This is a genomic window from Flavobacterium sp. GNP008 (genome assembly GCF_056428965.1).
The window spans coordinates 634,387-692,057 of sequence record NZ_JBWJVL010000002.1; the positions used below are offsets into that span (position 1 = coordinate 634,387).

Consider the following 57,671-nt stretch of genomic DNA (forward strand, 5'->3'; position numbering starts at 1 on the left):
CATATACTTTTTGAGTTTCTTCTTTATTCAATGAGGTAATGATAGCTGCTGAACTGTTAATTTGGGTTTCATTAGTTATGAAATCCATAGTCGCTTTTTTATTAAAACCAAAAGCAAACACTAATCCTATAGCAATTAAAAATGGTAAAATAAATTTAGAGTTTACATAGGGTGTTTTAAATTTTCCACGAGGAATATCCGTTCTGTTTTGCAAAACCAAAACACCTGCACAAACCAATACAAAAGCAAATAAAGTCCCAATACTACACAAATCGGTAACCAATGTTAAATTCAAAAATAAAGCGGGAACTGCTACCACAAAACCGGTAACAATTGTTGCATACGACGGTGTTTTATATTTGGGATGCACTCTTGAGAAACGTTTTGGCAACAAACCATCCCGACTCATACTCATCCAAATACGAGGTTGTCCCATTTGAAACACCAATAAAACACTAGCCATAGCCACAACCGCACTTACTGCAATAATTCCTGACATCCATTTTAAATCTAGTTTGTCAAAAACAAATGCGAGCGGATCGCCTACATTCAATTGGTCATAACGAACCATTCCAGTTAATACCAATGCTATGGCGATGTACAAAACCGTACATATTATAATAGCCCACATCATTCCTCTTGGCAAATCACGCTGTGGATCTTTACACTCTTCGGCGGTAGTTGAAATCGCATCAAAGCCAATATAAGCAAAGAAAACGGCTGAAACACCTTTTAAAACACCCGTAACTCCATTTGGAGCAAAAGGATCCCAATTTGCTGTATCTACATAAAAGACTCCAACAGCAATAACCAATAGAACAATACATAATTTAACCACAACCATGATGTTACTGGCATTACGAGACTCTTTCATTCCGCGGTAAATCAGTGCTGTAATCAAAACGATTATCAATAAAGCCGGAAGATCTGCTACAAAATGAAACGAACCCACAACAGGTGAAGTCGTCCAGGCCGTATAAGCATCTTGTAAAGCAGGACTTAAGTTTACATATTCTTTTCCGCCTTGCATCAATGCTGTAGCATCATCAAATCCTCTGGAAGCAGATAAAAAATCCATTTGAACCCATTGCGGCAATTCAAGACCACCGCTTTCAAGTAATCCTGTAAAATAATCACTCCACGATATGGCAACCGTTATATTACCTACGGAATATTCCATGATTAACGCCCAACCAATAATCCAGGCTATAATTTCACCAAAAGCAACATACGAATACGTATAGGCACTTCCGGAGACAGGAACCATTGAAGCAAATTCAGCATAAGCAAAAGCAGCAAAACTACAGGCAATAGCCGTAAACAAGAATAAAAAGATAACAGCAGGACCTCCATCAGAACTCGCTTTTCCAATAGTACTAAAAATCCCCGCCCCTACAATAGCTGCAATTCCAAAAGCAGTCAAATCACGAGCCGTTAAGTGTTTTCCTAATGCATTATGTCCGTCTGCATTTCTTTTTTCAACCTGTTTTAAAATATCTTGTACTGTTTTCTTTCTAAATAAACTTGAAGATGCCATAAAATAAATTTTATCATTAAAAGTTAATATATTGTAAATTGTATGTCTTTATGTTGAGGATAATGTAAATTATCTTCAAAATTCAAAAGTATAAAACAAATTGAATTAATAGAGTTTCTCTAACAATTTATTTTTATTATTTTTTAAAAAAGATAAAATGATTTTTTTTATTACTTTACAAAGTCAAATTATACATAATTACTCTAATAAAAGAAAAACACTTGAAACGGACATAAAGTATTATAGGGTTCAAAAATCATATCAAACTAGAAAATCATTTCAGACAACTTCTTAGAATAGTAACCGGATGTAAGGCCTTTCTGCTTGTCCCATCAAAAATTTGATGACGGCAACTGGTTCCTGCAGCAGCAATAGTCACTTTAGTATCAGTTGCTCTAATTTTAGGAAACAAAGTATCTTCGCCCATTTGCATGCTGATTTCATAATGCTCTTTTTCATAACCAAAAGATCCTGCCATACCGCAGCATCCTGAATTATAAATAGTAACCGAATTGTTTTTAGGTATATTTAGCATTGCAAACGTCACTTCAATAGTACTTAAAGACTTTTGGTGGCAATGGCCGTGAATTTTTATTGTTTTTTCTTCATCAGAAAATTGTTCCGAATGAATTTTACCAGATGCAATCTCTTTTTTGAAAAATTCTTCGATTGTAAAAACATTTGGAGCTAATTTTTCGGCACTTTCTTTGTCGTCGGCTAATCGAATGTATTCGTCTCTAAAAGTTAATATTGCCGACGGCTCGATTCCTATCAATGGACAATCAGCAGTAATATAATCTGCAAAAACAGCAACGTTTATATTCGCAATTGCTTTTGCCTCCTCCAGAAAACCCTTTGAAATAAAAGCTCTTCCACTTTCTTCATGATCCACCAAAATCACTTCGTAACCCAATTCAGTCAATAATTCATACGCATCTATCCCCACTGAAACATCATAAAAATTAGTAAATTCATCACAAAACAAACATACTTTTCCGTTTACAAAAGAATCACTCGGTGCTTGATTCCAATTTTCTTCATACCATTTTCTAAACGTCTTTGGAGCCAAGAGAGGCACCTGTCTCTGAGATGCAATTCCCATACTTTTTTTAACCAAAGGAAAATTCACCATAAAATTGGTAAACCTAGGAAAAATGCTTCCTAAGTTATTGAGTTTTGCATTGAAGGCAAATATTTTATTGCGCAACGTAAATCCGTTTGCTTTTTGGTATTGGTATAAAAACTCCGATTTTAAAGCCGCAACATCTACATTACTGGGACATTCACTGGCACACGCTTTACAACTCACACACAATTCAAATACTTTATACAATTCTTCGTGATCAAATTTATTCACTTTCTCTGAATGTGTCAAATATTCGCGCAATGCATTAGCTCTGGCACGAGTCGTGTCCTTTTCATTTCGTGTGGCCCGATAACTGGGACATAAGGTTCCACCAGCAGAAGGGAGTTTCCTGCAATCACCGGACCCATTGCATTTCTCTGCTGCACGCAAAATCCCCATACTATCTGAGAAATCCTGAATCGTTTTTATATCCGGTTCTACCCGACCCGCTTCTACCCGAAGGTTCTCATCCATTTTGTAGGCATTTACAATTTTCCCGACATTCATCACTGTATTGGGATCAAAAGCATTTTTGATGCGTTTTAATAATTCATAATTTTTGTCTCCTATCATAAACTGCAAAAATTCTCCACGTACTATTCCGTCACCATGTTCCCCACTCAATGAACCTCTGTATTTTTTTACCAAGATTGCTACTTCGGTTGCGATGTTTCTAAATTGATGCAATCCTTCTTTTGTTTTTAGATTTAGAACAGGGCGTAAGTGAATTTCTCCCGCTCCGGCATGTGCATAATAAATGGCGCTCTGACCGTGACGTAGCATCTTTGCGGAAAACTCAGCAATATAATTTGGTAAATCACTCAATTCAACTGCAGTATCTTCTATGGAATCAGCCGCTTTATTATCTCCTACAATACTTCCTAAGAGTCCCAGACCTGCTTTGCGCAATTCATTTATTTTATCAATATCAGCACCATAAATTTTTGGCAAAGCATACCCGAAATTATTTCTTTCCAAATCAGCAATTAAATCATCAGCTTGTCTTTCGGCATCTTCCATACTGTGATGTGATGCCACTTCAAGCATAATAACTGCTTTTGGCTCTCCTTGAATAAAAAATCTATTTTTAGCTTGCTCTCGGTTGGTTTTGGTACAATTCAAAATCGTATCATCCATCATTTCGCAGGTATACAAATGATGTTTCATTGCAGTCACTACTGCTTCTAAACTTTCCTGAATGGTGTGAAAATGAGCTACTACCATAATATTATTCGTGGGTGGTACATCATCCACTTTCAACGTAATTTCTGTAGTAAAGGCCAAGGTTCCTTCACTTCCACAAAGGAGTTTTGCTACATTTATAGTTTTTTCTGTACCTCCAAAAAGTTCCGACTTTAATAACAAATCGATAGCATAACCGGTATTTCTTCGGTGAATTTCTGGTTTTGGAAATTCTTTTATAATTTCTTTTTGATTGTCTGTATTCGAAAGCTCCTCATATATAGTTTTGTAAATCGAACTTTCCAGTGTGTTCCCTTTTGTTTTTTCAATGAATTCTACCGAAGTCATTTCTTTGAAGGTAGCAAAACTTCCATCACTTAAAATAGCTTTTATCTCTACTATTTTATCCCGAGTAACCCCATAGCGTATCGACGTAGTTCCAGACGAATTATTGCCTACCATTCCACCTATCATACAACGGTTCGAGGTTGAAGTATTGGGTCCAAAAAATAATCCATGCGGTTTTAAGTACAAATTTAATTCGTCTCGAATCACTCCCGGCTGGACGGTAACCGTTTTTTTTATAGAATCAAAAGCGCCAATTTTAGTAAAATGTTTCGAAACATCTATAATAATTCCGCTACCCACAGTTTGACCTGCCAAGGAAGTACCGGCAGTTCTAGGTGTAACCGAAATCTTGTTTTTTGATGCAAAACAAATGATTTTGACAATATCTTCCTCTGATTTTGGAATGGCTACTGCAACAGGCATAATTCTGTATGCTGAAGCATCCGTAGCATAAAGGGTCTTGTGCAGCTCGTCATAAAAAAGTGTTCCTTCTAATGATTGAGATAACTGCAGTAATGAAAGGGAAGTTGGCATGATCAAAGACATTATATTTTAAAAAACTGATGCTATAGCATTTTTGACAAATATAAATATTATAGACTGTCAAAAAATTAAAAATCAAATAAGAAAAATCAAATAGTCTTTAATCAAATTTAAAATCCGATCAAATACTACTTAATACTGATTTAGAAAAATATGGCAAAGAAATTGTGTTGATAAAATAAGTTAAATTTTAAAACCAATTTATCTGGTAAATTTCACTAAAAAAACTATTTTTGAATACTTTATAAACAAGACTTTAATGAAAAATTTCAAGCGCACCTTTTTGCTTTTCTCCTTCTTTTTACTTTCTGTTTGGAATGGAAACGCACAAGGATTAGTTACGAATCCTAAAAATGAATTTAGAGCCGTTTGGATTGCTACCGTAGTCAATATTGACTGGCCAAAAACCAGTACAGATAATGTTGCCAAACAAAAGGCAGATTACATTGAGATTTTAGACACCTATAAGAAATTAAATTACAATGCGGTCATCGTTCAGATTCGAAGTGTTGGGGATGCATTTTATCCTTCCGAATTTGCACCTTGGTCTCGCTTTTTGACTGGGAAAGAAGGCCAGGCACCAAAACCTTATTTTGACACCTTAGCTTGGATGATTGCTGAAACCCATGCCAGAGGCTTTGAATTTCATGCTTGGATGAATCCCTACAGAGCCACGATGGACTATAACACTTCGCTTTTAAGCCCACAACATGATTTTTTCAAACATCCGGACTGGATGATTAAATACGGCGGTAAATATTATTACAATCCGGCATTACCAGAAGTTCAAAATCACTTAACAGCTGTTGTGGAAGAAGTGGTTAGTAATTATGATATTGATGCAATCCATTTTGACGATTATTTTTACCCGTATCGAATAAAAGGAGAATTATTTGATGACACTGATGCTTTCAAAAAATACGGGAATGGATTGAGTTTAGCTGACTGGAGACGCTCTAATGTAAATGATTTTGTGAAATGTGTTTCAATTTCGATTAAAAACATCAAACCTTGGGTACAGTTTGGCATCAGCCCGTTTGGAGTATGGCGTAATAAATCAGTAGACCCAAGAGGTTCCGAAACGGAAGCCGGACAAACTAATTATGATGATTTGTTTGCGGATCCTTTGGCGTGGATGGAAAACAAATGGATCGATTACCTAGTTCCACAATTGTACTGGAGTATGGATCATCCTAAGGCTTCGTATTCAAAATTATTGCGTTGGTGGTCTGAAAACTCCAAAAACACTGCTGTTTATATTGGAAATGGAACCTATAAAATTAATGCCGATTCCGACAAAAGATGGAATAATCCTAATGAGATTCCAAATCAAATAGACATTACAAGATCCTATAAAAACATTCAAGGAAATGCTTTTTTTAGTGCCAAATCCTTTTTGAATAAAAATCAGAGCGTGACTCGATTATTGGAAAACAATCAATACAAATACCCCGCACTGCCGTTTGTTGTTCCAAATTTTATTAAAAAAATGGCGATTGTTCCCACAGCAAATAATGTTTTGATAAATCCAGTGTCCTCCAGTTTTAATGTTACTTATCCGTTGTACAGTAAAGTGCGTTATGTAATGGTTTATGGCGCTAAATTCAATTCGAAAATTGATATTACTAATCCTAGTCAAATTATTGATAAAGTTGCGTTTAAAGAAAATAATAATACTATTGAAGTCGTAATACCAACTTACAAATTAGACAAAAATACCAGCTGTGCCATTACATTCATTGATTTTTATGGTAATGAAAGTGAAGCAACTCTAGTAAACTTTACATTATAAATTCAATTGAATATTATTATTCCTTTTTAAATGAGAAAAGACAACAGCCCTTGGTTTTGGATTCCACTCTTAAATTTTGCTTCAGGTTTTCCCTACGCTATCATAATATCTGTATCGGTGATTATGTACAAAAGTTTAGGAATTGATAATGAAGATATCGGTGTATATACTAGTTTATTATACTTGCCTTGGGTTATTAAACCATTATGGAGTCCCTTTATAGATTTATATGCTACTAAAAGAAAATGGTTTCTTACGATGCAATTGGTAATTGCTATAGCCTTTTTGATTGTCGGATTAACCATTCCTATGAGTAATTTTTTTGTATTAAGCCTAGCAATTTTTTGGGTAGCGGCATTTGCGTCTGCCTCAAATGATGTGGCAAGCGATGGTTTCTATTTATTGGCTTTAGAAAAAGAACAACAATCTTTTTTCTTAGGAATTCGAAGTACTTTTTACCGACTTTCTATGCTTACTGCCAACGGCTTAATCGTAATCCTAGGGGGATTTCTAGAGCATAAATATGGAGATAAAAGCAAAGCTTGGTCCTACACAATGATAATTGTTGCCCTAATAATGGCTTTTCTAACCGTATATAACTTTTTTACCACTCCAAAAACAGAGAACACTAAAGTTACAACCCAAACAGAAAACAAACAGAGTTTCGGCGTTGTTTTTAAAACCTTTTTCCAAAAGAAACAAATTGGAATTGTATTGGCTTTCATATTGCTTTTTAGATTAGGAGAATCTCAATTATTAAAAATGTTAACCCCTTTTTTAATAGACGACACAACCAAAGGTGGCATGGGATTAACGACTGAGGAAGTAGGCATCATTTATGGGACATTTGGAGTAGCAGCACTGGTAATTGGTGGAATTTTAGGTGGAATAGCGATTTCAAAAGGAGGACTTGGCAAATGGATGCTACCCATGATTTTAGCAATGCACTTGCCGATAATAGGATTTATTTTTCTTTCTCATTTTCATCCTAGTTCTGTTTTTTATATTTATCTTACTGTAATTGCAGAACAATTTGGTTATGGATTTGGGTTCGCTGCCTTTATGATGTATTTAATTTATGTGGCTGATGGTGCATCTAAAACGTCCCACTACTCCATCGCAACAGGATTTATGGCTTTAGGAATGATGCTTCCTGGAATGCTTAGTGGCTACATTCAGGAATATCTGGGATATGGAAATTTCTTTATTTGGGTGTTTTTAGCTACGATACCAGGATTAATACTTTCCAGATTTTTAATCTTTCCAGCTAATTTTGGTAAGAAAGTGGAACAAGTATAAATGATATAAACTTCAACCCTGCAAGAAACCTAAGTCCATTCAAGCTAGTATTTCTAAGCCTCTAATGTGAACTTCCATTTCTATAAGGCTAAAAATTATTGTTAAAACTATTTCAAAATGACATTAGAACAAAAAATAGGGCAAATTTTCTTCCCTGCAGTTTTCATTAATGATACCGAAGAGAACATACAAGCAACGGAACGATTAATTAGAGAGTACAACGTAGGTGGATTAACTTTTTTTCATAGCAGAGCCAGTGCCGCAACGAATTATGAAAATAAAAATAAAGTAGTTCCTAACGATACTAGTGTTCAGCGTCTAAAGGAACTTGTGATAAGGTATCAAAACTGTGCTACTACTCCCTTATTAATGAGCATTGACGCAGAATGGGGATTGGCGATGCGTGTTGAAAAAACACCACAATATCCTTATGCCATTACACTTGGAGCTTTACCCGAAAGTGAAAAACATTTGGTTTATGAAGTGGGAAAACAAATTGGTTTAGACTTAAAATCAGTGGGAATTCATTATAACCTAGCACCTTTAGCAGACATCAATAATAATCCGAATAACCCTGTAATTGGGTATCGCTCCTTTGGGCAAAATAAAGAAAAAGTGACTTTATTTGCCCTTGAATATTTAAGAGGGATGAATGATGTGGGAATTTTAGGTTGCCTTAAACATTTTCCCGGACATGGTAACACCAATGTAGATTCCCATTTGGGTTTACCCATTTTAGAAGAGACATTGGAAGAATTATTAACCAATGAATTGTACCCTTTTATAAAAGGTATCGAGAATAATGTCGATTCGATTATGATTGGGCATTTAGCTGTCCCTGCTTTGAATGAAGGAAAGAACACTTCGGCAACGTTGTCCAAATCTATAATTGAAACCCTTTTGCGCAAGGAATTAGGGTATGATGGTTTAGTGATTTCGGATGCGTTGAATATGCACAGTGTTTCAAAATTATACCAAAAAAAAGGACAACTGGAATGGGAAGCTTTCATCGCCGGAAATGATGTATTGTGTTTTGCTGAAAATGTCCCCGAGGGAATTCAGGAAATTCTAAAAAATGCGACACCGGAACGAATTGAAGCCAGTTTCCAACGCATTTTGAAATGCAAGAAAAAAGTAGGAATTGTTGATGGGAAACTGAGTTTACCAAATCTTTCTGAAAGTACATTTAATTTTGAAGCTTGTTCGATTTTAAATCAAAATATTGCTCAAAACTGCATGACAAAAATCAAAGACAACCATAATACTGTGACTGTTTTTGATGCTAAAAATAGAGAAGATCTTGCCAAAGTGAGTATCTATAAAAATAGTGACAATCCGTTTTTCAAAAACTTGACTACAGCTATACCTTCTCCTGAATTTTATTATGGATCTGGAGGATCTACAGCTCTAAATGAATTAGAAAAAAATCTAAATCGATTTGATACTTTGGTCATTTCTTTATTTGTTCCTAAAGCAAAACCTTTAAATAATTTTGATATTGAAGATGCAGTACTTCAATTTTTAGGTAAGTTGTTAACGTCAAAAAAATGCATTTTATATGTTTTTGGAAATCCTTACGTCCTTCAAATTATTCCAAATCTCACGTATGCTTTAGGAATTATTCAAATGTATCAAGACACTACTGAATTTCAAGAAATCGCCGCAGAACACCTTTTAGAAAATACTAAATGCAAAGGAATTCTTCCTGTAATTGTTTCTTTTTTATAATCATCACCTTACAATTACATAAGATTCATACTAAAAGACTTTCTATGATGCATTGAATAGTAACTTGATGACAATAAACTAATATATACTATTCCGCTTTAGGGAAAATTATTTAAGCGTTGTTTACTATTTGTTTTAATATGTTATTTATACATACAAATCCAATTCATTAAATTTATTTTAATTATAATAAAAAAAAATTATTAGCCATTATAAATTTACCCTTTCACACACTAAATCAGCAACTTACAATATGCGAATGTTATAATAAAAAATAATAATTGTGTAAAAATCAAACCTTCATTTGTTCTCATCTTTGTATCGTTAAACTTAATTATCAATCTAAATACTAAAAAGATGAATACTGAAAAATCAATTAGCATAATAAATTCTCTTATTCAAATCAATAATGATAGAATTGAAGGTTATGAAACTGCTTCAAAAGAAGCGGATGAAACAGACTTAAAAACACTATTTTCTCATTTTACAGAAACCAGTTTAAAATGCAAAGCTGAACTTGTTGCTGAAGTAAAAAAATTAGGAGGAGAACCTAAAGAAGGAACTACAACTTCCGGTAAATTTTACAGAGTTTGGATGGACATCAAATCGGCAATTACAGGCAGTGATAGAAAAGCAATCATTAATTCTTGTGAATATGGAGAAGATGTAGCTGTTCAGACCTATCTAGATGCTTTGAAAGAAAGCGAGAACTTATCTCCAGATCAGGTCATGATGCTCAAGCAACAACATTTACTTATAAAAGCGGATCACGATAAAGTGAAGCACTTAAAAGATATCATGGAGTAAGTTACATCCTTCCGATCAGCAACAGTATTTATCTAAACCACTAAATAATATGTACATTTCTGGTTCCGCAAGTGTAAATGATATAAGTTTTTTAAAAAATTTTATAACATTTAGCATCAATAATCATAATATATTTGCTAAATAGTTATAACTTTAATAAAAAAAGAGATAATTATTTTGAAATGCATTTTTTAAATCAATTTGATTAAAAATTGATTTAAAAAAAGAAATATAAATCTTAAAAAAAAAATTATGAATCTTAAAAGAATCTTTGGAGCATTACTTACTGCTCTTGGAATAGGTGGTCTTATTTACACTGCAGTTATATTTGCAGGAACATCAGGTGAAACTAGAGATGTAAAATCGCTAATTATTTATGGTATCCTTGGAATTATTTTCTTTGTTTCTGGAATTAGCTTAGTTCGTACTACTAAAGACGAATCATAAATTTTAGTTCCGAAAAAGTTAGATTGCAAAACAATTTAAGTGCAATTCAAACGATTAGAAAAAATTTGCAACAATATGCTCTTTAGATTCTCTTTGCTTTTCTAGCAGAGAGAATTTATTTTATATACAATACAACCATCCTTTGCTTGCTAAATATTTAATATATAAAAATATTTAGCATTATATAATTGAAAATCAGGTATTTGTTACATAAATTATACTTAAATTTAATAATTATAATTTTATTGTAAAAAAAGTGAATTTAATAAATTCACTTTTCTATTTCTAAATTAATACTGCCTTTTATGAAATAAAAAAGAGCCCTGTTAATTAATCCATATTGGTAAGCTTTAATAAAATATTACATGTCATTGAAGCTCTAAAAAAATTACACTATTTAGGAATTGACGTTTATAATTATTCAAGACGATTTAATTCAACACTTTAATCGCTTTCAAGCGTATTAATTATTCGAAAATTAAGGTTTTTTATTAAGGAAGCATTGAATCAAATTACCTCAACAACTTTAAAAAAACTTACTGATTTTGAAGAGGATTTTCCATTCCAAGACGAACTGAAATATTAAATAGGTATATTAACTTTCCAAACTTATATATGTGAATTTTACAATTTCTCTTTAATATTATGTAATGAATACCAAGCTATTAAGGCTCAACTTTACAATATTGAACTACGGTCTATAAATTTAAACAAATGAAAAGTACAATCACTAAATCGGATAGAAAAGCCATGCTAAAAAAAGGGAAAGGAAATTCAGACCAAACAACTCCTGAAACTAATAAAAGTTGTCGTAATGTTTTTGTTGAGGAATTAAAAGAAATTTACTTGACAGAAAAAGCACTCATCATCTCGATTCCTATAATGATCCAGAATGCCGCTACTGATGAATTAGTAAAAGCACTAAAAGTCCATTTGGATTTTACATTACAACATATAAAACGCCTTGAGGATTTTTTTAATTCAATAGGAGAAACAGAAATCATATTAAAATACGAGGCAATGTACGGATTAAACACACCTGAAAACCTACAAAAAAAGCCGATTAACCCTTCTAAAAAATAAAAAATGGCTATTCAAACTGTTAATCCTAATACTAATAAAGTCGAACGAACATTTGATGAAATGACGGATGAAGTTGTAGATCTGTTAATTGCGCAATCTGCTGAAACATTCGTTACATGGAAAGAAAAAAATTATGAAAGCCGTGCTCAAATATTACATAAAGTCGCATCATTAATGCGAGAGAAAAAAGAATCATTGGCTAAAATAATAACCCAAGAAATGGGTAAACTAATAGCTCAAGCCGAAAGTGAAATTCTATTAAGTGCCGCTATTTTTGATTATTATGCAACTCATGCTGCAAAATTTCTGGAAGACAAACATTTAGAGCCTACAACGGGCAGTGCATATATCCGTTGCAGTCCAATAGGCGTACTATTTGGAGTGGAACCATGGAATTTTCCATTTTATCAAGTTGCCCGGTTTGCAGCACCTAACCTAATGGTAGGAAATACAGTACTTGTCAAACATGCCTCCATGGTGCCACAATGTGCTTTAGCCATTGAAGCTCTATTCCAAGAAGCAGGTGCTCAAAAAGGACTTTACACCAACTTATTCATATCCGCAAAACGTGCCACTTCCCTAGTTTCTGACAAGAGAATTAAAGGCGTTTCATTGACAGGAAGCGAAGAAGCTGGCGCAAGCATAGCCGCTGAAGCAGGAAAAAATTTAAAAAAATCAGTATTGGAATTGGGCGGTAGTGATGCTTTCATTATTCTTGAAGATGCAGATATAGATAAAGTAGTCGAATGGGCGGTAGTGGGTCGAATTAATAACAACGGTGAGTCTTGTGTTGCATCTAAAAGGTTTATAGCCTTAGAAGCAGTTGCAGACGAGTTTATTGAAAAATTCAAAGAAAAACTATCCAATTTAATTGTAGGAGACCCAATGGATCCTAAAACGCAATTAGGACCAATGAGCAGTGAAGAAGCCGCTGTGCATATTATTGACCAAATTAGAAAATCTGTGGATGCAGGAGCTACTCTTTTATTAGGAGGTACACGTTCTAATTTGCCGGGTGCTTTTGTCCAACCAACAATATTAACTGATTTAAAGCCAGAAATTCCGGCTTATTATGAAGAAATATTTGGTCCGGTAGCTTCTTTCTACCGTGTAAAGGATGAGGAATCAGCGATTATTTTAGCTAATGATTCTGATTTTGGACTTGGTTGTTCTATATTCAGTCAAGATATAGCTCGTGCGGAACGTATTGCGGATAAAATTGATACTGGAATGGTATTTATAAACCATCCAACCGGAACTCAGCCGGATTTACCTTTTGGAGGTACAAAAGGTTCTGGATATGGTAGAGAACTATCCGAATTAGGAATCCATGAATTTGTAAATAAAAAATTAATTCGCATTAGCGACATTTCGGATCCATTATAAATTTAAAGTAGAACATAGAATAGCAATACATTCTGTTAGGTAACATTTTTTCTGGTTTGCCAGATTGGCGTAACGGCATCAAGAACATAGGGGTTTTCCAATCTTCCGCCTATGACCAACGAAATGGTACACGAGCTTGATAACCGTTAATCAGAGTATAAATAAAAATGTTACCTAACTTTTTTAAAAAATAAAATTACTTTCAAACTAACGAGTAAATTCTCAATCAATAATTCTGATACACTAGTAATTATTTTATGTTGTTAGTAATACTTTAAAGATTTAGTTTAAGAATTATTGTACAATGGAGAAATATACTACCATTAAATTCGCTGTAGGTATTTACTGCAAGTATTTAAAAAACATCTTCAAATACATGTCACCAAACAACTAAAAATCCCAATTAAATAAATTCTAAGAGAAGAGCTATCCAATAGTTGTTTCAACCAGAACTTAGGAGATGCTAATTGCTTATTAACGACTATTGCATTATTATAATTTTAAAATCAGTTAAATATAAGTACCTTTATAACAACACCTTAAGAATTATTAAAATGAAAAAAAATAATTTATTTACACCAATAAAACTGGGTTCAATCGATTTGAAAAACAGAATTGTAATGGCACCAATGACCAGATGCAGAGCGATTGGAAATGTACCCAATGAACTAATGGCTAAATATTATAATCAACGTTCAAGTGCTGGCTTAATCATAACTGAAGGAACATCACCATCACCTAACGGATTAGGCTATGCTAGAATTCCTGGGATTTTTAATGCCGAACAAGTCGAAGGATGGAAAAAAACTACAGCTGCTGTTCATAAAAGTGGTGGAAAAATAATAGTGCAACTAATGCACTCCGGAAGGATTAGTCATCCGCTAAACATGCCCAAAGGCACTCAAATACTTGCACCCTCCCAAGTAAAAGCAGCGGGACAAATGTGGACGGATACTAATGGTTTACAGGATTTTGTTGTTCCCAATGAAATGACTCTTCAAGATATTTTACATGCCAAAACAGAATATATTTCTGCTGCAGAAAATGCCCTATTTGCAGGATTTGATGGTGTAGAATTACATGCTGCCAATGGATATTTATTGGAAGAATTTCTCTCGCCAGTAAGTAATATACGAACCGATAAATATGGAGGAAGTATAGAAAATCGATGTAAATTTGTCATAGAAGTAGTTACAGCAGTGGCTCAGGCCATTGGAAAAGAAAAGACCGGAATACGATTATCTCCTTATGGAGTAGCAAGCGATATGCCCCATTATCCTGAAATTGAAGCCACTTACGATTACTTATCTAAAGAACTGAACAAGCTGGAAATTGCTCACATTCATCTTGTAGATCATTCCGGCATGGGTGCTCCAGCTGTCCCTTTGGAAATAAAAAAATTAATCCGTGATAACTTCCAGAATACTTTAATTAGTTGTGGCGGTTATACTAAAGAAAGTGCCGAAGAAGCCCTAGAAACAGGACTTGCTGATCTTATCGCTTTTGGAAGACCTTTTATTAATAATCCAGATTTAGTAGATAGATTTCAAAATAATTGGCCCTTATCTCAAGACCTCAACATGGATTTATTTTATACTGCTGATGAAAAAGGATATACAGATTATTCTGTTTATAAATCTTAACTCAGCCCAATCGTGACTTTTAAAATATTTTTTTTATACCAATTACACCAAATTGACAATGAAAGATATATCCCAATTACTCACTTTATTAGGCGATGAGAAAGACACTTTGTTAAACCACGTTTGTAAAACAATTCCAAAAGATCTGATTAATTTGCCCAATCCGTCTACTATTGACACCTTTTTTTTACAAAGCAATCGAAATGGACAAACCATTCGGAGTTTAACGCAACTCTACCACCATGGCCGACTTTCAGATACTGGCTATCTTTCCATTTTACCAGTAGACCAGGGAATTGAGCATACTGCGGGAAGCTCTTTCGCTCCAAATCCATTGTATTTTGATCCAGAAAATATTATCAAGCTAGCTATTGAAGCAGACTGTAATGCTGTTGCCTCGACAATGGGAGGTCTTGCAATGCTATCGAGAAAGTATGCTCATAAAATTCCGTTTGTAGTAAAAATTAATCATAACGAATTAATGACGTATCCTAATAAATATAATCAAATCATGTTTGGAAACGTCCGAAATGCTTGGAATATGGGAGCTATAGCTATAGGAGCTACAGTATACTTTGGGTCTGCCGAATCCGACAGGCAAATCATAGAAGTAGCAAAGGCTTTTGAAGAAGCCCATAATTTAGGTATGGCAACAATACTTTGGTGTTATTCCAGAAATGATGCTTTTATAAAAAAAGGAATTGATTATAATACGGCGGCTGACATAACAGGACAGGCAAATTATCTGGGCGTTTCAATTCAGGCAGATATTATTAAACAAAAATTACCACTCCTTAATGGTGGTTTTACTTCTATAAAATTTGCCAAGACTAATCCCGATATGTACACCAAATTATCCAGTGCTCACCCTATAGATTTATGCCGTTATCAGGTTATAAATTGTTATTCTGGTCGTATTGGAATGATTAATTCTGGTGGCGAATCAAAAGGGGATATCGATTTAGCAGAAGCTATAAAAACAGCTGTAATAAATAAAAGAGCGGGTGGAGCAGGAATGATAATGGGCCGAAAAGCTTTTCAACGCCCCTTTAGCGATGGCGTAAAACTTATACATGCCGTACAAGAAATTTATTTAGCTAAAGAAATTTCAATAGCCTAACGCACATATTTAGGTAGTATTTACTCTTGTACCATTTAAAATATTCTTTAGAAAATGTTTGATACAATAGGACCTAATTCTTTTGGAACTGTTTTTCTTTAAATTAATTTATTACAAAAAAACATATTTATTAATCACAACGGTTGGTTTTCTAATTGTTAGAATAAGAACAGGTGTGAAATATATAACTTCTTAAAGTAATTTTATAATACTTTTTAAAAGCAATAAAATGAACTTTGTAACGTAAAATTTTTATTAAAAGACAACTATTATTAATTGTTTAAATTAATATTATTTTACAAAAATAGTCTACAACTAAAACATAGAAAATATGAAAGTTCAAATAGGAATTACCGAAGCACATTTAAAAAACAGCATTTCAATACTATCTTCAATTTTAGCAAATGAAATGACTTTATATATAAAATTAAGAAAATTTCATTGGAACGTTTCTGGTCAAAGTTTCATGGAGCTACATAAATTATTTGAGGGTCAATATGTACAACTGGAGGAATCAATTGATGAAACGGCAGAACGTATTAGTAAGTTAGGTGGGAAGACTATTGGGACAATGAAAGAATTTTCAGAATTTACAATTATCAAAGAATCTCCTAATCAGTATCCTGAACAAAAGGAAATGCTACGAGAAGTATTAAAAGACCATGAAACCGTTATTATTCACCTGCGTAAAGATATAGACAAAAGCGCTGATGAAAACAAAGATGCCGGCACAGCTGATTTCCTTACAGGTTTGCTGCAAGCGCATGAAACAATGGCTTGGACATTGAGAAGATATTTAGAATAATTAAGAAATAAAATATAAATAAAATGGAAAATATAGAATCAGACGTTTATTTAGTCTCCAAAAGTCATTGTAGAGTGGGCAAAATAACTGCTAAAAAACGTTTTGAAGAAGTTAAATCAGTCCCTGAAACAGAAACCAAAACATACATTATAGAAAGATAAAAATCAGATCGTTTGCTCTTTATTTTTTATATTTAGCAGTAAAGCTTTCGGTTTCTTTTACAAATTAGAATCATTTAAAAAAAATTTAAAACACTCTCATTTAGTGTTTTAAAAAAATTTTTAAATGGTTTTTTTTTATCTATTAATATTTGATCTAATACTCATTTATCATTCAAACTAAAAAAATTATAGGTGTGAATGATACAAATTATAGATAAAGTTCTATAACAAATAATATATCCATGTTTATAACCTTTGTGTTAAATAATTTAACAATAAATTAATATGAAAAAGATCCTTTTACTATGTACATGCTTGGCATTTACAGTAATCTCAAAAGCCCAAACTGAAGACATGAAATGGAACGTTGGTCTTCATGGAGGAGTAACCCAATACCAGGGTGATTTAGGTAATAATTTTTACAAAACCAATAAGGCGTATTATGGTTTTGGCGGTATTTCTGTATCTAGATATTTAGGTCGCTATTTTGATTTAAATTTTTTAGCTTCAAAAGGAACAATTGGTTACAATAATAGTCCGAATGGAAGTTTCAAAAGTGATTTTAATTCGGTTGCATTAAATTTAAGATTTAACATGACAGGTCCTGAATCTATTGTGAGACCATATGCATTTGCAGGAGTTGGTGCTATTCTATTTGACAAAGACGTAAACTTTGATCAGGACAGGATTGATTATGCATTACCTACTGCAGGGGGTGGATTAAATTTTAGGTTGACTGATGTTATCACATTAAATTTACAAGAAACATTCAGTTTTTCTAATAAAGATAGAAGAGACGGTGTTGTAAATGGTAAAAAAGATGCATACTTATCGCACATGGCCGGTTTGACGTTCAATTTAGGAGAGAAAAAAGATGCTGATAATGATGGTGTAGCGGACCGTAAGGATACATGTCCTGATACTCCAGCTGGTGTAGTTGTTGATGAAAATGGCTGTCCATTAGACAGAGACAAAGACGGTGTACCTGATTATTTAGATACTTGTCCAGATGTGGCAGGAATTGCCTCTCTAAATGGTTGTCCTGATAGTGATAAAGATGGAGTTGCTGATATAAATGATAAATGTCCAGATACTAAAATGGGGACCAAGGTAGATGCTACAGGTTGCCCTATGGATAATGATAAAGATGGAATAACAAATGATTTAGATCGTTGTCCCGATGCTGCGGGACCAATGAGTTTAAATGGTTGTCCAGATACTGATGGAGATGGGGTAGCTGATATTGATGACCGATGCCCTACTGCAAAAGGTACAATGGAAAACAAAGGTTGTCCTGAAATTACAAAACAAGATGTAGAGAGAATTACTTACTTAGGAAGTAAAATATTTTTTGAGAATAATAGTGCTAAATTAAAAGTGGGTTCTTTAGTACAATTAGATGAATTAGTAAATTTAATCAATAAATATAGTGCCTCTAACTTAGTTATAGAAGGTCATGCTGACAGCAATGGTAGTGATGCTTTTAATTTAGAATTATCTCAAAAACGTACTGAATCCGTTAAAAACTATTTAATGGAAAAAGGGGTTTCAGGATCGAGAGTAACTGCAATTGGATACGGAGAAAGTAAACCTATTGCAAGCAATACTACTGCTTTAGGACGTGCAAAAAACAGAAGAGTTGAGTTGAAAATGACCTACGAAAAATAGTAGGAACAGATTAAATTTTCATTATATAGGCTTAGGGCTGTTGGAAACGACAGCCCTTTTTTTATGAAGGCATTAAAAATAAAAATCGAATTCAAATTTTTCATGAGTAAAGCTCCTCTTTTTTGAATGTTTTAAAAGTAACTATTTCCCCTATATTCCAAATTAATTTTGCTTTGTTTTGTTTTTTATTAGAAGATTAAGAGTAAAATTATATAATTTTTATCTAAATTTATATAACAATTAAACACTTGAACTTTAGAACTTTATATTTTATTAATATTTATTAAATGTTAAACCACGTAACATTAATAAATCCAAAAATAGATAATCATGTCAGCAACAAAAAAATTAGGAATTTGGATGGATCATTCGTTTGCACATTTAATGGAATTTACATCCAAACATTTTGAGATAGAAACAATTGAAGCTAAATTTTTAAACAACGAAAAAAAACAACGTTACGACTACTACAAAAAAATTGGGGAAGCCATAAAAAATTACAAACGTGTAATTTTGTTTGGTCCAACTAATGCGAAAGTTGAACTTTTTGATCTTTTGAGTGAAGATGAGCGATTTCTTAAAATTAAATTCGAAATAAAAGAGACTGATAAAATGACAGCAAATCAGCAACATAATTTTGTTAAAGAATATTTTTCGGGCGTCTAATTTTAGCTTTTTAAAATTACTTTAAAATAATTAAAGAAATGAAAACTAAAACTATAGGGATTTTACTGATTATTTTGGGGATATTCATGTTGCTCTACAACAGCTTCAATTTTACAACTACAGAAAAAGTTGTAGACATAGGTCCTATAAAAATAAATAAAGAAGTCAATCATCCCATAGCCTTATCTCCTTTAGTAGGAATAATACTTGCTGCGGGTGGTATTGTTTTGTTAGTAATGAGTAGTAAAAAAAGTACTTAAAAAAAATAATTTCATTTTTATTTAACGTAAATAATATAACATTTTAAAATATTTATATAACAAATTTTACTGCTTTCAGTATGAAATTTGTTATGTAAACATTTTAAAAACACACAATGGTAATTCAATACAATTTAGACATAAAAAAAATATTCTTTGGCTTTTTAACCATATTCATTTTGCTATCACTTGTTTCATGTGGAAAAAATATTGCTTTTCAAAACTCCTCTATAGTCCCTGCTGCACAAGGCAATGTGAGTATCAAAAAAGACAGCAATAAAAATTATTCAATAAAAATTAAAATATTAAATCTAGCAGAGGTAAACAGATTGCAACCTCCAAAAAATGTTTATGTAGTTTGGATGGAAACTAAAAATGCGGTAGTCAAAAATATTGGACAAATTAAAAGCGACACAGCGTTCTTTTCTTCAAAACTTAAAGCAGATTTTGAAACTGTCACATCATTTGAGCCATCAAAAATATTTATTACCGCTGAAGAAGATGCCGATGTCAAATACCCGGGAATGCAGCTTGTTTTATCGACGAATAGATTTTAGATACATCTTCTATTACCATAAATATTTATTAGAATTAAGCATGAATGAATACTTTTTATTAAACGTTAATTTTTTCTAGAAAAAGAAACCTAATTTTAGTTTATTTCACATAATAAAGAAAAGGATGAATACAGAAAAATCAATCTTAGTACTAAATAACCTCATTGAAATCAATAATGACAGAATTGAGATTTATAAAACCGCTTCAAAAGTAATTGAAGAAAATGATTTGAAAGATTTATTTTTTGAATTTCAAAAAACAAGTACAATTTTCAAATCAGAACTGGTTCAACAGGTCCATAAAATGGGAGGCACTCCTATTGATACAATCAAAAACAATGGATTATTTTTAAGAATTTGGATGAATTTTAAATCAATCCTAATCGAAAAAGGCAAAGAGGACCTTTTGAATACGCTTGAATACAATGAATTTGTTGCTATTAACAGTTATAAAAACAGTTTGTCTGACAATTTAGAGAATCTTACAGGCGAACTACATAGTATGCTTAAATCACAACAACTATTGTTGACAGCACATCATGATAAAGTAAAAAAATTAGGAGATTTGATGTTATCATAAAAAAGCTTAATTACTTTCGATTATTAATAATTTCTAGACTCTAATTTCATAGAGTTCTACTGCCCTATTCATATTGAAATAAAATATGATAACTATATAATTATAAAGAAACAGATTAACATTTTTCTTTCATAGTAATTTTAGTTTCAAAAAAACATCCAAATTAATTACAACCTAAAAATAATAAAATGATACATGAATACTATAGTAACAGCTAAAAAGGAAAGTTTAATTATCTATCTAAAAGATATTTTTAATGATGTGGGCCAAGTTACATTATTTGCTGCACGTTTTTTTAAAGAAGTAATTAAACCACCATATGAAATGAAGGAATTCATTAAACAGTGTTATATTATTGGTTATAAATCCTTACCCTTAGTAACTATTACAGGTTTTATTATGGGATTAGTACTTACACTACAGTCAAGACCTACTTTAGCCAAGTTTGGTGCTGAATCTTGGTTGCCAAGTATGGTAGCACTTTCACTTATTAGAGAAATAGCACCTGTAATAACAGCTTTGATATGTGCAGGTAAAGTTTCTTCCGGTATTGGTGCAGAATTAGGTTCGATGAAAGTGACAGAACAAATCGATGCTATGGAAGTATCAGCTATAAATCCTTATAAATACTTAGTTGTGACCCGTATTTTAGCTACAACACTTATGATCCCGCTTTTAGTTTTTTATGCTGATGGCATTGGAGTTTTAGGAGGGTATGTTGGAATTAACATTCACAGTGATGTTAACTTTTACAGGTATACCTCACAAGTGCTTGAATCAATTGCATTTTTAGATATTTTTCCAGCGACTATCAAAACTTTTTTCTTCGGCTTTTTCATTGGTATGATAGGATGTTATAAAGGATTTAATGCCGCAAATGGAACAGAGAGTGTAGGCAAAGCTGCTAACTCTGCTGTAGTCACTGCATCTCTTACCATATTTATTATTGACATGCTTGCGGTTCAAATAACTGATTTATTTTTCTAGTATGATAAATGAAAATAAAGTACTAAAACCAAATCCTATTCCTGAAACAAATTCTCCAGTAATAGAAATAAAAAACCTTTATAAATCCTTTGGGAAAAACGAGGTTTTAAAAGGGGTGAATCTAACCGTAAACAAGGGAGAAAACTTGGTTATTCTAGGAAAATCAGGGTCCGGTAAATCAATTACAATAAAATGTATTGTTGGACTTATAGGTATTGATAAAGGAGAAATAAATGTCTTTGGTACTGATATTGCGAAATTAGATCCTACTGCACTTAACGAAATTAGGATTAGAATTGGGTTTCTATTTCAAAATGCTGCCTTGTACGATTCTATGAGCGTTCGGGATAATCTTGGATTTACATTAAAACGTCATGCTAAAGATCTAACTCCAGAGGAAGTAGAAAATCAAATAAAAGAAATATTGGAAAGTGTAGGTTTGATTGAAGCTATTGATAAAATGCCTTCAGAATTATCAGGCGGTATGCGCAAAAGAATTGGTCTGGCAAGAACCCTAATTCTTAAACCGGAAATCATATTATATGATGAACCCACAACTGGATTAGATACAATAACATCAAGAGAAATCAGTGAATTAGTATTAGAAATCCAGAAAAAATACAAAACATCCTCTATCATCATTACGCATGACATGGCTTGTGCAAAACATACTAGTGATCGACTGATGATTTTAAAAGACGGTATCATTCATGCCGAAGGAACTTATGAAGAATTAGAAAAAAGTGACGATGAATGGGTTCGTTCCTTTTTCATTTAACCAATAAAACAAAAAAAATGAACAAAGAATCTGGATACCAATGGAAATTGGGAATGTTTGTAATTATAGGATTAATCCTTTTTGTAGGAACTATTTATTTTGTTGGTAAACAGAATAATTTATTTGGTTCAACTTTTGAGCTAAATTCAAAATTCAATTCGGTAAATGGTCTTGAAGTAGGAAATAATGTTCGTTTCTCTGGTATTAATATTGGTACTGTTGAAGAAATTGAATTTCTTACAGATACATCAGTAGTGATTAAATTAGTCATAAAAGAAGATGTTCGAAAATTCATAAAAAAAGATGCAGTTGCGAGTATCAGTTCTGATGGTTTAATGGGTGATAAAGTACTTACCATTTCTTCAGGGAAAAATTCTAAAATAATTGTGGAGGACAATGATAATATAGCTTCTAAACAGGCTATAGAAATGGATGATTTAATGGTTAGTGTCAAAAAAAGTGTCGATAATGCAGGAATAATTACCGCACAACTTGCCCAATTCAGTTATAGCATGAATAATGGAAACGGAGCTTTGTCCAGGTTGGTTTCAGATGAACAATTTGGAAATAGTATAAAAAACATGGTCACTAATCTTGAAAATAGTTCCACAGAATTTAAAAAATTTACCTATAATATGAATAATGGCAAGGGGGCTTTGTCTAAACTGGTAAGCGATGAAAGAATGGGTAAAGTTATTGATTCTTCATTAGTAAATGTTAAAACAGCCACAAAAGGGTTGAATGAAGTTATAGAAGCTGCAAAACATAATTTTTTATTAAGAGGTTATTTTAATAAGAAGAAAAAAGAAGCTGAAAAAAAGTTGAATGAAACGGAAGATCCAGAAGAAGCTGAAATGAAAAAAGAATTAAAAATAGGCGTTGATAACGATTCTCTAAAATAATTGCCAATACTATGCCCGATTATTATAAAACACGTATTGAGTTACTAGAATTTATTTTCTAATCACTAGTAATTCTAGATTTTAAACAAATGTATCCATACAACACTATAACTCGTATTTATAAAAATATATTTTTTACAAAAAAATATATTTTTATAAAAGTGTTTTTCATTGTAATGAAATATAAGTTCTAGCGATCAGTGAACTTATATTTTAGCAATGGTAGAATTAGGAACTTTTCTTCATAAAAACTAAGCCTAATTAAAATACTATACTATTATTTTTTCAAGTCTTAAATATAATTAAATATGTGAATAAGACAACTAATCCCAAAAGTTATATAACTGATTGTATACATAATAGAGCCAACTTTGTAAAGTGAAAACTATTTCGCATACAATACAAAAAAGATGGATTCGTTACCGCTAGAAGGAAATTGGGAAGAACAGAAAAGCAAATTAAAAGAAAAATTTGTTGCTTTAACTAATAATAAGTCTCTTTTTTCAAAAGAGAAAAAAGAAGAAATGTTAAACAAATATCAAGATAAATTAGGAAAAACAAGAGCCGAATTGCTTAAAATTTTTGAAAGCCTTTAAATAAATTAAAACTTTCAACTGATAATTTTAAACACCTACAATACTTTAAAAATATTGTGTACTCAAAATAATTTAAGTATCTTTAATTACACTAATCAACTAGTAATAAGACAATTAAATAATATATTTTTTAAAACTATATAAAATGAAAAAAACAATTTTATCCCTTACTATAATGACATTTATAGCAGGAAGTGTACTATTAGGATGTCAGAATTCCTCAAAAAAAGAAGAAGCTGCCAAAGATAATGTGGAAGAGGCAAGAGATAATCTTGATGATGCCAAAGAAGAATTATCTGATGCTAGAGCGGCCGCAACAGAAGAGGAGTGGAAAGCATTTAAGGAAAGTACAAACGCTACTATAACACAAAATGAAATTCGAATTGCAGAGATGAAATCCAAAATGAAAAAAACTGGCAAATCAATTGATGACATGTATGCTAAAAAAATTGAAGAGTTAGAGCAAAGAAATAAAGACATTAAATTAAAGGTTGAAACATACAAAAATGAAACCAATAGTGATTGGCAATCTTTTAAAGAAGAATACAATCGAGACATGAATGAATTAGGTGATGCAATCAAAAACTTGACTGTAGATAACAAATAGCAAATCAAAAGGCGAGTTTTTCAACTCGCCTTTTTTTATATAATTATTTAATTATCAAATACTTAAATACATTAATTAACCATTAAAAAAAATACAAAGTGTGAATATTATAAATTTAACTAAAAGTATTGTAACAATCCCTTTGTGTAAGATGCAGATATTTGTAGTATAATAATTTAATAAAAAAATAAATAAAATGAAAAATTCAAAAAAAATATTATTTGCTTCTTTGGCAATAGGTTTGATGGCTTTTACACAAGTTCAAGCTCAAGACACCAGTACTAAATTTGGTATAAAAGGAGGCGTTAACTTTTCTAATTTATATACTGACGATGTGGATGATAATAATGTGTTAACAGGATTTAATATTGGTTTTTTTGCAAAATTACCTTTGGCAACAAATATTGCTATACAACCTGAAATATCCTATACAGGTAAAGGAGCTGAATTGGTATACAACAACGCTTTGGTTAGCGGAACAGCACAATTTAAATTAGATTATATAGAGGTCCCACTTTTATTAGTAGTAAATGTTTCAAAAAACTTCAATATTCATGCTGGTCCTTATGCCGCATACTTGGTTAGTGGTAAAACGACAAACAAATCCGATAGCGGTAGCTACAATTTTGAAGACAACATTAATGTTGATGATTTCAACAGGTTTGATGCTGGCCTTGCTGGAGGTATCGGTTTAGATTTAGAACCCGTTAGTTTTGGAGTACGTTATAATTATGGATTAACTAAAATAGGAAAAAATGATTCATCAAATAACTTTACTTCTCCTGATGCTAAAAATAGTGTTTTGAGTGTTTATGCTGCTTTTGGATTTTAATTTTCTTTGTTACAAAAAAAAAATAATTCCATAATTAGTATCAACATATTGCAAACCTATTTATGTTTTAAAAAAATAGAATAAATAAAACTAATCATAAAAACTAAAATCATGAGCAATCTTCTTTACACCATCGCAGTTATCCTAGTAATTTTCTGGGCAATTGGATTCTTTGCCTATAGTGCAGGATCAATAATTCACATTCTACTTGTCATTGCTGTCATTGCAATTATATTTAGACTTATTCAAGGTAGAAAAATCTAAACAATTGATATCAAAAAAATACATTTAAATTAAATTATTAATTCATTAAAAATTAAAAACATGGGCAATCTTCTTTATACAATAGCGGTAATTTTAGTCATTTTTTGGGCAATTGGATTTTTTGCATTCAGCCTAGGATCAATTATTCATGTTCTTCTTGTCATAGCTGTAATAGCAATACTATTCAGACTGATACAAGGACGAGGTATCTAATCAAAATTTAAATAAATAAATAAATAAATAATACTAAAATAAACAATTATGAAAGCAGATAAAATAATATTAGGAGTTGTAGGCGGAGTTGCTGTAGGGGCATTATTAGGAGTATTGTTTGCACCTGAAAAAGGAGACAAAACAAGAAGAAAAATTATGGATAAGAGCAATGATTACGCTGATGAATTAAAAGGTAAATTAGATACTTTATTGGGAACCATCACTCAAAAATATGAGAAAATTTGGAACGAGGGCGAAACTTTAATGGCAGATGGTAAATCAAAGTTTTATGAAACAAAAAAAGAAGGCGAAACTTTAATTGCTGAAGGAAAATCAAAGTTTTATGATGCAAAAAACGAAATTAAAAATACAAATATCTAACACGATATTAATTATTACATTTCAATAAGCCATTTATAAATTATATCATGGAAAACAACGCAACAACAATAGAAATGCTTTTTGAAAAAGCAGAAGATTACACTAGAACTACAGTAGAATTAGCGAAGTTAAATGTAGTTGATACAACTGCAGATGTAATGTCTTCTCTACTCTCTCGATTAACCGTTTCTATTGTTTTTGTAATGTTTGCCTTTCTGGCAAACATAGGCCTTTCATTATGGATTGGTGAATTGGTCGGAAAAGTATACTATGGCTTTTTTATAGTGTCTAGCTTTTATTTAATTGTAGCAATCATTCTTTATATTTTTAAAGATGAATGGATTAAGATGCCCGTCAGTAATTTCATTATTGTAAAAATGCTTAAAAAAAGTTAATATGAAAAAGATCAACCAGACACAAGTATTGAAAGAGGCTATCCAATTACTAAAATTAAAACAAGCTAATGAACTGTCCCAACTCAAAGATCAGTATCATGATACTTATGAAAGCTTAAAACCTCTAAATATAATCAAAAAGGCATTTGGGCAAATGGCAACCACCTCAGAATTTAAAGGCAATATCCTTAGTAATGTAATCGGAATATCTACAGGTTATTTGACAAAAAAAGTTTTATTAGGATCAACTCATAATCCTATAAAAAGAATACTTGGTACACTTTTGCAATTTGTAATAACAAATGTAGTTACCAAACATTCTGAAAAATTAAAAGAAAACGATTTAGAAAATAACTAATCGTATATTGATTTTTTAAATAAAAGTCGCTCAACCTTTTTTATCTTTAAACAATTTCTTTATTACCATGCAAAAAAAAGCTTGATTAATAATATGAAAGAATCTTTTAATCTAAAATTTAATTTGAAAACTAATGTTTAGAAATATAAAAAAAGAGGATTTAATAAGTACAAATAATCAACTTGTTTTTCAAAATAATGAAAAAGAAAAGCGTGCCGTCGAATTAATTCTTGCTAATAAAAAACTTGTATTTGAGATCCAAGAAAAACAAAGACATGCCTCTGAATTAATTATTGCCAATAAAGAACTTGCTTTTCAAAACTTAGAAAAAGAAAAACGAGCTGCTGAATTAATTATTGCCAATAAAGAACTTGCTTTTCAAAACTTAGAAAAAGAAAAACGAGCTGCTGAATTAATTATTGCCAATAAAGAACTTGCTTTTCAAAACTTAGAAAAAGAAAAACGAGCTGCTGAATTAATTATTGCCAATAAAGAACTTGCTTTTCAAAACTTAGAAAAAGAAAAGAGAACGGTAGCGTTAATTAAAGCTAATGCTGAACTCTACATCGCTGAAAAGTATCATAAAGAATACATTAATGGTCTCAAAAAAATCATGTTTATAACCTCCCATAGAGTTCGACAACCTCTAACAAATATTCTAGGTTTATCCCTCCAACTTGACCACTGTTCCAATTCTCCAGAAGAAGTGCGACAAACAATAGATTATATAAAAGAATCGATATTAACGCTTGATACTTTCACAAAAGAACTAACCGTTTTTATTTCTGATCTTAAAGAGAAAGGTGAAAATTTAAATATAAACGATTTAAGTGAATTCTAATGGATTAAATAAAACATTCCTTATTTCAAATATTTTTCTTCCATTTTTTTGTAAATAGTACATCAATCCTTTCCATCATAAATTATTCTTGCATTAGAGTACTATTTTTACTCAGGCTTTATTAAATAACAGTTGCTTAACTTACTTTCTATCAATATTTCGTATTTGTTTGTTTCTAAAAACATAAATACTAACACTATTTTAACATTTTAAACAATCTAAAATGCTGATTTGTAGTGATTTAATTTAAATTTTAGCAATTAAAATAAGTGAATCTTACAACTTATAATTTAAATTGTATAATACTTTTATTAGATAACAAGCTCACCTTTGGTAAACAAAATTCTTAATCCCCTAAATTAAAAAAAATGAAAGCTAAAAATTTACTATTAACATTTGTGATATTATTTATTGCATTGATTTCCAGCTGTGCAACAGATGATTTTCAAGAAACTATAGGTGTTTGTCCTGTTGTACAATCTACAAGTCCTGTGAATGGAGCAACAGGAGTTTCATTCAATCCTATAATTACAGTTACTTTTAATGAAGAGATGGATGCTGCAACTATCAATCAATCCTCTTTTACTATTACAGGAACTGGACCAGTAGCAGGTACCGTATCATATAGTGGTACTACAGCGTCATTTACACCTACGACTGCTTTATCTCCAAACACAACTTACACTGGAAGAGTTTCAACTGCCAGTAAAGATTTGATGGGAAATGCTTTACAAGAAGATTATGTATGGACATTTAAAACTGGTGTTGCACCTACTGTAACGGCAACTGATCCAATAGACGGTGCCATAGGAGTTAATTTAAATAAGATTATCACTGCTAACTTTAGTATAGCAATGGATCCCTTAACTATTAATGCTACTACTTTTACATTGAGACAAGGTACTGTGGTAATTCCAGGTATCGTTGCCTACTCTGGTACAACTGCCTCTTTTACTCCAAGTATTCCACTAATTTCAGGAACTACCTACACTGCTACTATTACAACTGGTGCAAGAAACACCGCTGGTATAGCATTAGCTAATAATTTTTTATGGAATTTTACTACAGTAAGTCCTGCAATTATTACAACTGCCCCAACAGCTGCAACAGGTTTGTTTTTTGGAGTTTTTGGAGGAAATGCCGGAATAACAAATCAAGGTTTGAATACGGTGATTAATGGAAGTATCGGAACAACCGCTGCATCTACATTAGTAACTGGATTTCATGATGGAACTACTGGGGATGTTTACACAGAAACACCTTTAAATAAAGGGCTAGTAACTGGCAGAATACATACTGCTCCACCAACTCCTGGTTCAGCAGCTTCTGAAGCAATAGCAACTCAAGGATTAGCGGATGCAAATGCAGCATATATTAGTATTTCCCCAGCACAAAAACCCGGAGGAACAGATCCTGGTGCAGGTGAATTAGGAAATTTAGTATTACCTCCAGGAATTTATAAATCAGCAGGTGCAACTTTTAAAATCTCATTAGGAGATTTAACTTTGGATGCCAAAGGTGATCCTAATGCAGTTTGGATTTTTCAAACAGCAGCTGGTTTAACAGTAGGAATTGCTGGACCAACAGGTGCTAAAAGTGTTAATTTAGTTAATGGAGCTCAAGCTAAAAATGTTTTTTGGTACGTAGGTAGTGCGGCTGTAATTAATGGAGCTGGTGGTGGTGTTATGACAGGAACTATCATTGCCTCTGCTGGGGTTACATTTTCAACACCAGGAAATGCAGTTCAAACCGTATTAAATGGTAGAGCAATCTCACTTGTAGCATCCGTAACTATGGTTAATACCACTATTAATGTACCTGCTAACTAAGAATTAGGTATAAGCCGGTTTCAACTAAACAATTTTATCCCGTCTATGGGCGGGATATATTTCAAATCAAACAAAATAAAAACATGGACAATATAAATAATTTAAAAAAGGAATTACGTCAATCTTGGACTCCTAATAATTTACCCATCAAAAGTCTTTTATTAGTATCATTGACGTGGCTAAGTGTTCAAACATCCCTAAAGGCACAAGAAACACTGGAAGTTAAATATGCGAAACCCTCTTGGTATTTTGGAGTTGCTGGTGGAGCTAACTTTAATTTTTACCGTGGCTCAACAAATCAGCTTAATGCTGGTTTTACACCTCCCGCCACATTTCATGATGGTGATGGTACAGGGCTTTTCGTAGCTCCACTTTTAGAATACCGCCCTGCAGATTCTAGATGGGGAGTTATGCTACAAGCGGGTTATGATAGCCGTAAAGGTACTTTTGACCAAGTAAAAACTGCTTGTGACTGTCCTGCTGATTTATCTACTGATCTTAGTTACATTACCGTGGAACCAAGTGTGCGTTTTGCTCCATTCAAATCAAATTTTTATTTATATGGTGGTCCACGCTTGGCTTTCAACCTGGACAAATCATTTACGTATCAATTAGGTATTAATCCTGCGTTTCCCAATCAAGCCCCGACTCCAGCAGTAACAGGTGAGTTTAGTGATATTGAAGAAACTATTTTATCAATGCAAATTGGTGCAGGGTATGATATTCCCCTTTCTTCAGACAGCAACAAAACACAATTTGTCTTGTCTCCTTTTGTATCTTTTCAGCCATATTTTGGTCAAAATCCACGTGCAACAGAAACTTGGAATATTACGACCATCAGAGCAGGTGTTGCCCTTAAATTTGGACAAGGACAAAATATTCAACAGGCTACAGATATGGTTAAAGACCGTGAGGTTGATTTCTCAGTAAATTCTCCTAGTAATGTTCCTGAGAAAAGCAGATTGACTGAAATTTTCCCACTTAGAAACTATATCTTCTTTAATGAAGGATCAACTGAAATACCAAACCGCTACGTTTTATTGAATAAAGACCAAGTAAAAAACTTCAAAGAAGATCAATTAGAGGTAGATCCAAATAAAAATTTATCTGACCGTTCTAAACGTCAAATGACTGTGTATTATAATGTATTGAACATCCTTGGAGACCGTATGCAAAAAAATCCAGCTTCTTCAATTACTTTAGTGGGTTCGTCAGAAAAAGGAAATACTGATGGTCTTGCAATGGCAGCTTCAGTTAAAACGTATTTAGTAAATGTATTTGCTATAGATCCTTCAAGAATTACTACTAAAGGTCAAACCAAACCAAACATCCCATCAGAACAACCTGGTGGAACGTTAGAGTTAGTATTGTTGCGCGAAGGTGATCGTAGAGTTTCTATTGAAAGTAATTCTCCGGATTTATTAATGGAATTTCAAAGTGGTCCTAACGCTCCATTAAAACCCGTGCAAATCATGGCTTCGCAAGAAGCACCAACTTCAAGTTATATTACCTTTAACAATAAAGGAGCAGGTGAGGCATTATCCTCTTGGTCATTGCAAATAGCGGATGAGCAAGGTAAAATTCAATCTTTTGGCCCTTACACACAAGATGAAGTTAGCATTCCAGGGAAATCCATTTTAGGCAGTCGTCCAGAAGGCGATTACACTGTAAAAATGATTGGACAAACTAAAAGTGGTAAAATTGTAGAAAAAGAAACTCCTGTTCACATGGTACTTTGGACTCCTGCAAAAATGGATGAAGGTATGAGATACAGTATAATCTATGAATTTAATACCTCTAAAGCAATTAGCATGTATGAAAAATACCTCACCGAAGTAGTAACCCCTAAAATTCCAGTTGGAGCAACGGTTATTATCAAAGGTCATACTGATATTATTGGTGAAGAAATTTACAATCAAGGTTTATCCCTTGCTCGTGCTAACAATGCAAAAAGTATTATTGAGAACGCATTAGCTAAAACTGGCAGAAAGGATGTAACATTTGATGTTTCTGGTTATGGTGAAAATGAAAACAATTCTCCTTTTGAAAATAAAACCCCAGAAGAACGTTTTTACAATCGTACCGTGATTATTGATATCATTCCAGCTAGTAAATAAAATGAACTGAAAAGCATATTGTTTATAAATGCATTAAAGGATAGAAACTTAAAAGTCTATCCTTTTTTTTTGTTCATAGATTTAAAGTATAAAATGTATTACAATTATTTAAATACATTTTATAGTACTGATTATTATAAAATAGAATCGTTATGTACTTTGTACTTTTCTATTTACATTCCAAATATTAATTTTTTGGAAAAAATTTAGTATTTTTACTAATCGCTTTAATTAAAATATGACTTCAAACGAGAACATACTAATCCAGTTTTATACCGCTTTTGCAAATGGAGATGCAACAACAATGTGTGCCTGTTATCATCCAATTATTCAGTTTCATGATCCTGCTTTTGGATTATTAGAAGGAAATGATGTGAACCAAATGTGGAAAATGCTACTAAAAAAAAGTAAAGGGAATATCAAAATTGAATTCTCAAATATCAAAGCCGACGAATATATCGGTTCAGCTCGATGGGTAGCTACTTATAACTTTAGTAAGACTAATAGAAAAGTTATAAATATAATTCAGTCACAATTTCATTTTAAAGATGGACTAATTATTAAACATACGGATGATTTTGATATTTGGAAATGGTCCAAGCAGGCATTAGGAATGACTGGTTTTTTATTTGGATGGACTGGTTATTTTCAACATAAAATACAGCAACAAGCAATACTGTCTTTGAATGCGTTTAAAGAAACTAAACATGCTGATTTAAACATTAAAAATACGCTTTAAGAGGGATTTAAATATCCTTAAATCCGAAATTGAATTATATGAAAATGAAATTGATCAATCCAAAATACAAAAAGGAATAACAAATTCAGCAAGGAATCGTTGTTTACATTTAATAGCAAATACAGATTCGTACGCCAGAACAAGGCTAAGAAATACAGGTTATAATCGAAACAGACTCCTGACTTTTTAGCGAAAATATTTCCAGAACTGAACTAACATCAAAAATTAACGAAACGATTTTTTAAAATTGAGAAGGCACTTGACAGATATCGGTAGAGCAACTAAAAATAGGATTTCAAATTTTTATTAAAAAATAAAATTTCGTCCGAATTTCTGCTCGTATATTTAACTATCCTCCTTCCTTATCAAATAGGTCAAACCAATTATCACTGGCGATTGTTATAAAATTAAAACCGTTGCAATACATATTTAAAAAAAAGAAATAAGACACAATCGTTTCAATACACTATTGTATGATACAATCTTCTAAAACATCGGTCCGGTTTCAACCCAACAGAAAATATTCTGTTTTAGAAATACTTCAATTTATTGTATTGACGTCAATAATTCTTTACTTTGGTAAAACACTATTTATTCCGTTAAGTTTTTCGTTACTCATTAGTTTTATCCTCTATCCGATTTGTAAGTGGATGGAAAAAAAAAGAATACATAAAGGAATTGCTATTTTAATTTCCATTTTAGGTGTAACACTCTTGATTGGATCCATAATTTATTTATTATTTCTACAGTTTTCTGAATTTCTTCAAGAATGGTATTTTTTAAGGGAAAAACTAATCGAAACAATAAATGAATTAAGTGTTTTTGTCTCTGAACGCTTTGATATTAGTATGAAAAAGCAAACAGATTTCATTAACAACTCACTCAATAACTCCGGTTCCCAAGCTTTTTCAATATTAAAGAACACGGCCTCTTCATTATCTCAATCTGTTTTTTTTCTATTAATGATTCCTGTTTTCTCAACATTAATACTTTTCCATCGCCAAATGTTATCAAATGCCTTATATGAACTTTTCCCACCTGAAAGAAAAAATACAATTCACGAAATCCTTGTTGAAACCATCCATGCCTATTATGATTTTATCAAGGGAATGTTAGTAGTTTATTTAATAGTAGGACTTCTAAATAGTATCGGGCTATTGATTATTGGTGTACCGCATCCATTTCTATTTGGCTTTATCGCCTCAATACTTACTTTCATTCCTTATGTAGGCATCATGATATCCTCGCTGTTGCCCATTGCGGTTTCGTGGATCACGTACAATTCTATTTGGTATCCTTTCGCCGTCATTGTAGTTTTTTCTATTGTTCAGGCACTCGAAGCGTATATTATATTTCCTTATGCCGTAGGAACCCGCTTAAAAATAAATACGCTTGTTATTATTATAGTAGTAATCGTTGGAGGGATTTTATGGGGTGCTGCAGGAATGATTCTCTTTATACCGTTTGTCAGCATCGTAAAACTAATTGCGGATCGTACTCCAAGTTTAAAAACAGTATCGTTGTTATTAGGTGATGGTGAACATAAGAAAGGTTCGTGATACTTATTATAAAAAAGCAAAATCAAACGTCCAATCCAACTCTTTTTTATACCATAATTGACCTTGTGAAACTTCCAGCGGACAATCAAAATTATTCGTATAAAGCGCTCCGGTTCCTAATCCTTGTGGCATAGAATTGTGTTGCAAAAAAGTCCATTGTGCAATGGCATTCAATCCAATATTACTCTCTAAAGCAGAGGTAATCCACCACCCTATTTTATACTTTTCAGCCAATGAAATCCATTCTTGCGTGCCTCGAAAACCACCGATAAAACTAGGCTTTAAAATGATGTATTGTGGCTTGATTTTCTCTAATAATTGTTCCTTTTCTATCAAAGTAAACACACCAATCAATTCCTCATCCAAAGCAATTGGAAAAGGTGTGGCTTTACACAGCTCTGCCATACTGTCAGTATGATTTTTTGATATCGGCTGTTCAATACTATGTAATTTAAATTCAGATAGTTGTATTAATTTATATAAAGCTAGATTTTCATTAAAAGAACCGTTAGCATCAACCCGAATTTCAACTTGTTCTGGCGTAAAATGTTCCCGAATAAACCGTAATAACTGGAGTTCTTTATCGAAATCTATCGCTCCGATTTTCAATTTAATGCATCGAAAACCTTCCGCTAATTTTTCCTCGATTTGCTGTTTCATAAACGCCTCCTCACCCATCCAAACCAAGCCGTTTATCAGTATAGATTTTGTGCCATTTGTAAAGTCCGAAGGAAACAATAAAAAAGGGCTTTCACTCTCCAAAGATTGGAACGCCATTTCCACTCCAAATTGTATCGAAGGAAACTCTAATAACGCTTCCCAAAGTTGGTCTTTTCCAAGGTGAATATTATTGCAGGTCCATTGCAATTTTTCTTCATAATCAGGCCGGTCATCAATACTCAATCCGCGAAGAATTCCGCACTCTCCTATTCCTTTTTTATCGTCTTTTTCCAAGACAATAAACCAAGTTTCTTTTTCGGTCATGACGCCGCGGGAAGTTCCTGACGGGCGTTTGAAGTCGAGAATGTATTTGTGGTACGTTGCTTTCAATAAATTATGAATTATGAATTGATATAAACTCAATTACCAATTTAATACGCTTGAATTAAAACGTCTGTAGGAATGTTTAATCGCTCATGCAGTTGACGGATCATTTCCAAGGAAAGTTTTCGTTTGCGATTTAGAATTTCACTTGCTCGGCTTTTTAAACCAACAATATTGGCCAGATCATTTTGATTATACCCCATTTGTTCCATTCTGAATTTTATAGCCTCAATTGGGTCAGGCATACCAATAGGAAAATGGTCATTTTCATATTGGTCAATTAAAATTCCTAGCACTTCCAATTCGTCACCTTCAGGCGAACCATTTTTAGCATCAAAAATAAATTCAAGTCTTTCAAGAGCTTGATTATAATCATTTTCTGTTTTTATAGGTTTAATTTCCATTGTAATTAAATTTCGTTGGCATCAATTTTATCATATTCTGCATGCGTTCCAATAAACCGGATCCAAACCATTTGATAATCAAAATTTATTTTAACTATTAATCGGTAATTATTTCCTTTGATATTGAACACAAATCGATTGTCATTTAAAATACTTGCACTTGGGTATTCCTTTTTTATATCGCTGGGATTTTTCCATTCGGATTTGCTTGTTTCCTGAAACCAAGACTTTAATTGCTGTTCGCAATCAGCATGAGCTACCCAAAAATCTCTCAATATTTTTTTTGCAATTACTCTCAAAGCTTATTTATTTTACAAAGATACTAAAAAGTTCCCGTTTTGGGAAATTATTTTTTAATTGAGACTTAAATGCCCTTCTATTTCTTGTATTGTAAAAAAAAATTAAAACCCTATTAGACAATTAAGTAAATTTAAGATTTTAAAATTTCAAGCTATTTATCCATCAACTTCAAAACTCTATCAAAATCATCGGAAGCTATTCCCGCTTTTTTAAAAGCCTCAAAATCAAATTTTATTTTTTGAGTCCAACTCAAACTATCGGTAACGTTTTGAGACTGGTACTCTTTATAAATGGCTTTTGCTGAAACATAATTATCATTCAATAAATAGGCGTGCGCCAAATTCAGTTGTATCAACAACTCAGTATTGTCAAGTTTTTCACCTTCTTTCAAGAATTTAATCGCTTTGCCGTATTGTTTTGTCAATACATAACTATTCCCTATGGCATTGTAATCCAAAGCAGTTGCTTTTCCATCATTAATAATTGTCGTCAGTTTCTGAATAGCTTCACCTTGCTTTCCTTGTTTTGCCAAAACAGCAGCTTGCTTGCGCAAATCGTCATAAATATTTTTTGAAAGACTGGTTTCCCCAAAACAACTGTTACCAAAATCTTTAAACGCTTTAGTGCGCTCGATAGCCAATAATTTTTGAAATTCCTTGTACTTGTACTTGGATTGTATTTTATCGAGAATACAAACGCAAAAATCATCTGAATTGGTCATTTTCTGAGCCAAATTAGATGTTTTGCATTGATCGATGATCGCTTTTCTATTTTCAAGAGTCCAGCCACGACTCAGTTTATTATCGACCCATGGCACGACTTCGAGTATAATCTTTTGATTCATGATCCAGTTTTTACTTTCGAAACCAAACCATAAATTTCCCGAATTGGATTTCATACAATCCGATTTCTCTATAGAAAGTCGTTTGGCATCTTTACTGACCGGCGTATCCTGAACCAGACAAGCGTCATCAGTTTTTCCGTTTTCTTTGTATTTTGTAGCCAAGTCAGTACTCGAGAAAACGGCATACTTGCATTTGTCATCTCCTGAAATTTTAGACAAGATAAAAACAGCTCCTGCAGAACCTTGACTAATTCCTGTTGGGTCTGGAATGGCTTTTAAAACCGAAACCAAACTACCCGCCATTTGCTGATTTTTATCCAAAAGTGTTATTCTATACACTATTTCCGTGGTGCCTTCAGGGAGATCTTGGGTTTTTATAATGATTCTGTCTCTGGCGGAAACCGTAATTTCTTCGGTTGTAGCACGAGTTTTATCCCAATAACCGTCTTTTTGAGAAAAAACAGATTGAAATGAAATAATTGTTAATACTATAAAAGCTATTTTTTGAATGTTCATTTTCTTGATTAACGTTTTTTAGCCCAGCTTTCCACTGTATCTTTCCTTATCTCGTTTTTTTAAACGAGATAAGGAAAGATACAGTGGAAAGCTGGATTAGCTCCTAATTCTTCTTTTTACAGTAATGAAATTTATAATTCGATGAAACTTCCTATTTCCAGTAGCATCAAATCTTTTCCTTTATCAAAGAATTTACGAATTGCAGCTTCATGATCGATTTCGATATAACCAAAAGTGTCGTAATGATACCCTAGGATTTTATCACAATCTAGGAAATCAGAAGCAATAATCGCATCTTCGATATCCATGGTAAAATTATCACCTATTGGCAAAATCGCCAAGTCAAGTTTGGTGCGCATAGGGATGAGTTTCATATCCATGGTAAGGGCCGTATCGCCAGCAATGTAGATGTTTTTATGTTCGCCCTCAATAACAAAACCGCCCGGATTCCCTCCATAGCTGCCGTCAGGAAAAGAACTCGAATGGATTGCATTTACATATTTCAGTTTCCCAAAATCAAAATTCCAGCTACCGCCGTGATTCATCGGATGCGTCTGAAAGCCTTTGGCGCCATAATAACCAGCAATTTCAGCATTAGAAACAATTACTGCATTCGTTCTTTTGGCAATTGCCTCGACATCCAGAATATGATCTCCATGTGCATGCGTTATCAAAATATAATCAGCTTTTAAGGTCTCAATATCAATATGAGCTGCTTTTGGATTCGCAGAAATATAAGGATCTACAATGATGTGTTTGCCGCCAACTTCTATACCCAATGAGGCGTGACCGTAAAATGTTATTTTCATTTTTTTTAATTTAAAGATTGAAATGATTTAAAGTTTTAAATTGATTTTGAAATTGCCAATGATTTTTTTTTCAATAATTATTCACGATCAAATCCGAAAAGAAGAAAATCATACACAACGCCAGCAACACCGAAAGGGCAAAAGTACTGAGCGCCAGTTTTTTTAATTCAGGATCTAATTCCTTAGGATTATGATTCTTATAAACGGTAATTAAATGTTTAGTTAAAGGAATATACGCCAATAAAAACAAGTATTGATCAAAGTGAAAATCATCTATAATTGTGAAAATCAACACCAAAACCATCGCCGTTATAATCAGAATATAATGGTATATTTTAGCTTTGGCTCCGCCAATTTTTACAACAATCGTATTTTTATTTGATTTCCTATCCGACGCTTCGTCACGCATATTGTTGAGATTCAAAACGCCGACGCTCAATAATCCAATCGCTATAGCAGGTAAAACCAATTCGAAATCCAGTTGTTTGGAGTATAAAAAATTCACTCCCAATGTACTCACCAAACCAAAAAAAACAAAGACAAAAACATCGCCAAATCCTCGGTAACCATACGCTGTATTTCCAACCGTATACCGAATTGCTGATACTATTGAAAGAATTCCCAACATCAAATAAAACAAGGAAAACCATAAATTTGTATCCCTAAACGCATAATAAATCAATAGCATCGCCGAAAGTAACGTCAATGCAGAAGTGATTATAATAGCGCGTTTCATGGCCTCCGGAGTAATTACACCGCTTTGTATCGCGCGTTTTGGCCCTACTCGATCTTCATTATCCGTTCCTTTCATCCCGTCACCGTAATCATTGGCAAAATTAGAGAGTATCTGCAATCCAAGTGTTGTCAATATGGCAAAGCCAAATAATCGCCAGTTAAAGACTTCTGTTGGCGTTAATATATTATCTGTTGGGTGCGCCAAAGCATACATACTTCCAACTATTATTCCCGATACAGATAAGGGCAAGGTGCGTAAACGTGCGGCTTCAATCCAATGCTTCATATTTTTTTATTTAAAAGTTAGAAGTTTAAAACTTAAGATTTATTGTATAGAAAACTTTAAACCTTAGACTTTAAACCATTTTGTTTACATCCAATTACTATCGGAAGTTTCTATTTCGTACAACCAAAGGTTGACTTGTCGTTTTACTATTGAATAATTCCCTAACTGAAAAGTGATATTTCCTCCTGCAGTATGCAATATTATGGAACCAATATCCAACTTTTTATGCCAGAAAAGCTGCGACGTTGTAATCGCTTGTATTTTACTGGGGTCAATAATAGCATTGCTCACATCCCAAGCGCCACTTTGTTTTATTATAAAATGCTCATGGATGAATAATCGGTCATTTTTAAATTTAAAATATTGGATTAATCCAATAATAACTACATAAACCGGTACTACATAACCGTATTCAAAAAATACTGGTTCAAGCCAATACCCAATCGCCAAAAATCCCAACAAAGGTAATCCTATTGAAAGAAAAACAGAAAAAACAAGTTTACGAAAATTAGGCTGAAGCATTAATCCTTTTTCAGGAATTTTATGAAACAATAATTTCAATATCGAATCTCTCTCAGTCTCATTGCATCCTGGAATTTCTATTACTGATTTTCGTTCTTCCTTTTCTCCACCGGTTGCTTGTTTGATTTTTAGTTCCAGAATTCCCATTTTCTTCTGGAAATAATTTCTGGTAACGGTTGTAATCTGAACTTTTTCAGGTTTGATGATGGTGCTTTTCGAATTCAACAACCCAAAAGACAATAGCAAAGACCCTTTTTGTCGGGTTATTTTATAATCATAATATTTGAAAACGATTCGTATTATATTTACAACTAATACAATTCCAAACAATAACAATATAGATATTAAAATAGTTTGCAACACTAAGTTTTTATCGATGTAAGACCCTACTTTTTCTTTGTAAACATTACTTTCGTCTCCAAAATTTTGAAAATTCTCGTAAATCGTACTAAAAAAAATCACCAATAAAGCAATACTTCTACCATAATTAGAAGTTACTCCTACTTTCAGTAAACTCAAAAAACTTATTTTTATGAAAGGATGCGCCCCTTCAAATAGTTTTTGCTCGGTTTCCTCCAATGAAGTTTCTTCAGTTCCAATTGTATGCTGCGTTTCTTCATTTTCCAACAAACGGAATTTCAGTTCTAAAGCCAGTTCATGCGAAATCGCTTTGATAGCGCCTTCTTTTTTAGTACTTCCGGCAGTGTCTACATCCAATTCATAAACACCAATTAACTTTTGAATAAAAGACTGATTGATATTTACCTGTTGGATTTTACGCAATTGAATCGCAGTTTTGGTTTTATTGAAAACGCCATCCGTAATAATGAATTCTTCATTTTCGGCATCCAAAAAGAAAGTAAAATTCAGGTATTTTAAATAGGAAACAACTCCAATACTTACAAAGACAGTTGTCATCCCAAGGAAAAAATACAATTTATTAACCTCGTCAAACTTGAAAATCCAAATCACAATCATAGGCCACAAGGCTCTTGCATATTGCTGAAGCGTATAAAAAAACATCACTAAAATCCCTATTACAGATTGCCTTTGAGGCTGGCTAAAATCAGCTCCCATTACAGCTGCTTTTGTATTTTCCTCATCAACAATTGCTTGATATTTTCGGCTTGTTCCTTCTCGATTCCGGGGATTTCAATATCACTAGAACTACCGCCGGCAGTAAAAATTTCTATTTTGGCCAGACCAAAATAACGTGAAATCAATCCTTCATGCAACGCTACATGTTGCACTCTATTATAAGGAATTATGATGGTGTTTGTAGCAATAATTCCGTGTCTAAAAAGCACATCGTGTTCCCTAAATGCAAATCCTTTTTTTTGGAATCCAATATAAGAAAATACAATAATCAAAAGTGAAAGTATCGGAATTACAATTCCTAAAATCAACCAGACTCTTCCTGAAAACAGCTCTGGCTTAAAAATAGAAATTAATACCGGAACAAGAATAAGTATTCCTATAATTATGGCAATATTCAGTAAAACCACTCTTAAATATTTAGGATGCAAATTCGTAAAAATGACTTCCTCAAATTTAGGAAGTTGGCGCATATCAATCGTTTCGTTTGTGAAATTTTCCATTTGTAAATTTTAGTTTAAAGTTTAAGGATTAAAAAGTTTAAAGTTCTTGATCGAAACAACTTTAAACCTTAAACCTTAAGCTTTTTTATGGCAACCATTTTTTCTCAAAATTCGGCTTTCTTTTCTCGAGGAATGCATTTCTGCCTTCTTTGGCTTCTTCAGTCATATACGCAAGTCTTGTGGCTTCACCAGCAAAAACCTGTTGTCCCACCATTCCGTCATCCGTAAGATTCATGGCAAATTTTAGCATTTTAATAGCCATTGGTGATTTTTGCAAAATTTCCTGTGCCCATTCATAAGCTGTATCTTCTAATTCTGCATGCGGAATCACAGCATTTACCATTCCCATATCCATAGCATCCTGAGCCGAATAATTACGCCCTAAAAAGAAAATTTCGCGTGCTTTTTTCTGCCCAACCATTTTGGCTAAATAAGCAGAACCATAACCACCGTCAAAACTCGTTACATCAGCATCTGTTTGTTTAAAAATAGCGTGTTCTTTACTTGCCAAAGTCAAATCGCATACCACATGCAAACTGTGTCCGCCACCTACAGCCCAACCGGGAACCACAGCAATAACAACTTTTGGCATAAATCGGATTAAACGTTGAACTTCTAAGATGTTCAAACGATGCTGTCCGTCATCACCCACGTAGCCTTGATGTCCACGTGCGTTTTGATCGCCACCACTGCAAAAAGAATACACGCCATCTTTAGAAGAAGGCCCTTCAGCAGAAAGTAAAACTACTCCTATTGATGTGTCTTCCTGTGCATCATAAAAGGCATTATACAATTCGGCAGTTGTTTTTGGACGAAACGCATTGCGCACATCTGGTCTGTTGAACGCAATTCTGGCAACGCCATTGCATTTCTTATAAGTGATATCTTCGTATTCTTTAGCAGTGATCCAATCCATTACAATTGATTTAAATTATTTTAGTGTAAAAATAAATCATTTTTTACATTTTATCTATTCTATTTAGCCAAGCTTATGGTAATCCTTCTCTGATTAAAGGCTTCAAAACGTTAAAAAATAATTAAAAAACAGCATTTTAACAGTAGCCAATTCAAATTATTTTTAATTTTAGATCAAGCTAATCAGATTAATACAATATTATTTATCTTGATTAATTATTGATTCTTCACTGATTTATTAACCTAAAAAATAATGTATTGAATACCATTAAAAATGTTGTCGCTCCTTTTTCTACGGTAATAACTTATAAAAATATTTTCAAAGCCCCGATTAACGAGTTAATGCAACAACCATTTGCCCCAGCAGTAAAAAATAAAAAGTAACACCTACGGTTAAAACAAAGAGCTATTTTTCTTGTTCTTGCAAAAGCGAGACATTAATAAACAATTGTTTTAGAAAATTATCTTCCAATATATACAAAACCAACGGCCTTATCGTGAAATTATTTCTTAACTCGTAAGCAAGTGATTGTACATTTAAAGACATACTATTCTTTAAAGTACTTTACGCTTAAATCAATATTTTTAAAATAGTATAGAGCATACTATTGTTCTTAAAGGCGGATAAAGCTACTTTAACTTCAAATTTATTTTAGTGCTGCTCGAATTTAATATTCTAAAACAGCATTAAAAAGAGAAAGACTAACCGTTACGATTAGTCTTTCTTTTTTTATTCCTTAATCAAGTAAATTCCGTCTTCCTTGATTTCGATTAATTTCTCTCGATACAAAGCACCAATCGCTTTCTTAAAAGTTTTCTTACTCATTTTCAAAACCGTTTTAATGTCTTCCGGATGCGAATTATCAGTCAAACGCAAGAAACCTCTACTGGCTCTCAACTCATCAAGAATTTTCTCTGCATTCGGTTCGATACTTTGATATCCTTGTACCTGCAATGCCACATCAATTTTATTATCAGGTCGAATCGTTTTGATGTATCCTCGCATGCGGTCTCCCGTACGAATCGCATCATCATAGACTTCATCTTTGTACATCAAGCCTTTGTACTTTTCGTTGATGATCACGTTAATTCCCAATTCAGTAATATGAGAAACGATTAAATCTACCTCTTCGCCTTTTTCAACCGTAAGGTGATCATTTTTTAAAAACTGATTCAATTTACTGGAAGCGACCAAACGATTGGTTTTTTCGTCCATATAAAGGTACACCAAGTAGCGTTTTCCTTTTTCCATAGGGCGCGCCTGCTCTTTAAATGGAACCAAAATATCTTTTTCCATTCCCCAATCCATAAAAGCACCAATCTGATTGGTATAATTTACACGCAAAAGCGCAAATTCATTCAATAATATATACGGCTCTAATGTCGTGGCAACTGGTCTTTCTTCGTGATCCAAATACACAAAAACAATCAACTCCTCCCCTATTTCAAATTCGTTTGGCACGTATTTGTTAGGCAGCAGAATGTCATGAATTCCTTCAGGATCTTGTTCTGGATTTCCCAGAAACAAACCCACTTTGGTATCGCGTAATATGGTAAGCGTATTGTATTTTCCTATTTCAATCATTTTCTTTCAATTTCTAAAACGCAAAGGTACGAAGTTTGAAAATAGTAAATTAAGAAACTGTCCACAAAAAAACAAAGCTCAAATGCAATGGGAATTTTCTTTTTTAGGAGCATAACTTTCCATTGTTTTATCTCGAGTTGTCCCGCTGTCCGCAGTATCCACTCCCTAAAGCGTGGGATACTTGCTTCCATCGGGGCTAGATTAGGCCGTTTTATTTTTCAAAATGATTATTTATAATCGTCTTGAAGGTACTAAGAATAAACAAATCCTAAAATCTAATTTCCCCACAATTTCCTTTTCTTTTTACTAACTTTGAAAAAACTAAAAAATACTATTAATGAAACCAACCTCAATTCTTTGTTTATTCCTACTACTATTCATTTCTCATAGCAATTACGCACAAACCACCGTCGATGACCCGGAAATAAAAAAAATGGTTGCCGAAGTAAAATCGGAAAATATGGAAGCTACAGTTCGCAAACTAGTATCTTTTGGAACCCGACATACCTTAAGTGATACAAAAAGTAACACACGCGGCATTGGCGCGGCGCAACGCTGGGTGAAATCAGAATTTGATAAATATGCTTTAGCCTCTGGCGGAAGACTAACTTCTGTCATTGACTTTTTCACCATCAAAGCCGATGGAAGACGTATTGCAACCGACAGCCAGTTGGGTAATGTTATGGCAACTTTAAAAGGAACGGATCCTACAGACGATCGTGTATTGATTATAAGCGGCCATTTAGATTCCCGTGCTTCAGATGTAATGGATGCCAAATCAGATGCGCCAGGTGCTAATGATGATGCTTCAGGAGTAGCTGCCATGATGGAACTTGCCCGAATTATGAGCCAAAAACAATTTCCTTTTACACTAATTTTTGTAGCTGTAGTTGGTGAAGAACAAGGACTGTACGGAGCCAAACATTTAGCAGATGTTGCCAAAGATGGAAAATGGAATGTTATTGCGATGATCAATAATGACATGATTGGAAACAGTTTGTCCAGCGGAACTTTATTGCGTGACAATACTAAAGTACGCGTTTTCAGTGAAACAATTCCATTCTTAGAAACGGAAGCCGAATCAAAAATACGTAAATCAACCAATCGTGATAATGACAGTCCATCGAGACAATTAGCCCGTTACATTAAAACGGTTACCAATCAATATGTAGAGCAACTAGACATTAATTTAGTCTATCGCAACGACCGTTTCTTACGTGGTGGCGATCATACTCCTTTCAGCCAAAATGGATTTACAGCCATTCGTTTTTGCGAAATGAATGAAAACTACGATCACCAACATCAAAACGTAAGAAAAGAAAACAATATCCAGTACGGCGATCTTACCGAGTTTATGGACTTTGAATACATGAAGAAAGTAACCTGTTCTAACTTGGCTACATTCAGTAATTTGGCTTGGTCTCCAAAAGCGCCAACAAACGTAGGGATTGAAGTAAAGGACCTGACTAATTTTTCTACTTTAGTATGGACTGCACCTCAAGGAAAATTAGTTTATGGGTATAACATTCTTATCAGAGAAACGTCATCACAACATTGGGAAAAAACAATTTTTGTAAAAGACACAAAAGCTGAAATCCCATATTCTAAAGACAACTTTTTCTTTGCTATTCAAACAGTTGATGCATTAGGGCATTCCAGTTTACCCGTTTTTCCAGTACCAATTCGTTAAAAATCGTTCAAATACTAAACAAAAAAGCGTTTGCCTCGGCAAACGCTTTTTTTATGAATACTATTTACAAATTAAATACTACTTGTAAACACTCTATTTTTTGAAGGGAACTGTAAATAACTAATAAATTACCGCTCTGTATTTATTTCTTTTGAGCGAGGTATATTTACATAACTGTAACTATTGCTGCATCTAGTTTCGGTTCCATGGGCATGTCTTAATTACTTGATTAAGAAGTTGTTTTTTACTGTGTCCAATTGAAATTGCTGAGTTCCGGCCAATGTTCCAAATCATCTTTATAAATTGACGGACCACAACCAATAGTAACTTTTGTCAACAAATCGATATCTGGATTTACGACACATTTGTCTATAAAATCAGCTGTATACCCTTTAGTTAATTCGTCTCTTGCACTTATACAAAAAAAGTTACTGTTTGATAATAACTTCTAATACTATTAAATTTAATGATCCATTTTAACGAACATCAAAAATTAATTAGATCAATTCTTTAAAATATTGCAGTAAAATACTGTCGTTTTTCAAAGTGGGTGTGAAAATTTCCAAAATACTCGGCCTATCATTTTGAGCATACAAAGCAGTCAAACTTGTTGCTAAATTTGCTTCATCGCTGGCAATACTATATTCAAAACCATACATTTTAGCCAAATGTTCCGCAGTTAAACAATGAGAAGTTTCAAAGAATGTATTAAAAACTGGACTTTCTTCATGTCCTGGTAAAATCCTAAAAATTCCGCCACCACCGTTATTGATTAGAATAATCTTAAAGTTTTTTGGGATATAATTGTTCCATAACGCATTGCTGTCATACAAAAAACCAACATCTCCTGTTATAAAGATAGTCTGTTTGTCATTGGCAACAGCTGCACCAATAGCCGTAGAGGTACTTCCATCGATTCCGCTGGTACCGCGATTGCAATATACTTCAATCGAAGGATGAATGTCTATTAATTGCGCATATCGAATGGCTGAACTATTACTGATTTGCAATTGGCTGTTTGTTGGCAAACACTGCATTACTTTTTCAAAAACTTTAAAATCCGAAAAAGGAATTTTGTCTAAATACATTTCACTTTTTAGCTTTCGCAACACTTTTACAGTATCTAATTGCTTGAAATAATCACTTTCTATAGAACTGGTAAGTGGCAAAAAAGCATCAAAAAACACATTTGGAGCTACTTCAAAATGTTTGGTCAAAGCACCAAAAGTATCATACGCTCTCCAAGAATCAATATGCCAATGGTGTTTTGGTTTGTATTTTCTTAAAAAAGCTTTGATTCGTTTAGAAACGACCATTCCGCCAAAAGTGATTAAAATTTCTGGACGAAAATTCTCAAAATCATCATTCGTAAAAGGTGTAATTATCGTATCTATATTGTTTATAAAAGTAGGATGATGCAGGTTAGAAGTCGTTTCAGTCAAAACTACAACCGATTCGTCTTTCGCAAAAGCGTCAATAATATTTGAATTGATTGCATTTGGTTCATTCACGCCAACCAAAATCATTTTTTTAGTGGAATTGTTCCAAATCGTTGCATATTCCTGAACATCTTTGACGGAAATTGTCTGAGTAGCATTTGCAAAAGCGATACTATTCACTTCGACTGAAAGGGCTGAAACGGTTTCATACAAAGGCTCTTCGAAAGGTGCATTGATGTGAACAGGACCTTTTTGAGTAATTGCTGTATCAATCGCCTCATTTATTTTTAAATCATTTTCGGTCGAAACAGCCTCATGCAAATTAGCATTAAACAACGAATGATTTTCAAACACATTTTCCTGTCGGATGGTTTGGCCGTCGCCAATATCAATTTTGCTTTGCGGTCGATCCGCCGAAATCACAATCATAGGTATCTGACTGTAAAATGCCTCGGCAAAAGCCGGATAATAATTCAGTAAAGCGGAACCCGATGTACACACCAAAGCTACGGGCTGTTTCGTTTGTTGCGCAATTCCTAATGCAAAAAAAGCAGCCGCACGTTCGTCAGCAATACTGTAACATTGAAAGGCGGGATTACTCACAAAACCTATTGTTAACGGTGCATTTCTAGAACCTGGGGAAATAATTATGGTGGTGATTCCTTTGGACAAACAAATTTCAATAATGCTTTGTGCTAAAGGTATTTTGGGGTAAATCATTGTTTTAGTTTCAAAGAAACAAAGATACAAAGTTGCAAAGGTTTTTCTCTAATCTTAAATAGTTTTCTTAAATTTGAAGGAAAATAAATTCTATATGGAAATCAAAATAAGACCGGCTGTTTTTACCGATTTAGATACAATATTGGAAATCATCAATCACCAAATACTGCACAGTACTTCTATTTATGATTATGAGCCACGTGATTTTGAAACCCATAAATTGTGGTATGAAGATAAATTGGCCCAAGATTTACCTGTAATTGTTGCCGAAACTGAAAACGGAACAATTGGATACGCTACTTATGGAACTTTTCGTCATAAAATAGGCTACCGTTTTACAGTAGAACATTCTGTTTATGTGGCGGAAGAATTTTTAGGAAAAGGCGTTGGAAAATTATTATTGGCCGAACTTATCCAATTGGCAAAAAAACAAAAATACCACACTATGATTGGCGTTATTGATTCCGAAAACAAAGGTAGTATTGCTTTTCATAAAAAATATGGTTTTGAAACCGTTGGTATTATAAAAGAATCCGGGTATAAATTTGACCGTTGGTTGAGCTCCGTTTTCATGCAATTGATTTTAGAATAATTGAATTGGAACTAAAATAAAGTTCGTTTATTCAACATATGAGGCTTTAAAAACTTTATGACTTCAAGACTTGAGCTTTGTAGTATATTTGCACAACTAAAAATTACATGGACTACACCTTACTTTCATCGCCTCTTCAGGGATTTACCGACTTTCGTTTTAGAAATGCACAAAACAAAATTTTTGGAGGAATTGATACGTTTTATTCTCCTTACATCCGCTTAAATGGTAAAATGGTTATCAAACCATCGTACGAACGAGACCTGCTTCCTGAAAACAATCTTGATTTAGAAGTAATTCCGCAAGTGATAACAAACGATGCCGATGAATTTTTATTTGTGGCCAAGTATGTCCGAGAATTGGGTTATAAAGAATTAAACTGGAATTTAGGGTGTCCATATCCTATGGTGACCAAATCTGGAATGGGCTCTGGTTTGATCAGTAATCCTGAAAAAATCAATACTATTCTTCACAGAGCACACTCTGAATCTGACATTATTGTGTCAATGAAAATGCGTTTGGGCTATGAAAACAGTGAAGAAATACTTGATGTTTTGCCTATTTTAGATACCTATCCTATTAAAAACATAGCGATTCATGCGCGCATTGGAAAGCAACTGTATAAAGGAGGCGTAAATCTGGATGCGTTTCAGCTATGTGTTGATAAGACCAAGCATAAACTGTATTACAATGGTGATATAACCTCAGTGGCTAAATTTCATGAAATGCAACAACGATTTCCAAGCATTGACCACTGGATGATTGGTAGAGGATTAATTTCGGATCCTTTTTTACCAGGCATGATCAAAAACAATACTTCAGAATATCCTGTAAACAAAATGGAACTATTCAGTACGTTTCATGATACATTGTATGCTATTTATAGCGAATCACTCTCTGGATCAACACATATTTTATTGAAAATGTACCATTTATGGGAATATTTTTCAGCTACGTTTTCAAACCCACATAAGGTATTGAAAAAAATAAAAAAAGCGCAAAGCATACGGAATTATGAAGCAGCTGTTGCAGAAATTTTTAAAAACGAAAAAATTTAATTTTTTATACTCTGTATTACTTTCAGTTCAACATTCAATATTAAGGTTCAATACTGAATATCTCTTAATTTTTTTGGATGAAAATTGAAGAATTGAATAATCCCTTCACTATTTAAAAAAAAAATGAGATTCTCATTTGATTGAGGATCTCATTATACTATTTTAAATCAATTCGTAACGTTACCATAGTGGCAAAATTATCCTTTCACCCAACTTACAATTTTTTCATCAGTAGGTTCTACTGCAGAAAGATATACTTTTTCTAACTCTCCTTTTTCATTAATTAAGTATTTTTGAAAATTCCATTTTACATCTGAATCTTGTAATCCATTTTTGGCTTTTTGAGTTAAAAACTGATAAATTGCTGCCATATCTGCCCCTTTTACAGAAACTTTATCCATCATAGGAAAAGTTACTCCATAATTTAATTTACAAAATGTTGCAATATCTTCATTAGTACCAGGTTCTTGTGAAGCAAAATTATTTGCAGGAAAACCTATTACTACTAAACCTTTGTCCTTATATTCTTTGTACAAAGCCTCTAACTGTTCATATTGTGGCGTATACCCACATTTTGAAGCTGTATTTACAATAATGATCTTTTTCCCTTTAAGGGTAGAAAAATCAAAAGTATTACCTGATAAATCTTCTACTTTGAATTGATATATCGTCTCTTTGGCTATAGGTGTTGCAGTCATACTTTTTTCAGATTTTTTGGGTTGTGCCTGGTTTTGGCAACTAAATAAAATTAAAGCACAAGTGGCTATAAATACTAGATTTTTCATAGTTTGAATTTTTTATAAAAATAAAACAAATATTTGTCTCATAAAAATTTATTTCAGTTAAACGGCTGTTAAAAAAGAAACCTGGAATTATTAAAATCCCAGGCTTCCAAACAAATAAACAACAAACTTTTATGCGGTATTAAAATGTATAAGTAATTTTTCCTTTCATAAAAAAAGGTGTTCCAGGTGTTAAGTGAATTTCTTCAACACTTTCTGTTTCATTCTGAAGTCTTGATTCAGTTGCAAATTGTGTTTCATTCCATTCTGTATTAAAAATATTCTCAACAGCTATCCCAAAATTTACATTCTTATATTGATAATTAACATTTAAATCCGAAACAAAATAGCCCTTGGCAACAATAGAATTATCCTCATTTGCTGGACGACTTTTTAAATAACGATACCGTATTCCTCCAGAAAAACCATTTATTTTTTGAAAACTTACCCCACCTGTAGTGGTAAAATCAGGTGCTAACGGAATGTAATCTTGCCCTTTTGATTCATCAATACTTCTGGCATATGTATAATTGGCATCAGCATCAAAATAAAACCAATCATTCAGTTGATAACGGAACCCCAGCTCTGCTCCCATACGTCTTGATTGTCCGCTTGGTTCAACTATTCCAGCATCACCTACGTAAACAAATTCCTGCTCTAAATACAAATGCCATAGTGCTGCGTTAAGAATCAACTTTGGAAATGGTTTCCAAATAGTACCAATGTCAGTTCCTACAGCCGTTGGTAAAATTTGTTTCCCACTATTTTGAACGACTACTCGGGCATCATTCGAATGAAATCCCATTCCAGATTTTATGAAAAACTGCAAATTGTTGTTTTGCGAATAAATAAAATTCAGTTTTGGAGAAAACTTAAATTTAAATACAGATTGAGTCTTGTAATTCGCAGTCAACTTGTCTTGATAATTGAATTTAAAATAATCCAATCGAATAGCCGGATTAACCATCAGCTTACCAAAATTGAATTCTGAATTCAAATACGAAAACATATTAGACTGATCAATATCCCCTAACTTAAGATTTTCTATTGTAGTTCTTCTATTCAAAGTATGTGAAAGTTCTGTGTCTGTCGTGGCATCAGCACGAAAGCCAACTCCAAATTGTAACAATACATCCACATCCTTCAATTTAGTTTTTTTGTTCAATTCCGCATTCATTCCATAAATATCTCTATTTTCTTTTTGCTTGATCTGGTCACCGTTAATTGGATCATTCAAGAAAAAAGTAAAATTAGAATACAACTCAAACTCATAATTTGAATAAAAAGCATTTGCTTTTAAGAAGGTATTTTCATCTATAGGCTTGCTTAAACTTGCATTAAAATTAGTTCGAGACGTTTTTCCGCCTTCGGTATCATCAACAGCACCAAATCTAGAAATCGTTCCGTTATCTATCAACCGTTGTGGTATTTGTCCAGAAGCATCCCATTTGCTGGAAAAGCGAGAAGCTGAGATTGAAAATTTACTATTATCACTTAAAATAGCCGAATATTTTCCCAATAAATTAATTCTGTTAAAATTCTGAGGGGAATCAAATGGTCCATCTGTTAATATATATTCTGTTGCAATATAGGCACTTTGTGTTTTTTGATTTCCCAAAAGGTTAAACAGTCCTACGGCTCTTGTTGTATTGAATTGTCCTACTTCTAATCCGATACTACTCTGTGCTATCTTATCTTTGGTTTGGAAGGCAACGTATCCTGCTGTAGCAAAATCCCCTTTGTTAGCATAATACGTTCCTTTTCCAAAATCTATTTTTTCTACCGTTTCCGGTATTACAAAGTGTAAATCAGCATATCCTTGACCGTGTGCATGGGAAACCATATTTACTGGCATTCCATCTACTGAAATGGCGATATCCGTACCATGATCGATATCAAAACCTCTCAAAAATATTTGCTCTGCTTTACCACCACCAGCATGTTGTCCAATAAATAGTCCAGGTACTTTTCTCAAAATTTCCTGAGAAGAATTAACTGGTGTCGTTTCTAAATCAATTTTTGAAATAACGTTCATAGCCGAAAGTTTCGGTTGGATTACAATTTCATTCAATCTAAATATATCATCTTCCAAAATAATAATAGCATCCGAAGAAATAATGGTGAAATTTGACTTTTTGTATCCGAGCGCCGTTATTTTTATAACATCTCCCACAACAGTTTTATCTAAACTAAAAGCACCAAATTCGTTTGTATGTGAGTGACTTTCAGAATTTGTATTTACCAAATAAGCGTTTTCAACAGGATTTCCATCACTATCTAAAATTTTTCCTTTTTGAATTTGGCCATAAGAAGACAACCCAAAAAGGAAAATCATAACTAAAACAATATTTTTCATACGCTATAATTGATTCACTTTTTGTTCAAAATTAGGACCTAGTTCATACAAACTAGATAACAACTCTTCTTTAATAGGTTTAGTTTTGAGCGCTAAATTATTGGATTTGTAAATCATGGCCAAATGGTACTGCACTTTTGGTTCAAATGACTTTCCAACCACATGTTTTTGTGCAATGCGTAATGCTTTTTCATGCTGACCTAAGTTCAAATATGACCAAGCTAATAAATCATAAGAATCAGCTGTAGGTCTGTGATTGACTTCGATTTCAGCAATTTCCAATGCTTTTTGAGCCGTTTGTTTGTCATCAGCGTATATCAAAACATTGTATTTGTTATACATTGCCCCGTAATTATTATTCTCCATCATCGAGAAATAAGCGTTTCTATTTTTTATTTCTTCGCTTTTATTTCCTTCAAATTGAGCGATTTGAGATTTCAATAAGTAAAAATCCGGCGTATTATGAGTTGTTGCAATTGCATCAATAATTCGGATAGCTTCCTTTGTATTTCTTTCTTTAGAAAAAACAATCCAAGCAATACCTTTTAAAGCGTAAGAATAATTAGGATCAATCGCTAACGTCTTTAGGAAACTATTGTACGAATCCTGAATTCTTCCCGCATGACCGTAAAAATCACCTAAATTAGAATAAGACCATATTTTTAATGTCTTGTTATCATATTTTTCAGCTATATCTCTAGCTTTTTCCATAAAAGTTATTGCAGTGTCCAGATCACCTTTATGATCATTCCACTTTGCTAGGCGAATTAAATAATCAAAATCAGTCATATCTCGAATAGCGTTCAAATTTTTAATAGCTTCAGGATAGTTTCCTAATTCCATTTGAACGTCAAAAAGTAATTTTTGGGTTTCTTTTTTCCCTTCCCCTATTGCTAAAGATTTATTAGCTAGTGCCAATGCTTCTTTAAAACGATGTTGAGAAATATAATTTCTTGCCAAAGATCGAATGGTTGAAACTCTCGAGTAATCATACGCTTCATTCGATTTTGTTAATAATTCTTCTGATTTATACAAATGACTGATATTGCCTGTATATTCAAAAAGAGTACTGTAGTTAGAGGATAATTGACTTAAATAACTAATCTGGTTGGGAGCTGCATCGAATTTTTTTTGCCAAAAATCAATTTCATTTTGTGCAAAACTCAATGATTTATTATCTTTTATTGTCAAATATTTATTATAATCTTCTGTATGCGTAATTTGTTTTGATTTAGTCTCGCAACCGAATATAAATAGGATTGTGAAAACTAAAAATGGGATTATTTTTAAAGTTTTCATGCTCTAATCGTTTTGTTTGTTTGTTTGTTTGTTTGTTTGTTTGTTTGTTTGTTTGTTTTGAAAAAAAACAGAGCGAAGATTACCATGTAAACGCTCTGTTTTTTTTAAAATAATACTACCAAGCAGTAGCTAAGTAAGGAAAAGTTGTTCCAAATGCTTTATCATTTGCATTTACGTTGTCTTTAGTAAGACGAGGATTAGATGATCCAGCAGACCCTCCAAAAATTAGCAACAATTCTACATCAATTACATCATCTGCTAATGCTCTTCCTGTTAAAACATTTGTTCCATCAAAGAACGTTGTTTTAGCAATCTTTGATACATTTAGTACATCTGTAGACAAAAGACCTGTAAACTGAGCTGCAGTTTGTCCCAAGGCATTAGTTGTAAAACCTGAATTTAGAGCCAATAATCTTGATTGAAAAATCGATTGATATTTACCTCCCATTGCTGAAGGAATTGCAGCATTAAAATCATCTTTAGGCTGTCCTGAAGCAATAAAAACAGTATTAATTGCTGGTCTTGCCATTTGATCTTGCTGAACGAATGTTCCTGTAAAATTAAGACTAGCTTCAGGATTACCGTTTGAATCGTCGTTATCACAATTTACTGAAACAACTGCAGCTATTAGTGCGATTGTTATAATTTTGAATTTATTTGTTTTACTCATGATGTTTGTATTTAAGTTTTTTTGAGAAATCGAGAATCTGCGATTTCATAATTTAAATTTAAAATATTATTGTTTTTTCTTTGTTTCAGCCCAAACGTTTACTGTGTTTGAAGTCCCTAACATTGCTTTTGGAACTTCTACGATCAATGACATAACATTAGTTCCTGCAAAAGTATCTACACCTGGACTATTAAATCCTGTTGCAGTACCAGCAAGAATAGCTTTGAATTGACCTAAATCAAAGAAAAATGGATCGTCTCTTGGACCAGCAAAAAATTTCATTCCATTTTTTTCAGCAGTTAATGCTGTAGCACCATAAGATGAGATTGTTACACTTCCTGAAGCAGCAGCCGTTTTAATAGTACTTGTAGTTCCTGTAGTACCTGGAGCAACTGGTCCAAAGAAGTACATTTTGTCATCTCTTTTGATGGCTTGAATTACTAGGTCTTCTACATTATCACCATTATTATCAATGTTGATTTCAATCATCACGTTTTCATCGAATTTTGCCGCAGCAGTTGCACCTGGACTTAACAATCCTTGTGTGTTTACAGCAAATACTAAATTACTAGTGTTTTGACCTTGAAAAGCATACACATCAGTAATATCAATAGCACTTCCTGATGCTGTTAATGGAGCATCAATGTGATCCGCAGCTACTAAAATTAAGCCTGAAACCGCCACTAGCGATAGACCTAAAATCATTTTTGTTTTTTTCATTTTGATAAAATTAAAAGTTTATACGATCATTTACGGGTAAGTATTCGATTTGGTTTTAAAAAACATAAAAAAAAACTAATATTTTTACCAAATTATTGATAAACAATACCTTACAGTATTAAAAAAAATACAATTATTTTAATTTAAAATTTATTTTAATGATGGTAATCATAAAATATGTCATTTGTAAATAAGAATGTATAAGTTTGTAGTAGAAAAATTATAAGATATGAGCCAAGAAGAATTGTTAGTGTTAATTTACAAGAAAGACGAGAGAGCATTTACACATTTATATGATATGTATTCTAAAAGTTTATTTTCGGTTATTAATGTTCTTGTAAAAAACAGAGAAGAAGCAGAAGATGTACTTCAGGATGTATTTGTAAAAATTTGGAAAAACATTGACTCCTATCATGAAAGCAAGGGAAGATTTTACACTTGGATTCTAAATATTGCCCGAAATACTTCTATTGATAAACTGCGTTCTAAAAATTTTAATAACAGTCAAAAAAACCTTTCCTCTGATAATTTCGTAAATCATTTTGAAGACAGTTCTAAACTGGTTGACAAAGTGGATACAATAGGTTTACAGGAATTTGTAAAAAGACTAAAACCAAAGTGTATTCAAATAATAGATTTACTGTTTTTTAAAGGCTATACCCAACAGGAAGCTTCGGACGAATTGGCAATTCCTTTAGGAACAGTAAAAACACAAAATAGGAATTGTATTAATGACTTAAGAAATTATTTGAAAGTATAATGGAGACAAAAGAATATATAGAATCAGGAATCCTGGAACTCTATGTTTACGGTTTACTCAGTGAAACCGAAAACGAAGAGGTAAACACCATGGCAAAAAACAATCCGGAAATACAGGCGGAAATCATCGCTATTGAAAAAGCAATTGTTGCTTTATCATCAAGTTTTTCACCGTTTCATTCTGTGGCTAATTATGAGAAAATCAAAGCCAAACTAGAACTTAAACACGGTGGCGTGATCCAATTGGAACCTACTAAAAACAAGTCGCACTATATTGGTTGGGCAGCAGCTGTATTATTATTAGTGGGTATTGGTTATCAATACAATCAATTGGATCAAACCAATTCGCAAGTAGCCAATACTGAAATTGAGAACGCTAAATTAGAGAAGAAATTTAACGACTTACAATTAAAAAATACATCAATCAAAACCAGTTTAGCGGTTGTCAGAGATACTAAAAATACGGTTGTTCCTCTTGCAGGACAAGCTGTAGCCCCAGAATCCTCCGCAAAAGTATACTGGAATCAAGACACTAAAGTAGTTTACATAGATGCTGCCGGATTACCGGAACCTCCAGAAGGAATGGTATATCAAGTTTGGGCCTTAAAATTAAGCCCGTTGACTCCTACAAGCATCGGATTATTAAAAGACTTTGATGTGAATGAACAAAAATTATTTGCTGTGAATAATGCTAATGAAGCCGAAGCTTTTGGAATCACATTAGAGCCCACAGGCGGAAGTTTGACTCCTACCATGGAACAACTATATACTTTAGGTAAAGTGTAAATTGAGTCTATTCTAAATAAAAAATCTTCCAATCTCTATAGATTGGAAGATTTTTTTAATGGAAGAAACCCTATTTCTTAATCTCATTTCGGTTTCTTATACTATTATTTATATTTTGGATACTTAATTGCTCTATTATAGTATTAGGGAGCTAAAATTAATTAATCATATAATCCTACACTTTGGCTATTCATATTGATAGTATGTATCCTTTTCTAAATATTTCTTATTATGTAAATTTATTAGTTAAATAAGTCCTTTTAAATCAAAAAAAAAGAGGCTATCTAATAAAGATAACCCCTTTCTATTAAATGAATTTTGTAAATTCAGACTATTGAACAATAACTTTAAAACTTTTCGCTTCTTTTGAAGTAATTAATCTGAAGATATAAATTCCAGTTGACATATTTTTTCTATCAAATTGAACTTCATATTTCTGATTTGCATTAGCGTACCCATCATACAAACTCTGAATGATAGTTCCCTTCAAATCATAAATTACTAAAGTAGCATTTGCTTCCTCATATGGTAGGGTAAAGCTTACTGTAGTATTGGTAGTAAATGGATTTGGATAAGCGATTAATGTTGTAGTTTCTAGCTTCAATAGAGTATTTGGTAATTTGCTAGTTGAGGACTTTTTTGACGCTGATACTGGTGAATTTCTCACACAGTTAAGGTAACTTGTATATGCTACCGCTGTATTAAAACTAATTGCTCCACTAGTAGATAGCATTCGTCCTTCAAGATTGCCACGAGCACCCATTGAAATAGCTCCGTTATGTGCTATGAGTGTACCTTTCATAAAACTAGAGGCTCCCATAGAGATTGCGCCTTCCGATACCCAAAATACATTACAAGAACGTGCTCCATTAATCAAACTAACCTTGGACTGTGCCCCTGTTGAAAAGGCTCCTCCAAATTTAATTATAAATTCTGCATTAGGATCTCCTTGACCATCTAGAGTAAGTGTTCCTGTCAAAGTCCCTGCTCCACTTATGGAATAAACCCCCGGAGTTAGTGTCAGACCTGCAAGTGTAGGCATTAGGGAAATTCCTGGCTTTAAATAAAGCTGCTGATAGGCATTATCAAGATCTGTTTTAGCTTGC

General features: G+C 32.9%; 57 protein-coding genes and 1 pseudogene (2 of these 58 only partly in view). 38 read left to right on the forward strand and 20 right to left on the reverse strand.

The features are described from left to right. Positions 1-1,537, reverse strand: partial view of an amino acid permease gene (locus tag AC0608_RS09120; protein WP_417960144.1) — the 5' portion only. Its footprint begins 383 nt before the window's first position; only the first 1,537 of its 1,920 coding nucleotides appear in the window; it begins with the start codon at positions 1,535-1,537; the stop codon falls past the left edge of the window. Positions 1,538-1,811: 274 nt separating this feature from the next. Further along, positions 1,812-4,727 carry an FAD-binding and (Fe-S)-binding domain-containing protein gene (locus AC0608_RS09125; protein ID WP_478288890.1) on the reverse strand — a complete coding sequence of 972 codons (2,916 nt, stop codon included), beginning with the start codon at positions 4,725-4,727 and terminating at the stop codon, positions 1,812-1,814. A gap of 268 nt (positions 4,728-4,995) precedes the next feature. Here AC0608_RS09125 and AC0608_RS09130 point away from each other — a divergent pair, with 268 nt between their 5' ends. The 32 genes from AC0608_RS09130 to AC0608_RS09285 all read left to right on the forward strand — a co-directional run bounded on the left by AC0608_RS09130 (position 4,996) and on the right by AC0608_RS09285 (position 34,136). After that, positions 4,996-6,528 carry a glycoside hydrolase family 10-like protein gene (locus AC0608_RS09130; protein ID WP_478288847.1) on the forward strand — a complete coding sequence of 511 codons (1,533 nt, stop codon included), beginning with the start codon at positions 4,996-4,998 and terminating at the stop codon, positions 6,526-6,528. A 30-nt stretch (positions 6,529-6,558) separates the two neighbouring features. Further along, positions 6,559-7,827, forward strand: a complete 1,269-nt coding sequence (locus AC0608_RS09135; protein WP_478288848.1) for an MFS transporter — start codon at positions 6,559-6,561, stop codon at positions 7,825-7,827. Between the two features lie 117 nt (positions 7,828-7,944). After that, positions 7,945-9,555, forward strand: a complete 1,611-nt coding sequence (locus tag AC0608_RS09140) for a glycoside hydrolase family 3 protein (RefSeq protein WP_478288849.1) — start codon at positions 7,945-7,947, stop codon at positions 9,553-9,555. Between the two features lie 357 nt (positions 9,556-9,912). Then, positions 9,913-10,362 carry a ferritin-like domain-containing protein gene (locus tag AC0608_RS09145; RefSeq protein WP_417989888.1) on the forward strand — a complete coding sequence of 150 codons (450 nt, stop codon included), beginning with the start codon at positions 9,913-9,915 and terminating at the stop codon, positions 10,360-10,362. Between the two features lie 252 nt (positions 10,363-10,614). Further along, on the forward strand, positions 10,615-10,809 hold the full coding sequence (locus tag AC0608_RS09150) for a hypothetical protein (protein WP_073355583.1): 195 nt from the start codon (positions 10,615-10,617) through the stop codon (positions 10,807-10,809). Between the two features lie 714 nt (positions 10,810-11,523). Beyond that, positions 11,524-11,892: a DUF892 family protein gene (locus tag AC0608_RS09155; protein WP_478288850.1), complete on the forward strand. Its 369-nt coding sequence runs from the start codon at positions 11,524-11,526 to the stop codon at positions 11,890-11,892. A gap of 3 nt (positions 11,893-11,895) precedes the next feature. Beyond that, positions 11,896-13,278: an NAD-dependent succinate-semialdehyde dehydrogenase gene (locus AC0608_RS09160; protein WP_478288851.1), complete on the forward strand. Its 1,383-nt coding sequence runs from the start codon at positions 11,896-11,898 to the stop codon at positions 13,276-13,278. A 554-nt stretch (positions 13,279-13,832) separates the two neighbouring features. Further along, positions 13,833-14,921: an alkene reductase gene (locus tag AC0608_RS09165; protein WP_478288852.1), complete on the forward strand. Its 1,089-nt coding sequence runs from the start codon at positions 13,833-13,835 to the stop codon at positions 14,919-14,921. Positions 14,922-14,979: 58 nt separating this feature from the next. Continuing rightward, positions 14,980-16,041, forward strand: coding sequence for a class I fructose-bisphosphate aldolase (locus AC0608_RS09170; RefSeq protein ID WP_478288853.1), 1,062 nt, complete (start codon positions 14,980-14,982; stop codon positions 16,039-16,041). A gap of 331 nt (positions 16,042-16,372) precedes the next feature. Then, positions 16,373-16,846 (forward strand): Dps family protein, encoded by a 474-nt coding sequence (locus tag AC0608_RS09175; protein WP_478288854.1) that lies wholly within the window; start codon positions 16,373-16,375, stop codon positions 16,844-16,846. 23 nt (positions 16,847-16,869) lie between these two features. Then, positions 16,870-17,007, forward strand: coding sequence for a hypothetical protein (locus AC0608_RS09180; RefSeq protein WP_417989884.1), 138 nt, complete (start codon positions 16,870-16,872; stop codon positions 17,005-17,007). Positions 17,008-17,292: 285 nt separating this feature from the next. Continuing rightward, positions 17,293-18,675: an OmpA family protein gene (locus AC0608_RS09185; RefSeq protein WP_478288855.1), complete on the forward strand. Its 1,383-nt coding sequence runs from the start codon at positions 17,293-17,295 to the stop codon at positions 18,673-18,675. 330 nt (positions 18,676-19,005) lie between these two features. Beyond that, positions 19,006-19,341 carry a hypothetical protein gene (locus tag AC0608_RS09190; RefSeq protein WP_417960310.1) on the forward strand — a complete coding sequence of 112 codons (336 nt, stop codon included), beginning with the start codon at positions 19,006-19,008 and terminating at the stop codon, positions 19,339-19,341. A gap of 38 nt (positions 19,342-19,379) precedes the next feature. Beyond that, positions 19,380-19,601 carry a hypothetical protein gene (locus tag AC0608_RS09195; protein WP_417960311.1) on the forward strand — a complete coding sequence of 74 codons (222 nt, stop codon included), beginning with the start codon at positions 19,380-19,382 and terminating at the stop codon, positions 19,599-19,601. Positions 19,602-19,717: 116 nt separating this feature from the next. Beyond that, complete coding sequence (locus AC0608_RS09200) at positions 19,718-20,158, forward strand: hypothetical protein (RefSeq protein ID WP_478288856.1); 441 nt, start codon at positions 19,718-19,720, stop codon at positions 20,156-20,158. A 124-nt stretch (positions 20,159-20,282) separates the two neighbouring features. After that, positions 20,283-20,738, forward strand: a complete 456-nt coding sequence (locus AC0608_RS09205) for a PA2169 family four-helix-bundle protein (protein WP_417960313.1) — start codon at positions 20,283-20,285, stop codon at positions 20,736-20,738. Between the two features lie 195 nt (positions 20,739-20,933). Beyond that, positions 20,934-21,725 carry an MlaE family ABC transporter permease gene (locus AC0608_RS09210; protein ID WP_478288857.1) on the forward strand — a complete coding sequence of 264 codons (792 nt, stop codon included), beginning with the start codon at positions 20,934-20,936 and terminating at the stop codon, positions 21,723-21,725. Position 21,726: 1 nt separating this feature from the next. Then, on the forward strand, positions 21,727-22,503 hold the full coding sequence (locus AC0608_RS09215; protein WP_417960315.1) for an ABC transporter ATP-binding protein: 777 nt from the start codon (positions 21,727-21,729) through the stop codon (positions 22,501-22,503). Positions 22,504-22,520: 17 nt separating this feature from the next. After that, positions 22,521-23,405, forward strand: coding sequence for an MlaD family protein (locus AC0608_RS09220; protein ID WP_417960316.1), 885 nt, complete (start codon positions 22,521-22,523; stop codon positions 23,403-23,405). A gap of 410 nt (positions 23,406-23,815) precedes the next feature. Then, positions 23,816-24,001, forward strand: a complete 186-nt coding sequence (locus tag AC0608_RS09225) for a CsbD family protein (RefSeq protein WP_417960164.1) — start codon at positions 23,816-23,818, stop codon at positions 23,999-24,001. Between the two features lie 145 nt (positions 24,002-24,146). Continuing rightward, the gene (locus tag AC0608_RS09230; protein ID WP_478288858.1) at positions 24,147-24,608 is read left to right on the forward strand and encodes a sll1863 family stress response protein; all 462 of its coding nucleotides are present in this window, start codon (positions 24,147-24,149) and stop codon (positions 24,606-24,608) included. Between the two features lie 196 nt (positions 24,609-24,804). Continuing rightward, positions 24,805-25,440, forward strand: coding sequence for a porin family protein (locus tag AC0608_RS09235; protein ID WP_417989951.1), 636 nt, complete (start codon positions 24,805-24,807; stop codon positions 25,438-25,440). 111 nt (positions 25,441-25,551) lie between these two features. Continuing rightward, positions 25,552-25,704 (forward strand): lmo0937 family membrane protein, encoded by a 153-nt coding sequence (locus AC0608_RS09240; RefSeq protein WP_417960167.1) that lies wholly within the window; start codon positions 25,552-25,554, stop codon positions 25,702-25,704. 60 nt (positions 25,705-25,764) lie between these two features. Further along, entirely contained in the window at positions 25,765-25,917 is a 153-nt protein-coding gene (locus AC0608_RS09245) for a lmo0937 family membrane protein (protein WP_113633709.1), read from the forward strand. Between the two features lie 48 nt (positions 25,918-25,965). Beyond that, on the forward strand, positions 25,966-26,298 hold the full coding sequence (locus AC0608_RS09250) for a YtxH domain-containing protein (RefSeq protein WP_417960168.1): 333 nt from the start codon (positions 25,966-25,968) through the stop codon (positions 26,296-26,298). A 47-nt stretch (positions 26,299-26,345) separates the two neighbouring features. Beyond that, positions 26,346-26,693, forward strand: coding sequence for a hypothetical protein (locus tag AC0608_RS09255; protein WP_417960169.1), 348 nt, complete (start codon positions 26,346-26,348; stop codon positions 26,691-26,693). Between the two features lies 1 nt (position 26,694). Beyond that, positions 26,695-27,051: a hypothetical protein gene (locus tag AC0608_RS09260; RefSeq protein WP_417989950.1), complete on the forward strand. Its 357-nt coding sequence runs from the start codon at positions 26,695-26,697 to the stop codon at positions 27,049-27,051. A gap of 133 nt (positions 27,052-27,184) precedes the next feature. After that, entirely contained in the window at positions 27,185-27,892 is a 708-nt protein-coding gene (locus tag AC0608_RS09265) for a histidine kinase (RefSeq protein ID WP_478288859.1), read from the forward strand. Positions 27,893-28,260: 368 nt separating this feature from the next. Then, positions 28,261-29,721, forward strand: coding sequence for an ice-binding family protein (locus AC0608_RS09270; RefSeq protein ID WP_478288860.1), 1,461 nt, complete (start codon positions 28,261-28,263; stop codon positions 29,719-29,721). 83 nt (positions 29,722-29,804) lie between these two features. Continuing rightward, on the forward strand, positions 29,805-31,838 hold the full coding sequence (locus AC0608_RS09275) for an OmpA family protein (protein WP_478288861.1): 2,034 nt from the start codon (positions 29,805-29,807) through the stop codon (positions 31,836-31,838). A 238-nt stretch (positions 31,839-32,076) separates the two neighbouring features. Next, positions 32,077-32,577, forward strand: a complete 501-nt coding sequence (locus AC0608_RS09280) for a nuclear transport factor 2 family protein (protein ID WP_478288862.1) — start codon at positions 32,077-32,079, stop codon at positions 32,575-32,577. A 473-nt stretch (positions 32,578-33,050) separates the two neighbouring features. Then, positions 33,051-34,136, forward strand: coding sequence for an AI-2E family transporter (locus AC0608_RS09285; RefSeq protein WP_478288863.1), 1,086 nt, complete (start codon positions 33,051-33,053; stop codon positions 34,134-34,136). A 6-nt stretch (positions 34,137-34,142) separates the two neighbouring features. On the opposite strand, the gene AC0608_RS09290 is transcribed toward AC0608_RS09285, so the two are convergent. The 9 genes from AC0608_RS09290 to AC0608_RS09330 all read right to left on the reverse strand — a co-directional run bounded on the left by AC0608_RS09290 (position 34,143) and on the right by AC0608_RS09330 (position 42,110). Then, positions 34,143-35,186 (reverse strand): o-succinylbenzoate synthase, encoded by a 1,044-nt coding sequence (locus AC0608_RS09290; protein WP_478288891.1) that lies wholly within the window; start codon positions 35,184-35,186, stop codon positions 34,143-34,145. A gap of 41 nt (positions 35,187-35,227) precedes the next feature. Continuing rightward, positions 35,228-35,584 carry a helix-turn-helix domain-containing protein gene (locus tag AC0608_RS09295; RefSeq protein ID WP_478288864.1) on the reverse strand — a complete coding sequence of 119 codons (357 nt, stop codon included), beginning with the start codon at positions 35,582-35,584 and terminating at the stop codon, positions 35,228-35,230. Positions 35,585-35,589: 5 nt separating this feature from the next. Further along, complete coding sequence (locus AC0608_RS09300; RefSeq protein WP_417960177.1) at positions 35,590-35,883, reverse strand: type II toxin-antitoxin system HigB family toxin; 294 nt, start codon at positions 35,881-35,883, stop codon at positions 35,590-35,592. Positions 35,884-36,035: 152 nt separating this feature from the next. Beyond that, positions 36,036-37,244 carry a tetratricopeptide repeat protein gene (locus tag AC0608_RS09305; protein WP_478288865.1) on the reverse strand — a complete coding sequence of 403 codons (1,209 nt, stop codon included), beginning with the start codon at positions 37,242-37,244 and terminating at the stop codon, positions 36,036-36,038. A 131-nt stretch (positions 37,245-37,375) separates the two neighbouring features. After that, on the reverse strand, positions 37,376-38,053 hold the full coding sequence (locus AC0608_RS09310; RefSeq protein ID WP_478288866.1) for a metal-dependent hydrolase: 678 nt from the start codon (positions 38,051-38,053) through the stop codon (positions 37,376-37,378). A gap of 70 nt (positions 38,054-38,123) precedes the next feature. Further along, entirely contained in the window at positions 38,124-39,074 is a 951-nt protein-coding gene (menA, locus tag AC0608_RS09315) for a 1,4-dihydroxy-2-naphthoate octaprenyltransferase (RefSeq protein ID WP_478288867.1), read from the reverse strand. 84 nt (positions 39,075-39,158) lie between these two features. Then, positions 39,159-40,673: a PH domain-containing protein gene (locus AC0608_RS09320; RefSeq protein WP_478288868.1), complete on the reverse strand. Its 1,515-nt coding sequence runs from the start codon at positions 40,671-40,673 to the stop codon at positions 39,159-39,161. Continuing rightward, the gene (locus tag AC0608_RS09325; RefSeq protein ID WP_478288869.1) at positions 40,673-41,194 is read right to left on the reverse strand and encodes a PH domain-containing protein; all 522 of its coding nucleotides are present in this window, start codon (positions 41,192-41,194) and stop codon (positions 40,673-40,675) included. Before AC0608_RS09325 ends, AC0608_RS09320 begins: the two co-directional genes overlap by 1 nt. Before the next feature lie 85 nt (positions 41,195-41,279). Then, positions 41,280-42,110, reverse strand: coding sequence for a 1,4-dihydroxy-2-naphthoyl-CoA synthase (locus AC0608_RS09330; protein WP_091170323.1), 831 nt, complete (start codon positions 42,108-42,110; stop codon positions 41,280-41,282). A 257-nt stretch (positions 42,111-42,367) separates the two neighbouring features. Here AC0608_RS09330 and AC0608_RS09335 point away from each other — a divergent pair, with 257 nt between their 5' ends. After that, positions 42,368-42,493, forward strand: a complete 126-nt coding sequence (locus tag AC0608_RS09335; protein WP_478288870.1) for a hypothetical protein — start codon at positions 42,368-42,370, stop codon at positions 42,491-42,493. A 346-nt stretch (positions 42,494-42,839) separates the two neighbouring features. Here AC0608_RS09335 and AC0608_RS09340 read toward each other — a convergent pair whose 3' ends face one another. Beyond that, a complete protein-coding gene (locus tag AC0608_RS09340) occupies positions 42,840-43,694 on the reverse strand; it encodes a CvfB family protein (RefSeq protein WP_417960183.1) in 855 nt (284 codons plus the stop codon). Positions 43,695-44,031: 337 nt separating this feature from the next. Between AC0608_RS09340 and AC0608_RS09345 the strand changes: the two genes are divergently transcribed. Then, positions 44,032-45,384: a M20/M25/M40 family metallo-hydrolase gene (locus tag AC0608_RS09345; RefSeq protein ID WP_478288871.1), complete on the forward strand. Its 1,353-nt coding sequence runs from the start codon at positions 44,032-44,034 to the stop codon at positions 45,382-45,384. A gap of 120 nt (positions 45,385-45,504) precedes the next feature. On the opposite strand, the pseudogene AC0608_RS09350 reads toward AC0608_RS09345, so the two are convergent. Together AC0608_RS09350 and menD are read right to left on the reverse strand one after the other, a co-directional pair. Further along, positions 45,505-45,802 (reverse strand): annotated as a pseudogene (locus tag AC0608_RS09350) (DUF2853 family protein). A 79-nt stretch (positions 45,803-45,881) separates the two neighbouring features. Then, on the reverse strand, positions 45,882-47,543 hold the full coding sequence (gene menD / locus AC0608_RS09355) for a 2-succinyl-5-enolpyruvyl-6-hydroxy-3-cyclohexene-1-carboxylic-acid synthase (RefSeq protein WP_478288872.1): 1,662 nt from the start codon (positions 47,541-47,543) through the stop codon (positions 45,882-45,884). A 94-nt stretch (positions 47,544-47,637) separates the two neighbouring features. On the opposite strand from menD, the gene AC0608_RS09360 reads away from it, so the two are divergent. Next, positions 47,638-48,135, forward strand: coding sequence for a GNAT family N-acetyltransferase (locus AC0608_RS09360; protein WP_417959718.1), 498 nt, complete (start codon positions 47,638-47,640; stop codon positions 48,133-48,135). A 107-nt stretch (positions 48,136-48,242) separates the two neighbouring features. Further along, the gene (locus AC0608_RS09365) at positions 48,243-49,193 is read left to right on the forward strand and encodes a tRNA dihydrouridine synthase (protein WP_478288873.1); all 951 of its coding nucleotides are present in this window, start codon (positions 48,243-48,245) and stop codon (positions 49,191-49,193) included. A gap of 197 nt (positions 49,194-49,390) precedes the next feature. Here the strand turns inward: AC0608_RS09365 and AC0608_RS09370 are convergent, their stop codons facing one another. From AC0608_RS09370 to AC0608_RS09390, 5 genes are all read right to left on the reverse strand, one after another. Further along, complete coding sequence (locus AC0608_RS09370; protein ID WP_417997341.1) at positions 49,391-49,978, reverse strand: glutathione peroxidase; 588 nt, start codon at positions 49,976-49,978, stop codon at positions 49,391-49,393. Between the two features lie 139 nt (positions 49,979-50,117). Continuing rightward, positions 50,118-52,331, reverse strand: coding sequence for a TonB-dependent receptor (locus tag AC0608_RS09375; protein ID WP_478288874.1), 2,214 nt, complete (start codon positions 52,329-52,331; stop codon positions 50,118-50,120). Positions 52,332-52,334: 3 nt separating this feature from the next. Next, positions 52,335-53,630 (reverse strand): tetratricopeptide repeat protein, encoded by a 1,296-nt coding sequence (locus AC0608_RS09380; protein WP_478288875.1) that lies wholly within the window; start codon positions 53,628-53,630, stop codon positions 52,335-52,337. Positions 53,631-53,745: 115 nt separating this feature from the next. Next, positions 53,746-54,300: a DUF4331 family protein gene (locus AC0608_RS09385; protein WP_417959710.1), complete on the reverse strand. Its 555-nt coding sequence runs from the start codon at positions 54,298-54,300 to the stop codon at positions 53,746-53,748. 66 nt (positions 54,301-54,366) lie between these two features. Further along, on the reverse strand, positions 54,367-55,020 hold the full coding sequence (locus AC0608_RS09390) for a DUF4331 family protein (protein ID WP_417999540.1): 654 nt from the start codon (positions 55,018-55,020) through the stop codon (positions 54,367-54,369). A 229-nt stretch (positions 55,021-55,249) separates the two neighbouring features. Between AC0608_RS09390 and AC0608_RS09395 the strand changes: the two genes are divergently transcribed. Together AC0608_RS09395 and AC0608_RS09400 are read left to right on the forward strand one after the other, a co-directional pair. Next, positions 55,250-55,780, forward strand: coding sequence for an RNA polymerase sigma factor (locus tag AC0608_RS09395; RefSeq protein ID WP_417959707.1), 531 nt, complete (start codon positions 55,250-55,252; stop codon positions 55,778-55,780). Beyond that, complete coding sequence (locus tag AC0608_RS09400) at positions 55,780-56,565, forward strand: anti-sigma factor (protein WP_478288876.1); 786 nt, start codon at positions 55,780-55,782, stop codon at positions 56,563-56,565. Before AC0608_RS09395 ends, AC0608_RS09400 begins: the two co-directional genes overlap by 1 nt. A 331-nt stretch (positions 56,566-56,896) precedes the next feature. Here AC0608_RS09400 and AC0608_RS09405 read toward each other — a convergent pair. Continuing rightward, positions 56,897-57,671 carry part of the coding region annotated (locus tag AC0608_RS09405; RefSeq protein WP_478288877.1) for an ice-binding family protein on the reverse strand (this coding region is incomplete at its 5' end). The annotated region continues 1,508 nt past the right edge of the window, so 775 of the 2,283 annotated nt are shown.

What these genes read in the sequence shown, in the direction of transcription:
- AC0608_RS09255 (WP_417960169.1), top strand. Translation starts at nt 26,346, where the DNA reads ATGGAAAACAACGCAACAACAATAGAAATGCTTTTTGAAAAAGCAGAA.
- AC0608_RS09215 (WP_417960315.1), top strand. Translation starts at nt 21,727, where the DNA reads ATGATAAATGAAAATAAAGTACTAAAACCAAATCCTATTCCTGAAACA.
- AC0608_RS09245 (WP_113633709.1), top strand. Translation starts at nt 25,765, where the DNA reads ATGGGCAATCTTCTTTATACAATAGCGGTAATTTTAGTCATTTTTTGG.
- AC0608_RS09385 (WP_417959710.1), bottom strand. Translation starts at nt 54,300, where the DNA reads ATGAGTAAAACAAATAAATTCAAAATTATAACAATCGCACTAATAGCT.
- AC0608_RS09310 (WP_478288866.1), bottom strand. Translation starts at nt 38,053, where the DNA reads ATGAAAATAACATTTTACGGTCACGCCTCATTGGGTATAGAAGTTGGC.
- AC0608_RS09175 (WP_478288854.1), top strand. Translation starts at nt 16,373, where the DNA reads ATGAAAGTTCAAATAGGAATTACCGAAGCACATTTAAAAAACAGCATT.
- AC0608_RS09285 (WP_478288863.1), top strand. Translation starts at nt 33,051, where the DNA reads ATGATACAATCTTCTAAAACATCGGTCCGGTTTCAACCCAACAGAAAA.
- AC0608_RS09185 (WP_478288855.1), top strand. Translation starts at nt 17,293, where the DNA reads ATGAAAAAGATCCTTTTACTATGTACATGCTTGGCATTTACAGTAATC.
- AC0608_RS09240 (WP_417960167.1), top strand. Translation starts at nt 25,552, where the DNA reads ATGAGCAATCTTCTTTACACCATCGCAGTTATCCTAGTAATTTTCTGG.
- AC0608_RS09125 (WP_478288890.1), bottom strand. Translation starts at nt 4,727, where the DNA reads ATGCCAACTTCCCTTTCATTACTGCAGTTATCTCAATCATTAGAAGGA.
- AC0608_RS09395 (WP_417959707.1), top strand. Translation starts at nt 55,250, where the DNA reads ATGAGCCAAGAAGAATTGTTAGTGTTAATTTACAAGAAAGACGAGAGA.
- AC0608_RS09140 (WP_478288849.1), top strand. Translation starts at nt 7,945, where the DNA reads ATGACATTAGAACAAAAAATAGGGCAAATTTTCTTCCCTGCAGTTTTC.
- AC0608_RS09230 (WP_478288858.1), top strand. Translation starts at nt 24,147, where the DNA reads ATGAAAAAAACAATTTTATCCCTTACTATAATGACATTTATAGCAGGA.
- AC0608_RS09375 (WP_478288874.1), bottom strand. Translation starts at nt 52,331, where the DNA reads ATGAAAAATATTGTTTTAGTTATGATTTTCCTTTTTGGGTTGTCTTCT.
- AC0608_RS09345 (WP_478288871.1), top strand. Translation starts at nt 44,032, where the DNA reads ATGAAACCAACCTCAATTCTTTGTTTATTCCTACTACTATTCATTTCT.
- AC0608_RS09170 (WP_478288853.1), top strand. Translation starts at nt 14,980, where the DNA reads ATGAAAGATATATCCCAATTACTCACTTTATTAGGCGATGAGAAAGAC.
- AC0608_RS09250 (WP_417960168.1), top strand. Translation starts at nt 25,966, where the DNA reads ATGAAAGCAGATAAAATAATATTAGGAGTTGTAGGCGGAGTTGCTGTA.
- AC0608_RS09305 (WP_478288865.1), bottom strand. Translation starts at nt 37,244, where the DNA reads ATGAACATTCAAAAAATAGCTTTTATAGTATTAACAATTATTTCATTT.
- AC0608_RS09130 (WP_478288847.1), top strand. Translation starts at nt 4,996, where the DNA reads ATGAAAAATTTCAAGCGCACCTTTTTGCTTTTCTCCTTCTTTTTACTT.
- AC0608_RS09365 (WP_478288873.1), top strand. Translation starts at nt 48,243, where the DNA reads ATGGACTACACCTTACTTTCATCGCCTCTTCAGGGATTTACCGACTTT.
- AC0608_RS09400 (WP_478288876.1), top strand. Translation starts at nt 55,780, where the DNA reads ATGGAGACAAAAGAATATATAGAATCAGGAATCCTGGAACTCTATGTT.
- AC0608_RS09235 (WP_417989951.1), top strand. Translation starts at nt 24,805, where the DNA reads ATGAAAAATTCAAAAAAAATATTATTTGCTTCTTTGGCAATAGGTTTG.
- AC0608_RS09270 (WP_478288860.1), top strand. Translation starts at nt 28,261, where the DNA reads ATGAAAGCTAAAAATTTACTATTAACATTTGTGATATTATTTATTGCA.
- AC0608_RS09150 (WP_073355583.1), top strand. Translation starts at nt 10,615, where the DNA reads ATGAATCTTAAAAGAATCTTTGGAGCATTACTTACTGCTCTTGGAATA.
- AC0608_RS09260 (WP_417989950.1), top strand. Translation starts at nt 26,695, where the DNA reads ATGAAAAAGATCAACCAGACACAAGTATTGAAAGAGGCTATCCAATTA.
- AC0608_RS09280 (WP_478288862.1), top strand. Translation starts at nt 32,077, where the DNA reads ATGACTTCAAACGAGAACATACTAATCCAGTTTTATACCGCTTTTGCA.
- AC0608_RS09160 (WP_478288851.1), top strand. Translation starts at nt 11,896, where the DNA reads ATGGCTATTCAAACTGTTAATCCTAATACTAATAAAGTCGAACGAACA.
- AC0608_RS09210 (WP_478288857.1), top strand. Translation starts at nt 20,934, where the DNA reads ATGAATACTATAGTAACAGCTAAAAAGGAAAGTTTAATTATCTATCTA.
- menA (WP_478288867.1), bottom strand. Translation starts at nt 39,074, where the DNA reads ATGAAGCATTGGATTGAAGCCGCACGTTTACGCACCTTGCCCTTATCT.
- AC0608_RS09165 (WP_478288852.1), top strand. Translation starts at nt 13,833, where the DNA reads ATGAAAAAAAATAATTTATTTACACCAATAAAACTGGGTTCAATCGAT.
- AC0608_RS09220 (WP_417960316.1), top strand. Translation starts at nt 22,521, where the DNA reads ATGAACAAAGAATCTGGATACCAATGGAAATTGGGAATGTTTGTAATT.
- AC0608_RS09155 (WP_478288850.1), top strand. Translation starts at nt 11,524, where the DNA reads ATGAAAAGTACAATCACTAAATCGGATAGAAAAGCCATGCTAAAAAAA.
- AC0608_RS09205 (WP_417960313.1), top strand. Translation starts at nt 20,283, where the DNA reads ATGAATACAGAAAAATCAATCTTAGTACTAAATAACCTCATTGAAATC.
- AC0608_RS09275 (WP_478288861.1), top strand. Translation starts at nt 29,805, where the DNA reads ATGGACAATATAAATAATTTAAAAAAGGAATTACGTCAATCTTGGACT.
- AC0608_RS09225 (WP_417960164.1), top strand. Translation starts at nt 23,816, where the DNA reads ATGGATTCGTTACCGCTAGAAGGAAATTGGGAAGAACAGAAAAGCAAA.
- AC0608_RS09360 (WP_417959718.1), top strand. Translation starts at nt 47,638, where the DNA reads ATGGAAATCAAAATAAGACCGGCTGTTTTTACCGATTTAGATACAATA.
- AC0608_RS09265 (WP_478288859.1), top strand. Translation starts at nt 27,185, where the DNA reads ATGTTTAGAAATATAAAAAAAGAGGATTTAATAAGTACAAATAATCAA.
- AC0608_RS09135 (WP_478288848.1), top strand. Translation starts at nt 6,559, where the DNA reads ATGAGAAAAGACAACAGCCCTTGGTTTTGGATTCCACTCTTAAATTTT.
- AC0608_RS09370 (WP_417997341.1), bottom strand. Translation starts at nt 49,978, where the DNA reads ATGAAAAATCTAGTATTTATAGCCACTTGTGCTTTAATTTTATTTAGT.
- AC0608_RS09380 (WP_478288875.1), bottom strand. Translation starts at nt 53,630, where the DNA reads ATGAAAACTTTAAAAATAATCCCATTTTTAGTTTTCACAATCCTATTT.
- AC0608_RS09195 (WP_417960311.1), top strand. Translation starts at nt 19,380, where the DNA reads ATGAAAACTAAAACTATAGGGATTTTACTGATTATTTTGGGGATATTC.
- AC0608_RS09340 (WP_417960183.1), bottom strand. Translation starts at nt 43,694, where the DNA reads ATGATTGAAATAGGAAAATACAATACGCTTACCATATTACGCGATACC.
- AC0608_RS09320 (WP_478288868.1), bottom strand. Translation starts at nt 40,673, where the DNA reads ATGGGAGCTGATTTTAGCCAGCCTCAAAGGCAATCTGTAATAGGGATT.
- AC0608_RS09200 (WP_478288856.1), top strand. Translation starts at nt 19,718, where the DNA reads ATGGTAATTCAATACAATTTAGACATAAAAAAAATATTCTTTGGCTTT.
- AC0608_RS09295 (WP_478288864.1), bottom strand. Translation starts at nt 35,584, where the DNA reads ATGGAAATTAAACCTATAAAAACAGAAAATGATTATAATCAAGCTCTT.
- AC0608_RS09330 (WP_091170323.1), bottom strand. Translation starts at nt 42,110, where the DNA reads ATGGATTGGATCACTGCTAAAGAATACGAAGATATCACTTATAAGAAA.
- AC0608_RS09325 (WP_478288869.1), bottom strand. Translation starts at nt 41,194, where the DNA reads ATGGAAAATTTCACAAACGAAACGATTGATATGCGCCAACTTCCTAAA.
- AC0608_RS09145 (WP_417989888.1), top strand. Translation starts at nt 9,913, where the DNA reads ATGAATACTGAAAAATCAATTAGCATAATAAATTCTCTTATTCAAATC.
- menD (WP_478288872.1), bottom strand. Translation starts at nt 47,543, where the DNA reads ATGATTTACCCCAAAATACCTTTAGCACAAAGCATTATTGAAATTTGT.
- AC0608_RS09390 (WP_417999540.1), bottom strand. Translation starts at nt 55,020, where the DNA reads ATGAAAAAAACAAAAATGATTTTAGGTCTATCGCTAGTGGCGGTTTCA.
- AC0608_RS09180 (WP_417989884.1), top strand. Translation starts at nt 16,870, where the DNA reads ATGGAAAATATAGAATCAGACGTTTATTTAGTCTCCAAAAGTCATTGT.
- AC0608_RS09190 (WP_417960310.1), top strand. Translation starts at nt 19,006, where the DNA reads ATGTCAGCAACAAAAAAATTAGGAATTTGGATGGATCATTCGTTTGCA.